The sequence below is a fragment of the Mycobacterium sp. MFM001 genome (assembly GCF_003402475.1).
In the GTDB taxonomy this organism is placed as follows: domain Bacteria; phylum Actinomycetota; class Actinomycetes; order Mycobacteriales; family Mycobacteriaceae; genus Mycobacterium.
This window is the reverse complement of sequence record NZ_BFAB01000009.1, coordinates 1-56,561: the sequence shown is the minus strand read 5'-3', so window position 1 is coordinate 56,561 and position 56,561 is coordinate 1. Positions and strand designations below refer to the sequence as shown.

The window sequence follows — 56,561 nt, the reverse complement described above, 5'->3', positions numbered from 1 at the left end:
CGAGCAGTTCGTCAGTAGACAGCTTGGCCATGGTGTGGGTCCTTCCTCGGTGTGTGCGTTATTCGGTTGATGTCTCGGCGGGCGCTTCGGCCGGGGCCTCGGCGGTTTCGGCGGGGGCCGCTGCTTCGGCGGGAGCCTCGGCTGCTTCGGCGGGAGCCGCTTCGGCGGGAGCCTCGGCGGCCCTCTTCTCCTCCAGCGCAGCCGCAAGGCGGGCCACCTGCGATGCCGGCGCGTTGAACAGACCGGCGGCCTTGGCGAGGTTGGCCTTCATCGCGCCGGCCAGTTTGGCCAACAGCACCTCGCGGGACTCCAGGTCGGCGATGCGCTCGACTTCGGCGACGGTCAGCGCGCGACCGTCCATGTAGCCGCCCTTGATGACCAGCGCCTTGTGGTCCTTGGAGAAGGTCTTGATCGCCTTGGCGGCGTCGACGGCCTCGCCGGTGACGAACGCGATCGCGGTGGGCCCGACGAACAGCTCGTCGAGACCTTCGATGCCCGCCTCCGTGGCGGCCCGCTTGATCAGCGTGTTCTTGGCGACGGCGTAGGTGGCTGACCCGGCCAATGACCGGCGCAGCTCGGCCAGGTTGGCCACCGTCAGACCCCGGTATTCGGTGATCAGTGTGGCAGTCGATGCCTTGAACTGCTCGGCGATGTCTGCAACGGCGGTGGCTTTGTCAGCCCGGGCCATGCATACCTCCTTGGGTCTCAGTGTCGCGCGACGACCCGCCGCGCCCGGCTTCGCCGCGCTTGCGATCGTCACGAACGGGCCCGGAAACGACGAACGCCCCGACGCAGGAAGCGGTCGGGGCGTGCAGTATCAGCGTGCCTCGTCCTCCTGCGTGGGCCGCCGGGAATTCCCGGACCTTCAACCGATTGCTCGGTGACCGACGGTCTTCGGTGGATCGGCCACCACAATAGCGTTTGCGCCGCGATCAGCCAAAACAGGCGGCGGTCAGCGCCACGAAAAGGGTGGCCAGAATCGCCACCCGCACCCAGTGCAAGCGATCCCAGCGGCGTGCCAGCGCCCGGGAGAAATCTCCCGTCCCGATGCGGTTGTTGATCGGCACCAGCACGATCACCGACAGCAGCACGACGGCGGTCATCAGAACGGCCGCGATCCCGGTGAGCCAGCTGCGCGCGACCGCAGTGACGAGGACCAATGCCGCGAGTGTGGCGGCATACCAGAACGGCATGACCCGGCCCAGTAGCCGGCTGGCGTCGCTGCGGGCCACGCGGAAGGCTTCGTCAGGCAGACCGGCGAAGACCGGGTTCGCAAACGCGGCGACTGCGAACTCGGCTCCGAGCAACGAGCCGGTGATCAGCACCGCCACTATTTCGATGGTTTCCGTCATGGCCGTAACTCTGTCCGTTACGCTGACATAAAACAAGGTACTGACAAATTAGTCAGCATGACTGCGAGGCCGGGAGCTGCGATGGCGGTGTCGAAAAAAGTCGAGAGCGACTGCCCGATCGACGCCGCGCTGTCGGTGATCGACGGGCGTTGGAAGGGCACCATCCTGTGGCGGCTCTGCGACGGCCCGATGCGCACCGCCGAGTTGAGGCGCAGCATTCCGGGCATCACCGAGCGGATGCTGATCCGCCATCTGCACGAACTTGTCGACGACGGAATCATCGAGCGCCACGACGCCCGCACCGTCCCGCCCTGCGTGCACTACTCGATTTCGGATTACGGTTTGACGCTCGCCCCGGTGCTCGCCACGCTGTGCGACTGGGGTCGACAGCACATGCAGCGCCGCGGTCAGCGGTCGACGAGCCGAGCCGCCCCGACCAGACCGGCGTCGCCGCCGAGGGCAGCCGGTACCACCCGCAAGTCGCCAATGAACTCCAAGCCGGCGTGACCGGCGACCGCTGCGCGCAGCGGGTCGAACAGCAGCCCGCCGGCGTTGGCCACTCCCCCGCCGACGACCACCACATCCAAGTCGCAGACCGCGGCCACCGAAGCGATCATCGCGGCCAGCGCGTCGGCGCCGCGTTCAAATGCCCGCAGCGCCACCGGTTCTCCGGCCGCTGCCGACTCGGCCAGCGCCAGGGCGTCGGCCCCGCCCCAGCCGTTGGCCCGCGCCCAGCGTGTCATCGACGGGCCGGCCGCGACGGTCTCGACGCAGCCTCGGCCGCCGCACGAGCACGGCCGCCCGTCCGGGTCGACGACCACGTGACCGACGTGGGCCGGCGTTGCCGGTGCGGCCGTGATACGGCGCGCCGTCGAGAACCAGCCCGCCGCCCACGCCGGTGGACACCACGATGCCGAGCAGGAAGCGTGCGCCCCGCCCCGCGCCGCGCCAGTGCTCGCCGAGCGCCATGCACAGCCCGTCGCCGCCGAGGCGCACCGGCACACCCGGCACCGCGGCAGCGACCCTGTCCCGCAGTGGGAATCCGCGCCAACCGGCGATATTCACCGGGCTGACGGTCCCGGCGGCAAGGTCGATCGGCCCGGCCGACGCCACACCGACACCGGCTACCGCGCCGCCGGCCACGTCCAACGCCTCGCCGATCATTGCCTCGGCCACGGTCCACACCTCGGTGGCGGGAGTCGGCCTCGTAGTGGAATAGACCACTGCGCCAACGGAATCCACGAGGCCCACCGCGATCTTGGTGCCACCGATGTCGAGCGCCAGGGTGAGCATGCGGCGTCAGTGCCGGTGGGTGTTGTCGGGCTGTCGCGGGTCGCCGGGATGCTCGTAGCCGGGCGCCAGTCGCACCAGCGCGGCCCGGCGCGCGTCCAGCCAGACCCGAAATGCGCGGCGCCGGGCCGCTGCCCGCAGATGGTCGGCGATTTGCGGGCGCACGTCGTTCAGTGACGGCGCTGTGGCCGCGGGGCGTCGCCAGCCGTCGCCGCCGGGCGCTGATGCGGCGAATCGCAGCGGGTTGCGGGCGTGGTAGGCGGCGACGTCGGCGTCGCTGACCTCAACGTCGGCGGCGATGCGGTCAAACACCTTGCGCGCCAACGGGTTCGCCAGCGCCGCGGCGGCCACGCTGCCGATCTCAAGGCGGGCCGTCGGATCAGGCAGCAGCTCGGACTCGATGGGTGGGTCTGCGTCGGTCACGCCAAGTGCTGCGGCCTCGGCGGCGATCACCCGCTCGGTCACGATCAGCTGGGTCAGCCAGCGCCGCAGTTGGCGTCCCTCGCTGGTGCCCGCCTTGGGCAGCGCGGCCGCCAGGGGACCGTCGCGCAGCCGCGCCTCCCGGGCGTCCACCTCGTCGACCGGGACGCCGATGCCGGCGACGGTTGCGACGATCATCGGACCGTCACCCTCACCGCCGGCGAATACAGCAGGTGCCCAGCGCAACCCACCCGGACCAGCGCCCACCACTCACCCGGCTCGACCCACGCGGGCGGCGCGACGTCGAAGCCGATCTCGACGGAGCCGCGCGCGGGCAGCACCGCACCGTGCGCGGCCGGCCCGAGCCATTCCCAGGTGCCCCACGGGCTGATCAGGTGTGCCTCCAGCGCCAGGTCTGCGCACGCCTCGGTGCCGACGGTGACGGTCAACCGCGCCGAATCGCCTGCGCTGACTTCGATGTCGGAGGGGTCGTCGACGAAGTAAGCCGCGCGGCCGTCGACGCCGCCGACGGTCACCATGGTCACGTCCTCCACGGTCTGGCGCCAGGCGGTCGGCACATCGTCGCCGGTGACGTGCAGCTGTGCCCGCAGCGGGTACAGCCCGGGTTCGGCACGCGGCGGCATCGTGACGGTCACATCGGTCTCGCGGTATTCGCCGGGCTGCAACGCGAACGGAAGTTCGGCGGGCCTGGCCCTCCAGCCGGGCGGGCAGCGCAGTGCGACGCGCCCTGTCAGCGGTGCGTCGGTGCTATCGCTGGCCACGGTCAGCCGCAGCACTACCTCGTCACCGGCGGCGGCGCTGACCCGCTGCGGGTGCAGGTGAGCGACGGCCGGCAGGCCGCCCAGCGGGGCGGGCCCGCGGTTGTGCAGCCAATACCGCGCGTAGAGCGGCTGGACGCTTTCGACATCCGGCACATGCGTGGCGCCGTCGGAAACCTTGGGTATGTCGAGTTTCGCCAGCACCGTGGCGATTTGGTAGCCGTGCAGCGCGCTCGGGTGTGCTCGCTGCGGCGTTTCCAACAGGTCGGCCGATCGAAGCTCCGACAGCTTGCCGAGCGGCGATTGTACGTCGAGTTCGGTTGCAGCGCCGTGCATTTCGACCAGTCGCAGAGCGATCGAATGAGGGTCGATGGGTTCGGCACTGCCGCGGGCCAGCGGGTTGCCCGCCGCTTTCAAAGCGCCCAGCTGCACCGCACCGGCGGGCTCGATGTGCAACAGGGAGCCCGTCGCTGGCAGTCCACCGCTCGCCCCCGCAGCGGCCAGCAGCGGGTAGCCGAATTCTGCGCTGCGAGCCGGGATTTCGGCCTGCCGCCAATCGCCGGCGCCCGAGATCAGCGCGTAGTCGAAGGTGTGGGTCCAGTGCTGCAACTGGAAGTTGGACCCGTCCGGCGCGGTGCGGCGCGGTTCGTCGGTCCAGATGCCGGACGGCCAGCCGGTGCAGGAGCGCATCAGCGCGGTGTGCAGAGTTCCGTCGGTGTCGACGGCGAAGCTGGGCACCCCGCGGTTGAGCAGCGCGACGGTGTGCGGCTCGAACCGTTGCATCTCCGACGGGGCTTGCTGGGCGACAACGATTTCGGCGTCGGCGAGGTCGTCGGTCACCGCCGCGATCGCGGGGCCTAGGTCGGTGTCGTCACGGCCGGCGATCACCAGCACCGGCAGCGCCCGCGGGTCGCGAAGGTCGGCGCCGGGCACCCACGTCGTCGCTAGCGTCGTCGCTGCCGGCACCCACACCCGGGCCCGGCCGGTGTCGGCGAGCTGGCGCTCCAGCTCGATGCTGTACGCCGGATCTGCCGCGGCCAGAACGGCTTTGGTGAATGCATTCTGGCCCGGGCCGCCCAGCGCGATCCGGGTGTCGGGCAGGTTGGAGTCGACGTCGAGGTAGCCGTAGCGGGGCTTGTCGGCGGCGCTGCAGGTCGCGGTGACCCCCGCGCGAACCAGGGCCACCATCAGGTCGCGCGCCAGCGACCCGGACACGGCCTCCGTCGGCGAGACCACCTCGGCCACCGACACCGCGTGCACCGGATCGCCGCGGTCGCCCAGCCGTATCCGGGCAGCCGACGACAACCCGAACCAGCCGTAGGCGGGGTTGTCCAGCGTCCACGGATGCTGTGCGGCGTCGACCGACCGGTCGCCGTCGTGCAGCAACGCGAAACCGCGCCCCACGACGGCGTCGCCGACCTCGCTGACCGGCATGGCACCCGGCACCGGGCACGGCCAGCGCAGCCGCAACAGCCGGTCGGAGCCGGTGAACTCGTCAACTGTGGTGCGGCAGTCCACCCGCGAAATCCCCTGCCACAGCGTGATTGTCTGCGTGTAGCGCAGCAGCGTGCCGATCCGGCCGCGCACCACCAGCCGCTGGCCGACGGGACTGCGATACGCCTGCACCTCCGCGGCCGCCTCCGACGAACACACCACCGGCCCCTTGGGCAGCAGATGCCAGGGGCCCTCGCCGCCGGTCGGATGGGCGGGATATTCCTCGTAGACGGCAAGCTCGTTGCCCACCCGGCCCTCGGCGATCAGCTGCCGGCCGTCGTGCACCAGTGACGAGACCCCGCCGCCACGCGCCGGGTCGACGCTCAGCCGGTAGTGTTCGTTGGCAATCTCGTTGCCGGCCAACGGCTCCCAGGAATCCAGCGCGCCGGCGGCCACTCGATAGGCCCGCCAGCCCAGCGACGGCACATCACGGGCCACAAACGTGACCGACCCATTGTCGACAACAGCGGGTACCTTGGCACCGTCGGCGGTCATGATGCCGGCGCCGAGAGGGACGGTGACAACGTCGGTCCTGCTGTGCGCCAACGGGTTCCACACCACGACATCACCGTCGACCGCACCCGACAGCACAGCCAGCGAGCTGTCCCGAACAGCGCGACCGAGCTCCCACGCGTCGCGCCAACCGGTCAACAGGTCGAGGTAGACCTGATCGGATTCCGAGCCGGTGATGGCGTCGTGGTGCGCGCCGTAAGCCAGTTGCACCCACGCCTTGGCCAGCGCCGCCTGCGGGTACTCAACACCACCCAAAACACCTGCGAACACCGCAAACCGCTCGGCCTCCAGGACCGCATGCTCGGCGGCCCGGTTGGCCTGCTTGGTGTCGATGAACGACACGTCCTTGCCGGTGTAGATCGGGTTCATGTCGCGGGTTTGCGGCGACGGCGTCAGGCCGCGGGCCGCCAATTCGGCGCGGACCGCGGCGAAGAACTCCCGCGGCAACGCGCACACGAACCGCGGCCAGGTGTAGCGCGCAGCCCAGTCGCGGTGAATCTCGGTGACCCACTTGTTCGGCGGCGTGTAATCGGTGCCGACCGGCAGCAGCACGTTGCGGGTCAAGGCGACTTTGCGCAAATCCTCGAACAGTCGATAGGTGGCCTGCTCGGCCTCGGTCAGCGACGTGGATTCGTCCATCCACCAGCCGGCCGAATAATGCGCCGGCATGTAATGGGTGAGCAGGCCGCGCCCGGACGGGGCGATCCACTCGAACTCGCTGCAGAACTGCATGCCGGAAAGACCGCCGTCGCTGTGCATCGGGCCCCACTGGTGGTGCGGGCCGCGGGCCCACGAACTCGAGGTCAGGCCGGCGTCGGCGGCCATCCCGGGGAACTGCGGGTCGTGGCCGAACACGTCGAGCTGCCAGGCGGTGGCCGGATGAGCTCCCACCACGTCCCGCTGAAAGCCCATGCCAGCCACCAGGTTTCGGATCGTGGTCTCCGGGCTGGTGAGGTTGGTGTTGGGCTCGTTGTAGGTGCCACCCATGATCTCGACGCGGCCCTCGTCGATGAACCGCCGCAGGTCGGCGCGATCCTCCGGATGGGTGTCCCAGTACGGCTTGAGGTAATCCACTTCGGCCAGCACGAATTTGTACTCGGGCTCGCGACGGGCCATCTCCAGATGCGCGTGCACCAGCTCGAAGCCGTTGGCCTGCCGGCACCTGCCCGGCGGGTCCTCGCGCCACTCGCTGGTGTAGGCGCCCTGGGTGTTCCACCACACCGGGTCGTAGTGGAAGTGGCTGATCATGAACATCGTCCAGCCCGGCTCGGCGACCATGAACGCGAACCCCAGGGAGCTGTCGTCGGCGTGCACCCGCGCGGTCCGCCGCTGGCCGATCACCGGATGCTCAACCGCGACAGGCACTTCGACGACGGTTTGGCCGGCTTCGATGCGCGCTTCGCCAGCCAAGCCGGCCCCGTCGACCCATATCGGCGTCGGCTCGGCGCAGCCGCTGACCGTGATCCGGGCCAGTTGCAGCGGTGCGTCCGGCGGGCCGACGAACAGTTCCGTCGACTCTGCAGCGATGACCTGCACTCCCGCACCCTACGAGGTTGTGCTCGCCCTCGTCACGTCGACGACGACCGGTAGGTGATCGGAAATCGGCAACGTCGGCGTCGCACACGAATCGACGACCAGCCGGGCGTCGTCGGTGAGGATGTGGTCGAGCTGGCGGTCGGGGGCATCGGCCGGAAATGTCTTGGCGGTGGCCAGCGGACGCATGGCGGTCCAGCGCCGCGGCGTGGGCGGGCTCATGTTGAGGTCCCCCATCAGGACCCGCGGACCGGGGAAACCACGCAGATCGCGAATCAGCCGGCGCAGCTGCACCCGGTTCCAGCCCGGCACGAACGACAAGTGGGTGTTGGCGACGGTCAGCTCGCCCAGATCGGTGTCGAGCCGGGCCAGCACGGCCGCCCGGGGCTCTTCGTCGACGACCTGCACCCGGCCCGGACCCGGCAGATACATCGGGAACTTCATGGCGATCCGCGGCAGCCGCAGCACTTGCCAGCTCAGCGCCGGATACCGCGACAACAGCGCGATGCCATAAGCGGCGGTGCCGGGCTGCTCGCCGCCGGTGGCGGCCATCCACGTCGCACCCGGCGTGCCGGAGATCGCGGCGACGAACCGGTGGCTGATCGCGCCCATCGCCTCGGCCGCGACGGCGGTCAGATCGGCCATCCCCGAGCGGGGCTGGTCGCAGTCGACCTCCTGCAAGGCCAGCACGTCGGCGTCCAGCCGCCGCACACAGTCGGCTAGCCGGTTCACGTCGACCGCCCCGTCGTGCACGCTGCGGCCGTGCAGGATGTTGAAGGTGGCCATCCGCATGGGTATTACCTACCCATCATGACCGCGCACGGATCAGAGCTGTTCGCCCGCAACGACGAGTTGCGTGAGGCGCTGCGCCGCGCGGCCTCGGCGCTGAAGGCGAACGGCCCGCAGTTCGCGCTGGCCGGCACCTATGCGCTGTGGGTCTACGGCGCACCGGAACCCGTGCACGACGTGGATTTCGTCGTCACCGAGCCCGACGTCGAAGTGGCGGCCAAGACGCTGGCCGACGCCGGATTCAGCATCGACCGCACGCCGGAGGATTGGCTGTTCAAGGCGTGCGTCGACGACGCGGTCGTGGATGTGCTGCACCGGATCAACGGGGTGGCGGTCGATGCGGACCTGATCGGTTCGGCCGAGGAGCGCGACGTGCTGGCCATCCGGATGCCGGTGTTGCGGCCGACGCAAGTGGTGATCCAGAAGCTGTGCGCGCTGACCGAGCACCATTGCGACTTCGCGTCGCTGCTGCCGTCCGTCCGAGCGGTCCGCGAGCAGGTGGACTGGGACCGGGTGCGCGCCGACACCGCGGGAAACGACTTCGCGGCGGCGTTTTTGGTGCTCGTCGAGCGGCTGGGCATCATCGGGTAACGGCGGCACCAAGGCGGGCGCAGCCGGGCCGGCATCACTCGGCCATGCCGATACTCTGCCGCACTCATAGGACAGAAACTGTCCGCTAGTGGTGAAAAGCTTGGCCGGATCGACCGAAAGGACCGACATGCCCGCTCTTGCCCCGCCCGTCGCCGACGAACGCAGTGCGCTGCGCGAGTACCTCGCCTATCACCAGAGCGCGTACTTCGCGGTCTCCTACGGCCTGACCGACGACCAGGCCCGGTCCGCCCCGACGGTCAGCGCGCTGTCGATCGGCGGGCTGGTCAAGCACGCCACGGGTTTGCAGCGCATCTGGATGGCGCGGGTCGCCGCGGCGCCGGACGCTCCGCCGAAGGACCGGCGGCCGTTCGAGGAGATCGCCAAGGAGTTCGGCGAGCAGTACGTGATGCGGCCCGACGAGACGCTGGCCGGATTGCTCGCCGACTTCGAGAAGCAGAACGCGGAATCGCTGCGGTTGGTCCAGACCGCCGATCTGGACGCGAAAGTCCCTGTGCCCGAAGACATTCCGTGGTTCCCTCAGGGCCTCGAGGCATGGTCGGTGCGCTGGGTGATTCTGCACGTCATCAACGAACTGGCCCGCCACGCCGGGCACGCCGACATCATCCGGGAAAGCATCGACGGCGCAACGATGTACGAGCTGATCGCCGGCCTGGAGAATTGGGAACCGCGGCCATGGGTGACGCCGTGGAAAAAGGCACCATAGAGGGCGTGCTGACCCGTAACGGCATCGCCCCCGGCGACGTCGAGCTGTACTACGAGGACCTCGGCGACCCGGCCGATCCGCCGGTGTTGCTGGTCATGGGGCTGGGCGCGCAGTTGCCGATGTGGCCCGACGGCTTCTGCGCGCAACTGGTCGACGCCGGCTACCGGGTGATCCGGTTCGACCACCGCGACACCGGGCTGTCGGCCAAGCTGCACGGGCTGCGCGCCGACGGCTCGGTCTACCGGCGGGCATGGCGCTATGTGCTGGGCCGCTCGAGCCCGGTGCCCTACACGCTGGTCGACATGACGCGTGACGTCGTCGCGCTGTTCGACCACCTGGGCATCGAGCGCGCGCACGTTGTCGGCGCGTCGATGGGCGGCATGATCGCCCAGATCCTCGCCGCCACCGAGCCGCAGCGGGTGGCCTCGCTGGGCCTCGTCATGTCCGCCACCGGTAAGCCGCTGTCCGCGCTGCCGGCCTGGCGGGTGATCAAGCTGAGGTTCGACGCCCCGGGCAAGGACGCGTCCGACGAGGAAAAGCTGGCCTACGAGGTGCGCAACGTCGCGGTGTTCAACGGGCCCCAGTTCCTGCCGCCCGAGGCCGAGCTGCGCAAGCGCGTCGAGCAGCTCGCCGAGCGCTGCACCTATCCGCCCGGCAGGCTGCGCCAGGTCGACGCGCTGCTGGGCACGGGCAGCCTGCTGGCCTACAGCAAGGCGATCACCGCGCCGACGGTCGTGATCCACGGCTCCCACGACCCGATGGTGAAGCCCCGCAACGGGCGGGCGCTGGCCGCGGCCATCCCGGGCGCGCGGTTCGTCGTGGTCGACGGCATGGGCCACGACCTGCCCGAACCGGTGTGGCGCCCGATCGTCGAGACGCTCCAGGAAAACTTCACGCGCGCTCCCTAGCCTTCTGGCCGCGAGCGTGCGCAGAATGCCGCCGCACGGGCGCAAATGGCGTACATCTACGCACGCTCGCGGCGGGGAATTGGGCGATTTGGCACACTGCACTGATGAGTTCCAACAATCATCGCGAGCTAGCCAAGCTTGACCGGGTGCCGTTGCCGGTCGAAGCGGCCCGCATCGGCGCGACGGGTTGGCAGCTCACACGCACCGCCGCCCGCATCGTCACCAAGCTCCCCGGCCGCGGCCCCTGGCAGCAGAAGGTGATCAAGCAACTCCCCCAAACCTTCTCCGACCTGGGCCCCACCTACGTCAAGTTCGGGCAGATCATCGCGTCGAGCCCGGGCGCGTTCGGCGAATCGCTGTCCCGGGAATTCCGCGGGCTGCTCGACCGGGTACCGCCGGCCGACCCGAAAGAAGTGCACAAACTCTTCGTCGAGGACCTGGGCGCCGAGCCGGCCAAGCTGTTCGCCAAGTTCGAGGAGAAGCCGTTCGCGTCGGCGTCCATCGCGCAGGTGCACTACGCCACCCTGCACAGCGGCGAGGAGGTCGTCGTCAAGATCCAGCGGCCGGGCATCCGCCGCCGGGTCGCCGCCGACCTGCAGATCCTCAAGCGCTTCGCCCAGGCCGTCGAACTGGCCAAGCTGGGCCGGCGGCTGTCCGCCCAGGACGTCGTCGCCGACTTCTCCGACAACCTGGCCGAGGAGCTGGACTTCCGCCTCGAGGCGCAGTCGATGGAGGCCTGGGTCGCCCACCTGCACGCCTCGCCGCTGGGCCGCAACATCCGGGTGCCCGAGGTGTACTGGAACTTCACCACCGAGCGGGTCCTGACGATGGAAAGAGTCCACGGCATCCGCATCGACAACGCCGCCGAGATCCGCAAGGCCGGGTTCGACGGCGTCGAGCTGGTCAAGGCGCTGATCTTCAGCCTGTTCGAGGGCGGCCTGCGGCACGGCCTGTTCCACGGCGACCTGCACGCCGGCAACCTCTACGTTGACGACCAGGGCCGCATCGTGTTCTTCGACTTCGGGATCATGGGCCGCATCGACCCGCGCACCCGCTGGCTCCTCCGCGAGCTGGTCTACGCGCTGCTGGTCAAGAAGGACCACGCCGCCGCCGGCAAGATCGTCGTGCTGATGGGCGCCGTGGGCACGGTCAAGCCCGAAGCGCAGGCGGCCAAGGATCTGGAGGCGTTCTCCACGCCGCTGACCATGAAGACCCTGGGCGACATGTCGTATGCCGACATCGGCCGGCAACTCTCCGCGCTCGCCGACGCTTACGACGTCAAACTGCCCCGCGAGCTGGTGCTGATCGGCAAGCAGTTCCTCTACGTCGAGCGGTACATGAAGCTGCTGGCGCCCAAGTGGCAGATGATGTCCGACCCGCAGCTCACCGGCTACTTCGCCAACTTCATGGTCGAGGTCAGCCGCGAGCACCAAAGCGACGTGGAGGTCTAGTGCAGGTCCGCAAGGGCACCGCGCGGTCCGGCGACATCGACCTCTACTACGAGGACATGGGCGACCCGGGCGACCCGGCGGTCCTGCTGATCATGGGGCTGGGCGCGCAGCTGCTGCTGTGGCGCGCCGCGTTCTGCGAAAAGCTGGTCGCCGAGGGCTATCGCGTCATCCGCTACGACAACCGCGACGTCGGGCTGTCCACCAAGACCGAGCGCGTCAAGTCCCCCCGGAAGCTCCCCCGGATGATCCGGTTCTGGTTGGGCCTGCCCGGCAAGGCGCCCTACACGCTGGAGGACATGGCCGACGACGCCGTCGCGGTCCTCGACCACCTCGGCATCGAGCGCGCCCACGTCGTCGGCGCCTCGATGGGCGGGATGATCGCCCAGATCGTCGCGGCCCGCCACAGCGCACGAACCCGGTCGCTGGCGGTGATCTTCTCCAGCAATAACCGGCGGTTCCTGCCGCCGCCGGCGCCGCGCGCGCTGTTCGCCGTGATCAAGGGCCCGCCGCCGAACTCGCCGCGGGACGTCGTCGTCGACAACGCGGTGCGGGTCACCCGGATCATCGGCAGCCCCGCCTACCCGGCGCCTGAGCAGCGGATCCGCGAGGAAGCCATCGAAGGCTACGAGCGCAGCTACTTCCCGTGGGGGATCGCCCGGCATTTCAGCGCGGTCCTGGCCAGCGGCAGCCTGGTCCGCTACGACCGGCAGATCACCGCGCCGACCGTGGTCATCCACGGCCTGGCCGACAAGCTGATGCGGCCCTCCGGCGGGCGCGCGGTGGCGCAGGCCATCCGCGGCGCGCGCTTTGTGCCGTTCGAGGGCATGGGCCACGAGCTTCCCGAGCAGCTGTGGGACCGGGTGATCGCCGAACTCACCCGCAATTTCGCCGAGGCTTGAACGTAAGACGCGCCGTTTTCGTATTCAGCCCGTGAGGGCTGTTCGATTACCATGTCCGGCGGGTATGGGTGTCGTCGTCCCCGCTCAGTCGGTATTGCGACGTCACACCCTGGAGAGGCGCAATTATGGCGCGAAAACTAGAACCCCATTTCAAAGACGTACAGGCCCATTACGACCTGTCCGACGACTTCTTCCGGCTCTTCCTCGACCCGACGCAGACCTACAGCTGCGCCTACTTCGAGCGCGACGACATGACGCTGGAAGAGGCCCAGATGGCCAAGGTCGACCTGGCGCTGGGCAAGCTGGGTTTACAGCCCGGTATGACGCTGCTCGACGTCGGCTGCGGCTGGGGCGCCACCATGCGCCGGGCGATCGAAAAATACGACGTCAACGTCGTCGGCCTGACCCTGTCGAAAAACCAGGTCGTCCACGTGCAGAAGACATTCGACGAGATGGACACCCAGCGCAGCCGGCGGGTGCTGCTGCACGGGTGGGAAGAGTGGGACGAGCCGGTCGACCGGATCGTGTCGATCGGCGCATTCGAGCACTTCGGCCACGAGCGCTACGACGACTTCTTCAAGATGGCTCACGACGTCCTGCCCGACGACGGTGTGATGCTGCTGCACACCATCACCGGGCTGACCGGGCCTCAGTGCATCGAGCGCGGCATCCCGCTGACGTTTGAAATGGCCCGCTTCATCAAATTCATGGTCACCGAGATCTTCCCGGGCGGGCGGCTGCCCTCGATCGAGATGGTCCAAGAGCGTTCGGCCAACGCCGGTTTCACCCTGACCCGGCGCCAGTCGCTGCAGCCGCACTACGCCCGCACGCTCGATTTATGGGCGGCCGCGCTGCAGGCCAACAAGGACAAAGCCATCGAGATCCAGTCCGAGGAGGTCTACGAGCGGTACATGCGCTACTTGACCGGCTGCGCCAACGGATTCCGTATCGGCTACATCGATGTCAATCAATTCACCCTGGCAAAGTAGGTGCCGAACACCGAGCGCGCCCTCCAAGCCGGGTATTGTGCTTTCACCAGTCGATGATCGGTGGCAGGAAGGCGACGACACACGATGCCTGACAAGCAAGTCAGTCCCGTGAACACGCGGACGCGCTTCGAGGACATCCAGGCGCATTACGACCTGTCCGACGACTTCTTCGCGCTGTTCCAGGACCCCACCCGCACGTATAGCTGCGCCTACTTCGAGCCGCCCGACCTGACCCTCGAGGAAGCCCAGATCGCCAAGGTCGACCTGAATCTGGACAAGCTGGACCTGCGACCCGGCATGACGCTGCTGGACATCGGCTGCGGCTGGGGCACCACGATGAAGCGCGCGGTGGAAAAATACGACGTCAACGTCATCGGCCTGACCCTGTCGAAGAACCAGCACGCCCGCGCCCAGCAGGTCCTCGAGGGCATCGACACCGATCGCTCGCGGCAGGTGTTGTTGCGCGGCTGGGAGGACTTCAGCGATCCCGTCGACCGGATCGTGTCCATCGAGGCGTTCGAGCACTTCGGCCACGAGAACTACGACCCGTTTTTCAAGAACTGCTTCAACATCCTGCCCGACGACGGGCGGATGACCGTGCAGAGCAGCGTGAGCTACCACCCGTACACCCTCAACGCGCGGGGCAAGAAGATCACCTTCGAAACCGCCCGGTTCATCAAGTTCATCGTCACCGAGATCTTCCCGGGTGGACGGCTGCCGTCCACCGACATGATGGTCGAGCACGGCGAGAAGGCCGGTTTCGTGGTCCCCGAACCGCTTTCGCTGCGGCTGCACTACATCAAGACGCTGCGGCTGTGGGGCGACGCGCTGGAAGCCAACAAGGACAAGGCCATCGAGATCGCGTCCGAAGAGGTCTACGAGCGCTACATGAAGTACCTGCGCGGCTGCGAGCACTACTTCCGCGAGGACATGCTCGACTGCAGCCTGGTCACCTACCTCAAGCCGGGCGCCGCTTAAGCCGAGCGGCGATCGCCAGCGCGGCGAAGCCGGGCGCAGCGGGTCGCCGCCAAGCCCAGTGTCGGATTCGCGTCGCCTCGTTCGTCGGACAGGTAGAGAGTGGAGCACAGGGTTCCGCTCACTACCGGAGGAGACGACGAAATGCAGTACCTGGCCCTGTTGATCAGCAAGGAGCGGGACTACACGCCCGACGAGCGGGCCGCCATGATGACGGCGTTCGACAACTTCCACGCCAAGTCGGCCTCGGCAATCCGGGCGGGCGACGCGTTGACCCCGCAAGCGACCGGTGCGCGCATCGCCGGCGGCCCGGACGCCCCGGTTGTCACCGACGGCCCATTCGCCGAAGGCGCCGAAATTGCCTGCGGCTACTACGTATTCGAAGCCGACAACCTCGACGAGGCCTTGGCGCTCGCCCGCGAGGTCCCGGTCGCCGCGCACGGCGCGATCGAAGTGCGGCCCACCTACCACACGTTCGATCCGGAGTGGTCGCGCGCCGGCGGCGGGCAGTGGCTGGCACTGCTCCTCGAGCCCCCGGCATCGGTCAACACCCCCGGCACGCCCGAGTGGGAGGCCGAAGCGGCACGGCACGGCGAATTCGCCACTGCCGCAGGAGATCACATTGTCGGCGGTGCCGCACTGCATGAGCCGGCGACCGCGACGACGGTGCGGGTGCGTGATGGCGAGGTGCTGCTGACCGACGGCCCGTTCGCCGAAAGCGCCGAGATCGCCACCGGCTTCTACCTGTTGACCGCCGCCGACCGCGACGAGGCTGTCAAACTGGCCGGCATGATCCCCGCCTCGACTGTGGAGCTACGCCAGCTGGCGGGAGTCTCTCACCTGTAAGAGCATGGCCAACCTGGACGGCGTCTTCCGGCAGGAATGGGGCCCGACCGTGGCGGCACTGGCCCGCTGGTCGGGCGACCTCACCGTCGCCGAAGACGCCGTCCAGGAAGCCTGCGCCGAGGCGCTGCGGGTATGGCCCCGCAACGGCGTGCCCGACAAGCCGGGCGCATGGCTGCTGACGGTGGCGCGCAACCGCGCCCGCGATCGGCTGCGCCGCGAATCAGCGCGCCCGGGAAAGGAATTGGCAGCCGTGGTCGAGCAGATCAGGGCGCGAACCGACAGCTCCGACCCGCATCCGGTCCGCGACGACGAGCTGCGGATGATGTTCACCTGCGCCCATCCCGCACTCGACCGGGTCTCGCAGCTGGCGTTGACGCTGCGGCTGGTCTCCGGGCTGACCGTCGCCGAGATCGCCCGGGTGCTGCTGCAAACCGAGGCCGCGGTGGGTCAGCGAATCACCCGCGCCAAGAACAAGGTTCGGCACGCCAACATCCCCCTGCGGGTTCCGCCGGCCGAGCTGCTGGCCGAACGGGTCCCGCATGTGCTGGGCTGCATCTACTCGGTGTTCACCGAGGGGTATTGGTCGACAGCGGGGCCGTCGGCAATCCGCGACGAGCTGTGCGACGAGGGCGTCCGGCTGGCCGGCGAGCTGTGCGCGCTGATGCCTTCGGAGCGAGAGGCCCACGCGCTGGCAGGCCTTGTGCTGCTTCATGATTCGCGACGGACAACCCGGGTCGACGCCGCCGGGGCGTTGATCCCGCTCGACGAGCAGGACCGCAGCCGCTGGGACCGCGGCCGCATCGCCCGCGGCCTGGACCGGCTGCGGCGGGCGGAGGGATCGAGCGGGCCGTATCTGCCTCAGGCCGTGATCGCCGCCGTGCATGCGACGGCACCCAGCTGGGAGCAGACCGACTGGGCGACGATCTGCACCGCCTACGACCGGCTGCTGGCCATCGCCGACTCGCCGGTGACACGCGCGAATCGCGCTCTGGCCGTGGGCTTTCGGGACGGCTACGCCGCCGGGCTGGCCGCCCTGGACGTGGTGGCCGACGACCCGCGGCTGGCCCGCTCGGCGCTGGTGCCGTCGATCCGCGCGGATCTGTTACGCCGCGACGGCCGGGCCGCCGAAGCGGCGACCTGGTATCGAAAGGCGTTGACCTGCACCGGATCCGAGCCGGCCCGAGCCTTCCTACAGCGCCGGATCGCCGAACTTTCCCCGCGTCGAGTGTGAATCTCACGACGCGACGCGCCGGTGGGCCGTCGCAGGATTCACACTCGGCGGCAGGGGTTATTCGGCGGCGAAGTTGCGGGTGATCGACGGGTCGACCGGAATGCCCGGCCCGGTGGTCGTCGAGACGACGACCTTCTTCAGGTAGCGGCCCTTCGACGACGACGGCTTGAGCCGCAGCACCTCGTCGATCGCCGCGCCGTAGTTCTCCGCCAGCTTCTTCTCGTCGAACGACGCCTTGCCGATCACGAAGTGCAGGTTGGCCTGCTTATCCACCCGGAAGTTGATCTTGCCGCCCTTGATGTCGGCGACGGCCTTGGCGACGTCGGGAGTGACGGTGCCGGTCTTCGGGTTGGGCATCAGGCCACGCGGGCCCAGCACGCGGGCGATGCGACCGACCTTGGCCATCTGGTCCGGCGTGGCGATCGCAGCATCGAAGTCCAGGAACCCGCCCTGGATCTTCTCGATCAGGTCGTCGCTGCCGACGATGTCGGCGCCGGCGGCCTCGGCCTCGGCCGCCTTCTCGCCCACCGCGAACACCGCCACCCGGGCGGTTTTACCGGTGCCGTTCGGCAGGTTGACGGTGCCGCGAACCATCTGGTCGGCCTTGCGGGGGTCGACGCCGAGCCGGATGGCCACCTCGACCGTCGCGTCCTGCTTGGCCGACGACGTCTCCTTGGCCAGCTTGGCCGCCTCCAGCGGGGTGTACAGCCGCGAACGGTCCACCTTCTCGGCGGCGGCGCGATATGCCTTGCTGTTCTTGCTCATTGGATTTCCTATCTGTGGTTGCTAAGCGGGCCGAAGCGAGCCCTCCCACTCTGTCTGTCGAACTCCTCCTCGGGCCGCTAGCGGCCCGCATCGTCGTCCGACGCGGCCGAGAAAACTATTCGACCGTAATGCCCATCGATCGGGCGGTACCGGCGATGATCTTCGCGCCGGCCTCGACATCGTTGGCGTTGAGGTCCGCCTTTTTGGTCTCGGCGATCTCGCGAACCTGGTCCCAGGTCACCTTGGCGACCTTGGTCTTGTGCGGCTCGGCCGAGCCCTTGCCCACGCCGGCGGCCTTCAGCAGCAGCTTGGCGGCCGGCGGAGTCTTCAGCGCGAACGTGAAGCTGCGGTCCTCGTAGACCGTGATCTCCACCGGGATCACGTTGCCGCGCTGGTTTTCCGTCGCGGCGTTGTACGCCTTGCAGAACTCCATGATGTTGACGCCGTGCTGGCCGAGCGCCGGACCGACCGGCGGCGCGGGGTTGGCCTGCCCGGCCTCGATCTGGAGCTTGATCAGCCCGACGACCTTCTTCTTCGGGGCCATTGTTTTCCTTTCTCCAGCGATTTCGGCGCGGTATTCGTCGCTGAGCGACGATTATCGCGCCGAAATCGCCCAGCTAAATCTTGGAGACCTGGTTAAAGGTCAATTCGACAGGTGTTTCGCGGCCGAAGATGGACACCAGCACCTTGAGCTTCTGTTGTTCGGCGTTGACCTCGCTGATCGAGGCCGGCAGCGTGGCGAACGGCCCGTCCATGACGGTGACCGACTCGCCGACTTCGTAGTCCACCTCGACGGGAGCCCGTTCCAGCCCGCCCTCGGCGGGGGCAGCCGCGGCCGCCGCACCCTTGGCGGGCTTCTTCGCAGCGCCCTGCGGCAGCAGGAACTTCACCACGTCGTCCAGCGACAGCGGCGACGGGCGCGACGTCGCGCCGACGAACCCGGTCACACCGGGTGTGTTGCGCACTGCGGACCACGACTCGTCGGTCAGGTCCATGCGTACCAGGATGTAGCCCGGCAGCACCTTGCGGTTGACCTGCTTGCGCTGGCCGTTCTTGATCTCGGTGACCTCTTCGGTGGGCACTTCCACCTGGAAGATGTAGTCGCCGACATCCAGGTTCTGCACACGCGTCTCGAGGTTGGCTTTGACCTTGTTCTCGTATCCGGCGTAGGAGTGGATGACGTACCAGTCGCCGGGCTTGGTGCGCAGCTCTGCTTTCAGCGCGGCGGCGGGGTCGACCTCTTCGGCCGGCTCTTCAGGGGCAGCGGCCTGTGGGCTGGTCTCTTCTACGTCGACCGCTTCACCCGCGGGCGTGTCGCCCTCGAAGGTAGTCACGGGTTGAGTCCTCTCTATAACTTCTGCTCGCTCAGCCATTGCCGAACGCGAGCATCACCAGCTTGGCCAGGCCGAAGTCGGCCAGCCCGATCAGCGCCACCATGAACACCAGGAACGCCAGCACCACCGAGGTGTAGGTGATCATCTGCTTGCGGTTCGGCCAGATCACCTTGCGCAGCTCGGCGACGACCTGCTTGAGGTAGTTGTAGACGTAGACGAACGGGTTGGGGCCCCGCTGCGTCCCGGCCTTCTTGGCCTTCTTCGCCTTCTTGGTCTTGGCGTCGGCTTCCTCCCCGGTGAGCTCGATGGCCCCCGAGGTCTCCTCAGCCTCCGCACGTTGACGGGACCGCTTGCCGGTGGGACGTTGCGGTCGCGTCACCACCGCCGTCCGGCCGCCGCGCTGTTCCTCGGTTTCGTTGGCCTCGGCTGCGTCGGCACCGTCGCGCTCGTCGCTCACCGCATGCTCCTTAAGTTCGACTGGGTGGTCGCCTTCCAGTGTCCACCATCTCCTGCTCCCTCAGCAGGGGCGACAGGACTTGAACCTGCAACCTGCGGTTTTGGAGACCGCTGCTCTGCCAGTTGAGCTACGCCCCTTCGCCGGTTGGCAGGCCAACCCGCACGGGGCCTCACATGACGCGCGCATCCGCCTGGTCAAAGCCGGAAAGCGTGCTGATGATGGGAAAACCCCGAGGTCCGAGTGTACATCGGCGCCGCGGCTAGGTACTAATCAAGCCGTTCTGACGATCTGCCCGGCGTCCATGTCCCACTTGAGGGCAACCGAGTCGGTGGCCTCGTTGCCCATCATCGTGGTGTAGGCCTCGAGCACGACCTCGCCGGCGGCGTTGGTGCAGATGTTCCTGGTGACGACGATGTCGGCGCCGAACCGCTCGTCGACGGACTGGATGTGCATCTCGGCGTGCAGCACGTCGCCGGCCATGATCGGCTTGTGGAAGATGAACTTCTGGTCGACCTGGACGATCTGCATGGTCTCGTAGCCGGTGTCGACGCTGCGCATGAAGTCGCTCTGGACCAGCTTGGCGAAGATGGTCGCGAACGTCAGCGGCGCGACGAGGCTGTCGTACCCGAGTTCGGCGGCCGCGTCGTCGTCCAGGGAAGCCGGGTCGTCGGCCTTGATCGCCCTGGCGAATTCCCGGATCTTCTCTCTGCCCACCTCGTAGGTGTCCGGATAACGCCAGACCATCCCGCGGATGTCTGTTTTGATCGCCATGCTTACGCCAGCTTCGCCGACGCGACCGCCCGGCCGAAGATCTTTTTGCCGCCGGTGGTGGCCGTCAACGCGATCGTCACGGTCTTGCTTTCGGGGTCGACCGACTTCACCTTGCCGCCGAACACGATCTCGGCGCCCTTGCCGTCGTTGGGCACCGGCACGACGGCGGTGAACCGCACGTTGTACTCGGTCACCGCGCCCGGGTCGCCGACCCACGAGGTGACGTAGCCGCCGCCCAGGCCCATCGTCAGCATGCCGTGCGCAATAGCGGTGTCCAGGCCGACCATCTTGGCGATCTCGTCGTCCCAGTGGATCGGGTTCAGGTCGCCCGAGACGCCGGCATAGTTCACCAAGTCCTGGCGGGTCAACGGGTAGACCTTCTCGGGAAGCTGGTCGCCCACCTTCACCGAATCGAACTCACGCAGTGGCATCGCTGAAACCCTCTTCCCCTTCGCCGGCACGTCCCGCCAGGGTCGTGTAGGCCTCTTGTACTACTTCGCCTGCATCGTTGGTAATGATGTTCTTGGTGACGATGATGTCGGTGCCGTGCGCCTGTCGCACCGAGTCCACGTAGACATCGCAGTAGAGCTTGTCGCCGACCTGGATCGGTTTGAAGAACTTCAGCACCTGGTCGACCTGCACGATTTGCGCGTCGTTGGTCGCGATGTCGGCGTGCTCGAAAAAAGCCGCCTGCGCCGTGTAGCCGAACACCGAGATGAACGTCAGCGGCGCCACCAGGCCGCCGTAGCCCAGGTCGGAAGCCGCCTTTTCCTCGAAGAACGCCGGGTCGTCGTTTTTGACAGCGACCGCGTATTCCCGGATCTTCTCCCGCTCAACGATGTAATGGTCGGGGTAGCGGTAGTGCATCCCGACGATCTTGTCGCCCAAAGACACTGCTGTGAGGACCTAACGGGTTTCGCGGTGCGCCTGATGCTTGCCGCAGTTGGGGCAGAATTTCTTCAGCTCCAGCCGGTCGGGGTCGTTGCGGCGGTTCTTCTTCGTGATGTAGTTGCGGTGCTTGCACACCTCGCACGCCAAAGTGATCTTCGGCCGTACGTCGGTACTGGAGGCCACGTCAGTTCTCTTTCACACGTCTCGTTGTTGTCTTGTAGCGATGGCCGGACTCGAACCGGCGACCTAACGATTATGAGTCGTTCGCTCTAACCGACTGAGCTACATCGCCTCGCGCCGCCAGCCTGCTCGGCGTCCGCCGAGCCCCCTAACGGAATCGAACCGTTGACCTTTTCCTTACCATGGAAACGCTCTGCCGACTGAGCTAAGGGGGCGCTCACCCGTAGCGACCAGTCGGGTCGTTCGCGGGCCTAAAAGAGGGTACAGCCTGGGCCGCAACGCGACCAAACCGCGTGGCGGATCACGCGGTGGCGTCGCGCAGAACTACCCGGGAACGGCTAGCCGGTTCGCCTGGATCGCCGGGGGTCCAACACGTCGAGGTCGAACGGGTCGTCCGCTTCCTCGACATCCGGCGAAGGTTCTGCGGCGTCAGAACTGTTGACGAGCATCCGAAGCGCAAGATTGACCGCTTCCCGGGCACTCCGAAGGTGATACCGGCGTATCACTTCGTCGACCAGGGTCTGATCAATCTCGATCTCAACCGTGGCAAACGACATAATCCAACGATACCCAGTCGGGCAGCACGCCAACCAGCAAAATTCGGGCTAAACCCGCAGGCAGGCCCCGTGAGGCAGCACACAGCACGTCGTAGTCTTGAGGGCGTGCCTGACTCGGACCGCTTGTACTTTCGCCAACTGCTTTCCGGCCGCGATTTCGCCCCCGGCGACATGTTCGCCACACAGATGCGCAACTTCGCCTACCTGATCGGTGATCGCCAGACCGGCGACGCCGTGGTGGTCGACCCGGCCTACGCGGCCGGTGATCTGCTCGACGCGCTCGAGGCCGACGGCATGCATCTGTCCGGGGTGCTGGTCACCCATCACCACCCCGATCACGTCGGCGGGTCGATGATGGGCTTCGAGCTCAAAGGACTGGCCGAGCTGCTGGAGCGCGCCAGTGTGCCTGTGCACGTCAATTCCCATGAGGCACAGTGGGTTTCGCGGGTCACCGGGATCTCCATGGGAGATCTGACCGCACACCAGCACGGCGACAAAGTCAGCGTCGGCGACATCGACATCGAGCTGCTGCACACTCCCGGCCATACGCCGGGCAGCCAGTGCTTCTTGCTCGACGGCCGCCTGGTCGCCGGTGACACGTTGTTCTTGGAAGGCTGCGGGCGCACCGACTTTCCCGGCGGCGACTCCGACGAGATGTACCGCAGCCTCCAACAGCTCGCGCAGCTTCCCGGCGATCCGACAGTGTTTCCCGGGCACTGGTATTCGGCCGAGCCGAGCGCGCAGCTGTCGGAGGTCAAACGCACCAACTACGTCTACCGCCCGGCAAACCTCGATCAGTGGCGCATGCTGATGGGCGGTTGAGCCAGCCTTTAAGATCGCACCAACCACGGCGGCAAAGGCGGAGGGTGGATTCTCGTGAGCTGGATCCAGGACCGCTGGCATGAGCTGATCACCGCGGGTTCGACGACGTGGTTGGCGCTGGGTACCTGGGCCGTGCTCGCGGTCGGGGTGTTCGCGCTGTTCTGGGCCAACCGGCAGGTCCGGCGCCACCGCGAGCTGTCCATCGAAGAGACCCGCCCGCACGTCGCCATGTGCATGCAGCCACATGCCGCGGATTGGCACGTGATGGAACTGGTGGTGCGCAACTTCGGCAAGACCGCGGCCTACAACATCCGCTTCGCGTTTGCCCACCCGCCGACCGTCGCCGCCTACGAGAACACCTCCGACGGGTACGCGGACGTCGTCGAACTGCAACTGCCCGACGAGCTGGCGACGCTGGCGCCCAACCAGGAGTGGCGCACGGTGTGGGATTCGGCGATCGAGCGCGCCGAGCTCGGCGACGACATCGAGTCCCGCTTCACCGGCACGGTGACCTACTACGACCGTCCCGACGACCGGCCGCGCTGGAAGTTCTGGCGGCCCGCGCGGCGTCAGTTCGAGACCCAGGTGGTGCTGGATTGGGGTGCGCTGCCGCCGGTTCAGCGGGTCGAGCTGATGTCGACGCACGACTTGGCCAAGCGGGAAAAAGAGAAGCTGGAGCTGCTGCGTGGTGTGCTGAGGTACTTCCACTACGCCAGCACTGAGCCGCGCCCCGACGTCGTCCGCCGCGAGATCGACCGGATCAATCGCGCGGCGGACGAAACCCAGGAACGGTGGCGCGCCCGCCAGCAGCTCGACGGCCCGACCGATGTGCACCTGCGCTGGGGCCAGCCTCAAGAGGCGGTCGGTAAGCACCGGGTCTGAGCCGCGCCGTGGTTCAATCGACTCCCATGAGCAGCCCGGTCAGTTATCGCCACGACGAATCCATCGCGGTCATCACGATGGACGACGGCAAGGTCAATGCGCTGGGCCCAGCCATGCAGCAGGCGCTGAACGACGCGCTCGACACCGCGGACCGCGACGACGTCGGCGCCGTGGTGATCACCGGCAACGACCGGGTGTTTTCCGGCGGGTTCGACCTGAAGATCCTGACCTCCGGCGAGGCGCAGCCCGCGATCGACATGCTCAAGGGCGGGTTCGAGCTGACCCATCGGCTGCTGTCCTACCCCAAGCCGGTGGTGATGGCCTGCACCGGCCACGCGATCGCGATGGGCGCGTTCCTGTTGTCCAGCGGCGACCATCGGGTGGCCGCCCCGGCCTACAACATTCAGGCCAACGAGGTCGCGATCGGCATGACGATTCCCTATGCGGCCCTTGAGGTCATGAAGCTGCGGCTGACGCCGTCGGCGTATCAGCAAGCCGCCGGGCTGGCCAAGACGTTCTTCGGCGAAACCGCTGTCGCCGCGGGCTTTATCGACGAGATCGTGATGCCCGACGTGGTCGTCGAGCGCGCCGTCGAAGCCGCCCGGGAATTCGCCGGTCTGAACCAGAAGGCGCACGCCGCGACGAAGTTGCGGACCCGAGCCGACGCGTTGACCGGCATCCGCGCCGGAATCGACGGCATGGCGGCGGAATTCGGGCTGTAACGGCGCGAAGTTTCGGAATGCCCAGGTCGGGTACGCCTCGGGCATGGCCGCCGTCGACCCGATCGCCCAGCCGTGGGGGCTGCGAACCCCGTACCAGCCCGGTGAGCCGTGGCCGGAACGTGTCGACCACTTCCTGGCCGACGGGATCACGCCCGAGCGCTGGGTGCAGTCGGCGGCGGTGTTGCACTCCAACGGCGACGGCCTGGACATCGCGGTCAAAGACGGGCGCATCGTGGGCGTCCGCGGCCGCGCCGTCGACCGGGTCAACCGCGGGCGCCTCGACCCCAAGGACATGTTCGGCTGGCAGGCCAACGCATCCCCCGACCGGCTCACCACGCCGATGGTGCGGGTTCGCGGCGAGTTGCAGCCGTGCGACTGGGACACCGCGATGGACCGGATCGTGCGACGCAGCCGCGAACTGCTCGACGGGCACGGCCCCAGCTCGATCGGCTTCTACACGTCGGGGCAGTTGTTCCTCGAGGAGTACTACACCCAGGGCGTGATCGCGCACGGCGCCATCGGCTCCAACCACGTCGACGGCAACACCCGGCTGTGCACCGCGACGGCCGCTGAGGCGCTGAAGGAATCGTTCGGGTGCGACGGGCAGCCCGGTTCCTACACCGACGTCGACCACGCCGACGTGATCGCGTTGTTCGGGCACAACGTCGCCGAAACGCAGACGGTGTTGTGGGCACGGATGCTGGATCGGCTGGCGGGCGGAAAGCCGCCGGCGATCGTGTGCGTCGACCCGCGGCGCACCCCGGTGGCGCTGCATGCCACCGTGCATCTGGCGCCGCTACCGGGCACCAACGTGGCGTTGATGAACGGTCTGCTGCACGAGATCATCGCCCACGACTGGATCGACCAAGACTATATCGACGCGCACACAATAGGTTTCGACGAGCTGCGTAAGCGGGTGTGCGAATTCCCGCCGGAGCGCGTCGCAGATATTTGCGGCGTCGACATCGACGACATTCGCGAGGCCGCCCGGCTGATCGGCACCGCGGAGAGGCTGCTCTCGACGGTGCTGCAGGGTTTCTACCAGTCGCACCAGGCCACCGCGGCGGCCGTGCAGGTCAACAACATTCACCTGATCCGCGGCATGCTCGGCAAGCCGGGCTGCGGCGTACTGCAGATGAACGGCCAGCCCACCGCGGAGAACACCCGCGAATGCGGCGCCGACGGGGATCTGGCCGGCTTCCGCAACTGGGCCAATGACGATCACATCGAACAGCTTGCACGGTTGTGGAACCTTGAGCCGCAACAGATTCCACACTATGCTCCGCCCACTCACGCGATGCAGATCTTCCGCTTCGCCGAGGAGGGCACGCTGCGGATGTTGTGGGTGACCGCCACCAACCCAGCGGTCTCGCTGCCAGAGCTGGCGCGCATCCGCGACATCCTGACGCAGAAACGGCTGTTCCTGGTGGTGCAAGACATCTTCATGACAGAGACGGCGGAGCTGGCCGACGTGGTGCTGCCCGCCGCGGCCTGGGGCGAGAAGACCGGCACCTTCACCAACGCCGACCGCACCGTGCATCTGTCCGAAAAAGCTGTCGAGCCACCGGGTTCCGCACGGTCGGATCTCGAGATCTTCCTCGACTACGCCCGGCGGATGGACTTCCGCGACAAGGACGGTCAGCCGTTCCCGCCGTGGACCGACTCCGAGTCGGCGTTCGAGGCGTGGAAGAAATGCAGCGCCGGCCGGCCCTGCGACTACACCGGGCTGAGCTATGAGAAGCTGCGCGGCGGCAGCGGCATCCAATGGCCTTGCAACGCCGAGAATCCCGACGGCACCGAACGGCTCTACGTCGACGCGACGTTCTGGGCGCATCCCGACTACTGCGAGGCCTACGGCAAGGACATGATCACCGGGGCGCCGCTGGAACCCACCGAATATCGCGCGATGAACCCCTCCGGGAAGGCGATCATCAAAGCGGCGCAGTACGTTCCGCCGCACGAGCCGCCGTCGTCGCACTACCCGTTCACGTTGATCACCGGCCGCACCCTGTATCACTTCCACACCCGCACCAAAACCGCTCGGGCGCCGCAACTCCAGGACGCCGCGCCCGAGGTGTGGGTGGAGGTCTCGGAGCGTGATGCCCGTCGTCTCGGCATTGAAGAGGGCGACGTCGTCGAGGTGAGCACGCCGCGCGGCAGCATCAGCTGCGCAGCCCGGATCAGCGGTATCCGCGATGGGGTGTTGTTCGTGCCGTTCCATTACGGGTATTGGGACACTCAAGACCGGCGCGGACACCATCGGGCCGGCAACGAACTCACATTCACCGACTGGGATCCGGCGTCCAAGCAGCCGACCTTCAAGACAGCGGCCGCGCAACTGCGTCGCACCGGTGACAAGGCGACACCGGTCAACGGGCAGGTCGCGGCGAAAGTCCTGGTGGGTCAGTCGTGAAAATCAAACTGGCGCTTTGCGAGTTGCATCGCTCGGAACGCAAACTGGCCCACCGGCTCAACGTGATGGCCGCACGGCATCGCAGCGACCAGGACATCTTTCACCTCGCCCACGACCTGGCCGAGTGGTCGCAGAATCATCTCGAGGAGCTCGCCACTCACGGCCGCCACTACGGGCTGCGGCTCTCAGCCGAACCGCGCACCGGCGCGCTGACCGGGTTTCTGCAGTCCCGGTTGAGCGGCTTGCTGCGCAAGCGCCCGGAACCGGGCCTGATGCTGCTGGCCGACCTGCGGCGGATCCACCGGATGGCCGCGGCCACGTCGGTGGAATGGGAGCTGCTGGGCCAGGCCGCCCAAGCCACCAAAGACGAAGAGCTGCTTACCCTTACGAAGCGCTGCCATCCCGAGACGTTGCGGCAGATGCGGTGGGCCAACGGCATGCTCAAGGAGCTCTCGCCGCAGGTGTTGACCAGCTAGGACCGTCGATAGCTTTCCCGGTACTGGGTCCAGTTCCAGGTGGACAGGAACTCCTGCGCCGCCTCGTAACCCTTCTGGTACAGCGCTTCCATCTGTTCGCGGGAGATGCCGAAGTCCAGGAAGCCGACGTCGGTGGAGTCCACCCGGATCGCCCGGGCGCTGATCCACGGCTGGTTGAGGTAGGCCTGGTCGCGGCCGACGATCATCGTGGTGAGCAGATCTTCGAGCAGGGTCGGGCCGCCGAACCAGTGCAGCGGCGCCAGGGCGGGGATCACTTTGTCGTTGCCCTGCGGCAGATTCGGCAACACGGTGACGCCGATCGTGGGCCAGCGCGGCGGCTTGCCGTCGGGGCGGTCGAACGAGTCGATCGGGAAATTCGACAGCATTCCGCCGTCGACCAACGTGGACGTCAGGCCGCTGGCGCTGGTGAGTTTGACGGTACGGAAGAAGAACGGGATCGACATCGACGCGCGCACCGCGTCGGCCACGTGCTGCTCGTCGGGATCCAGCCCGTAGAGCCGGCGGTAATCCCACGGCAGCCGCACCAGCTGGCCGGTGGTCACGTCGGCCACGGTGACCACCAGCCGGTAGCGCCGCTCCGGCAGCACGTAGTCGTCCTCGATGGCCAAGTCGCCGAAGGTGCTGACGCCGAGGTTCTTCAACTCCGAGCGGATCCAGTCGTGCGCGAAATCACCCTTGTAGATACCTTGTTCGCTGAGCAGACCCCAGGCCGGGCCGAGCAGCGGGATCCGTTCGATCGGTCCCGGGTCGAGGAATTTGCGGTAGGGCACCGTCATCGTGAGGTGCCGGACTTCTTCGGGGGTCAGCTGATCGTAGCCGGCTGCCAGGATGGCGCCGACGATCGAGCCGGCCGAAGTGCCTGAGACGCGCGGGATTTCATAGCCCGCCTCCATCAGCGCGACGACGGCGCCCACCAGGCCGATGCCCTTGACGCCGCCGCCGGACAGCACCAGATCCGTCTTGTTGCCCATTCAGCCCTCTCCGGAAACCCAGTCGTAGGGAAGGAATTTGCCGTCGAACGTCACCACCACCCGGTCACCGGTCGGGTGTGGTTTCTTCTGCAGGTCGACGCTGAAGTTGATCGCGCTCATGATCCCGTCGCCGAACTGCTCGTGAATCAGCTCCTTGAGCGCCGGCCCGTAGACCTGAAGCGCTTCGTAGAAGCGGTAGACGGTCGGGTCGGTGGGCACCGCGGTGGGCAGGCCGCCGCGCATCGGCGCCGCGGCCAGGACCGCGACGGCCGACTCGTCGAGCCCGAGCATCTCGACGAGCACCTTGCCCAGCTCGGCGGGAATCGGGTGTTGGCCGAGCAGCGCTGAGGTGGTCCACACCACCGGTCGGTCGATGGCGTCGGCCAGCTCCTGCCAGGTCAGTCCCTTGGTCAATCGCGCGACGACGATTTGTTCGGTGATCTCGTTTCTGGTCATGGCTACCAGCATGCTCCTAGCCCGGCTTGGTAGCGCTCAGTTCGCTTCGGCTCGCCGAACGTGGGGGATATGGACGAAAAGTGGTCGGATTGTGTACATACCCCCCACGCTCGGCGCGCAATTAATGACACGAGACACTAGCCCGGCTTGGTGGCGGTCACCAGACGGGTGGACGCCCAGGGGCCGCCGTACCACATCCGCCAGCCCAGATTGCGCCGCCCGACACGCATCCACCCCAGCTCGCGCAGATCGTCGGCATGCTGCCGGGTACCCCACAGGTCCGCGATCGCGAGCCGACCGCCCGGGCGCAGCACCCGCACCGCCTCGCGCAGCGCCTGCCGACGGCCTTCGAGAGTCGGAATGTTGTGTATCGCAAGGCTACTCACGATCACGTCGAAGCTCTCGTCGTCGAACGGCAGCGCGGTCATGTCCGCGGTGCGCACCTCGATGCGGTCCCCCACCTTCTCCAGGTCCGCGTTTTTCAGCGTGGCCGACGGCGAGTTGTCGGTCTGGTCGGGCTGCCACAAATCGATTCCGATCACGCGGCCACGCGGCAGCCGCTTGGCGGCGGCCACCAGCACGGCGCCGCGGCCGCAGCCCATGTCGAGCACGGTTTCGTCGCCCTGCAGACGCAGTTCGTCGAGAATCCGGTCCCACACGACGAACTTGCCGGATCGCGTCGCATAGAGGTAAAGCGCTGTGTGAGCGACGATTCCGAGTCCCGTGGCGCCGGTCAGCGCCGCCCTGCGCCGCCGGCCCCGCGCCCAGCTGAGCACCGACCACAGCAGCAGCGCGGCGGCCTGGATGGCCAGACCACCGAACTGCACGCCGGCCGGGACGGTCTTGAACGATCCGTCGATCCCGTAGTCGCCCTTGTGATCGTGCATCCGGTTCACCAGCGCCCGTGGTGGACGACCTCGTCGAACGGCCGCCTCTTGGGCTGACGGATCGGGGTGAGCGGACGGTCGGCGGGATAGCCGATGCCGAGCAGGTAGGCCACCAGGTGATCGTCGGGCACACCCAGGATGGCGCGGGCCTTGTCCTGATCGCCCACGGACGAATGGCCGGTGCCGATGCCGAGGTCGGTGGCCGCGAGCATCATCGCCATCGTGGCCTGCCCGACGTCGTACTGATCGGTGACCTTCCGGCGTTCGCTGGGCGGCTCCGGCACCACCAGGGCAATCGCGGCCGCGGCCGCGGCGATGTGGCCGGCGCCCTGCCACACCGTGGAAAGTTCCTGCAGCTGAGCCCGATCGGTCACGATCACGAAATCCCACGGCTGGCGGTTCTTCGCCGACGGCGCCCGCCAGCCCGCCTCGGCGATCCGGTTCAGGTCGGCCTCGGACACCGGCTCTGGCCGATACTGGCGCACGTTGCGCCGCGCGCGAATCGCATCCCAGGTTTCCATCTCAATCGCTCCCTCGTCTGCCCCGGCCGTCTATGGTGGCACCGCAATGGCGCTTCATCTCCACCGTGCCGAACGTACCGATTTGCTCGCCGACGGGCTCGGTGCCCTGCTGGCCGACCCGCTGCCCGACCCGTTCGCCGAGGAACTGGTGCTGGTGCCGGCGCGCGGGGTGGAGCGGTGGCTGAGCCAGCGGCTCGCGCAGAGGCTCGGGGTCTGCGCCGGGGTCGCGTTCCGCAGCCCGGCGTCGCTGATCGCCGAGATCACCGGGACCGTCGACGACGACCCGTGGTCGCCGGAGGCCATGACGTGGCCGCTGCTGGAGGTCATCGACTGCTCCCTGGACGAGCCGTGGTGCCGCACGCTGGCAACGCATCTGGGCCGCTCGGACGACGACGACTTGCGCCGCGGCCGAAGGTATTCGGTGGCGCGACGGCTGGCGGGGCTGTTCGCGTCGTATGCCCGGCAGCGCCCGCAGCTGCTGGTCGACTGGCTCGACGGACGCGCCGGCGTTGACCCCGACCTGGCCTGGCAGCCCGAATTGTGGCGGGCGCTCGTCGCCGCGATGCCCGCCGACCCGCCGCACCTTCGGCACCAGAAGACGCTGGCCCGGCTGCGCGAGGGCCCTACCGATCTGCCCGAAAGGCTGTCGCTGTTCGGGCACACCCGGCTGGCCTGCACCGAGGTGGAGCTGCTCGACGCGCTGGCCACCCACCACGACCTGCACCTGTGGCTGCCGCATCCGAGCGACGAGCTGTGGCGGGCTTTGCAGGGTGTGCACGGCGCTGTCCCGCGCGCCGAAGACACCAGCCGGCACAAGGCGCAGCATCCACTGCTGGAAACCCTCGGCCGGGATCTGCGCGAGCTGCAGCGCAGCCTGCCCACCAATCCCGCGACCGACGAATACCTTTCCGGCGCAACCAAACCCGACACGCTGCTGGGCTGGCTACAGGCCGACATCGCGGCCAACGCGGTGCAGTCATCGGGGCGTGTGCCGGCCGAAACCGACCGCTCGGTGCAGGTGCACAGCTGCCACGGCCCCGCGCGGCAGGTCGACGTGCTGCGCGAGGTGCTGCTCGGCCTGCTGGAGGACGACCCGACGCTAGAGCCGCGCGACATCGTGGTGATGTGCCCGGACATCGAGACCTATGCGCCGCTGATCGTCGCGGGCTTCGGGCTCGGCGAGACGGCGGGTGACAGCCATCCGGCGCACCGGCTGCGGGTCCGGCTCGCCGACCGCGCGCTCACCCAGACCAACCCGCTGCTCGCGACCGCCGCCGAACTGCTCGCCATCGCCGGCACCCGCGCGACCGCCAGCCAGGTGCTCAACCTTGCCCAGGCCGAGCCGGTTCGCGCCCGGTTCGGGTTCACCGACGACGATCTCGAGGCCATCACCGACTGGGTGCGGGACGCCAACATCCGCTGGGGGTTCGACAAGGCGCATCGCGCGCCGTACGGCCTCGACCACATCGTGCACAACACCTGGCGGTTCGGGCTGGACCGCATCCTGGTCGGCGTCGCGATGTCGGACGACTCGCAGGCGTGGCTGGGCGCCGCGCTGCCGCTCGACGACGTCGGCAGCAACGGGGTGGAGCTGGCCGGGCGGCTGACCGAGTTCGTCGAGCGCCTGCATCATGTGGTCGAACGACTCAGCGGCACAAAGCCATTGAGCGATTGGCTCGAGACCTTGTCGGAAGGCGTTGCCCTGCTCACCTGCCCCGGGGAGGCGTGGCAGGAAGCCCAGTTGCAGCGCGAATTCGGCGACGTGCTCAAGCAGGCCGGGTCTCGCGCGTCGACACTGATGCGGCTGGCCGACGTTCGCGCGCTGCTGTCGACGCAATTGGCCGGGCGCCCCACGCGGGCCAACTTCCGCACCGGCACGCTGACCGTGTGCACCATGGTGCCGATGCGCTCGGTGCCGCACCGGGTGGTGTGCCTGCTCGGCCTCGACGACGGCGTTTTCCCGCGGCTGAGTGTCCCCGACGGTGACGACGTGCTGACCTGGCAGCCGATGACCGGTGAGCGTGACATCCGTTCGGAGGACCGCCAACTGCTGCTCGACGCCATCTGTGCGGCCACCGAGACGTTGGTAATCACCTACAGCGGAGCCGACGAACATGCCGGGCATCCACGCCCTCCGGCGGTGCCGTTGGCGGAGTTGCTCGACGCGCTGGACCAGACCACCGAGCAGCCGGTACGGGAACACGTCCTGACCAAACACCCGCTGCAGCCGTTCGACCGCCACAACGTCATCCCTGGCGCGTTGGTGCCCCGCCGGCCGTTCAGCTTCGATCCCACCGCCTTGGCAGCCGCCGAAGCAGCTGCCGGGAAACGCACTGCACCCCAACGGTTTTTTACCGATCAGCTGCCCGCTCCGCCCATAAACGATGTGGTCCTGGCCGACCTGCTCGACTTTTTCAAGGACCCGGTCAAGGGGTTCTTCCGTCAGCTCGACTACACGTTGCCGTGGGACGTCGACAGCGTCGAGGATGCGATGCCGGTCGACATCAGCCCGCTGCAAGAGTGGGCCGTCGGCGACCGCATGCTGCACGACATGTTGCGCGGCATGGACCTCGAGGTGGCCAAGGAGGCCGAGTGGCGTCGCGGCACGCTGCCGCCCGGGCGGCTGGGGTGGCGCAAGGCCCATGAGATCAGCGGCCAAGCTGTCCAGCTGGCGATCTCCGCGCTGCGCCATCAACGGGTGCACGCGCGAGCTCATGACGTCGCCGTCGACCTCGACAATGGCCGACGCGTCACGGGCACGGTGAACCGCGTGTTCGGCAATCGGATCGTCGAGGTGAGCTACTCACGGCTGGGCCCGAAACACAAGTTGCAGGCGTGGATTTCGCTGGTCGCGCTTGCCGCCGGCGACCCGGATCGCGACTGGACTGCCATTTGCATCGGGCGCGGTTCGAACGACAGTGTCGACGCGTGCTGCTTGCACGCACCGCCCGATCCGCTGGCGGTGCTCGGCGATCTGGTCATGCTGTTCGACACCGGCCATCGCGAGCCGCTCCCGCTGCCCCTGAAGACGTCCTACGCGTGGGCGGAAAAGCGTTACCGCGGACGGGATCCGGTCAGGTTCGCGCGCAGCAAGTGGGAGAGCAGCAGTTCTCACGACGGCGAGGACAGCGAGAAGGCGCACGTCCGGGTCTGGGGGTCCAATCCGCGCTTCGACGTGTTGGTCGACCATGGACTTGGTCCGCTTGCAGAAAGACTCTGGCTGCCGCTATTGGCCGCCGAAGGGAAGCCGGGCTGATGGACCGCTTCGACATACGGGGTCCGCTGCCCAAAAGCGGGTCCACCACCGTGCTGGAGGCCAGCGCCGGCACCGGCAAGACGTTCGCGCTGGCCGGTTTGGTTACCCGCTATCTCGCCGAGACAGACGTGACGCTCGACGAGATGCTGCTGATCACGTTCAACCGCAATGCCAGCCGCGAGTTGCGCGAGCGGGTCCGCGGTCAGATCGTCGAGGCGGTGTCCGCGCTCGAGGGCCGCGCGCCCGCCGGCAATAACCTTGTCGAGCACTTGCTGAGCGGCAGCGACCGCGCGACCCGGCAGCGGCGGCTACGTGACGCCCTGGCCAACTTCGATGCGGCCACCATCGCCACCACACACGAGTTCTGTGGCCGGGTGCTGAGATCGCTTGGCGTGGCCGGTGATACCGCTGCCGACGTCAAGCTGCAGGAAAGCCTCGACGATCTGGTCACCGAGATCGTCGACGACCTCTATCTCGCGCAGTTCGGGCGGGCCGAGGACCAGCCGGCGCTCAGCTACAAGCAGGCGCTCGCGCTGGCCCGCGAAGTCGTGGAGGATCCGTGCGCGGTCTGGCGACCGCTCGACCCAGCCCCGGACAGCGAAGCCGGAATTCGACTGCGGTTCGCCGGCGCGGTGATCGATGAACTCGAGCGCCGCAAGCGTCGGCTGCGCATCCTCGGCTACGACGACTTGCTCACCCGGCTTGCGAAAGCCCTTGAAGCCGAGGACTCTCCGGCCCGGGACCGGATGCGGCGGCGCTGGCGGATCGTGCTGGTCGACGAGTTTCAAGACACCGACCCCATCCAGTGGCGGGTACTGGAGTGCGCGTTCAGCGGACACTCGACGCTGATCCTGATCGGCGACCCCAAGCAGGCCATCTACGGGTTCCGCGGTGGCGACATCTACACGTATCTGAAGGCCGCCCGCGACGCCGACACCCGCTACACGCTCGGTGTCAACTGGCGCAGCGACCGCGTGCTCGTCGACAGCCTGCAGACCGTGCTGCGCGGCGCGGCGCTCGGCCACCCCGAGATCGTCGTTCACGACATCGATGCGCATCATGATGGGTGTCGGCTGGCCGGTGCGCCGCGCAACGCACCGTTTCGACTGCGCGTCGTCAAGCGGCCGACTCTCGGATATGACGATGACGACAACGTTCCGATCGACGTGCTGCGCCGCCACATTCCCGCCGACCTGGCCGCCGACGTCGCAGCGCTCTTGGCCAGCGGCGCCACCTATGACGGCCGGCCGGTTCGGGCCGGGGATATCGCGGTGATCGTCGAGCAGCACAAGGACGCCCGCGCCTGCCGGGATGCTCTGGCGTCGGCCGGGATTCCGGCGATCTACACGGGCGACACTGACGTGTTTGACTCGCAGGCCGCTAAGGACTGGCTGTGTCTGCTGGAGGCGTTCGACGCGCCGCACCGCAGCGGTCTGGTCCGCGCCGCGGCGTGCACGATGTTCTTCGGGGAAACCGCGGAAACCCTTGCTGCCGAAGGTGATGCGCTGACCGACCGGGTGGCGGGCTTAGTCCGGGAGTGGGCCAACCACGCCCGGCTGCGCGGGGTGGCGGCGGTGTTCGAGGCCGCGCAGCTGCGCGGTATGGGTCGCCGGGTACTGGCCCAGCACGGCGGTGAGCGCCACATGACCGACCTGGCCCACATTGCGCAGTTGCTGCACGAGGTCGCGCACCGGGAACGCTACAGCCTTACGGCGCTGCGGGATTGGCTGCGACGCCAGTGCGACACCCGCAGCCGTGTATCCGAGCACAACCGCCGCCTGGACAGTGATGCGGCCGCGGTGCAGATCATGACGGTATTCGTGGCCAAGGGACTGCAGTTCCCGATCGTGTACTTGCCGTTCGCGTTCAACCGCTTTGTCCGCGCCGACGACATCTTGCTCTACCACGACGACACCGACAAGCGCTGCCTGTACATCGGCGGTAGCGCACCGACCAGTGTTCTCGACCTGTACCGGGCCGAGGAAGCACGCAACAACATTCGGGTCACCTACGTCGCGCTGACCCGCGCGCAGTCGCAGGTGGTGGCGTGGTGGGCACCGACCAAAGACGAAGTGAACGGCGGGCTGTCGCGACTGCTGCGCGGCCGCAGCGTCGATCAGGCCGAGGTACCAGACCGGTGCGCACCGCGGATCACCGACGAGGATGCCTGGGCGGTGTTCAAGCAATGGGAGGCCGCGGGCGGCCCCTCGGTGGAGGAATCGGTGATCGTCACACCATCGGCCGCTCCCGGCGCACCACCTATCCCCCACTTCGAGGTGCGGCACTTCCACCGCGCGATCGACACCGCCTGGCGGCGGACGTCGTATTCGGCGCTGGTGCGCGGCGCAGAGCCGATCGGCGTGGAGAGTGAGCCGGAGGTCGGGACGCGTGACGATGAGGTGGAAAGCGTGGTGCTCACGCCTCCGAGTCCGGGTTTGGACGTCGTCTCGCCACTGGCGGGTAAGCCGGCCGGTGCGACTTTCGGGTCGCTGGTCCATGCGGTATTGGAGACGGCAGATCCGTCCGCGCCGGATCTGGTGGCCGAGCTCGAGAAGCAGGTGCGGCGGCACATGGTGTGGTGGCCGGTCGACGTCGCCGCTGCCGATCTGGCGGCTGCGCTGGTGCCGATGCACGACACCTCACTGGGATCGCTGGCCGCCGGGTTGACCCTTCGCCAGATCGGTATGCGGGACCGGTTGCGGGAGTTGGACTTCGAGATCCCGCTGGCCGGTGGCGACCTGCGCGGCTCCGTCCCGGACGTGTCGCTGCATGACGTCGGCGACCTGCTGCGGGGACACTTGCCTGCCGGTGACCTGTTGGCGGCATATGCCGACCGGCTGACATCCCCCGGATTGGGCGGCCAGTCCCTTCGCGGGTATCTGGCCGGCTCGATCGACGTAGTGCTGCGGCTCCCCGGGCCACGCTATCTGGTGGTGGATTACAAGACCAACTACCTGGGCGATGCGGCGTCCGAATACACCGAGCCGCGGCTGGTCGAAGCCATGCTGCATTCCGACTATCCGCTGCAAGCCCTGCTGTATGTCGTTGTCCTCCATCGGTTCTTGCAACAACGCCAGCCCGATTACGACCCTGCTGTGCATCTGGGCGGGGTGCTGTATCTGTTCATCCGCGGCATGTGCGGTCCCGACACACCGGGCTGCGGTGCGTTCAGTTGGCAGCCGCCGGCGGAGCTTGTGGTGGCGTTGTCGGACCTGCTCGACCAGGGAAGGCAGGCAGCATGACGCTTGCCATCGGCAGCACCGGCATCCTGCAGACCTTCGGCGAGGCCGGAGTGCTCGACATCGCGGATGCGCATGTGGCGAAACGGATCTGCGAGCTGGGTGAAGAACGCGACGAGCGGGTGGCCCTGGCGGTCGCTCTCGCGGTACGTGCGCTGCGCGGCGGTTCGGTGTGCGTGGACCTATCCAGCATTGCGACCGCCATCGGCGGGGACGAACTGCCGTGGCCAGAGCCCGCGGACTGGCTGTCGACCGTACGCGGCAGCGCGTTGCTCGGCGAGCCGCCGGTGCTGCATCTCTACGACGACCGGCTGCTCTACCTCGACCGGTACTGGCGCGAGGAGAAGCAAGTGTGCGACGACCTGCTCGGCTTACTCTCCGCGCAGCCGACGAACAAGTTCCCGGATCTCGCACGGCTCTTCCCATCGGGGTTCGAGGAGCAGCGCGAGGCGGCGGAAATTGCGCTCTCGCAGTCGGTTACGGTGCTGACCGGTGGACCAGGCACCGGGAAGACCACGACGGTCGCGCGGCTCTTGGCGCTGCTGGCCGAACAAGCCGGGCCGGCAAGGCCGCGCGTTGCGCTGACCGCGCCCACAGGCAAGGCGGCGGCGCGGCTGCAAGAGGCGGTGGCAATCGAGGTCGAGAAACTGGATGCCGTCGACCGGTCACGGCTCGGCGGGTTGCAGGCGGTGACTCTGCATCGGCTACTCGGCTCCAAACTGAAGACCTCCTCGCGGTTTCGCCACAATCGCGGAAACCGGTTGCCGCACGACGTGATTGTGGTCGACGAGACATCGATGGTGTCGCTGACCATGATGGCACGACTGCTGGAGGCAGTACGGCCGGACGCACGGTTGATTTTCGTCGGTGACGCGGACCAGTTGGCGTCAGTGGAGGCCGGGGCGGTGCTGGCGGACTTGGTCGACGGACTTTCCGCGCGCGCCGATGCGCGAGTGGCGGCGTTGCGGACGTCGCACCGGTTTGGGCAGTCGATAGGCTCCCTTGCCGACGCAATCCGGCTCGGCGACACGGATCGCGTGTTGGAGTTGCTGCGATCAGGCGACGAGCACATCGAGTTCATCAACGAGACAGATCGGCTGCGTTCGATCTTGGTGCCGCAGGTAGTTCGGCTGCACGAAGCCGCAGTATTGGGCGCCGTCGACGTAGCGCTGGCGATCCTGGACGAGCACCGGCTGCTGTGCGCGCACCGGGAGGGTCCCTTTGGCGTGCGGCAATGGAACCGTCAGATCGAGAAATGGCTGTCCGAGGAAACCGGTCTGCCGCCCTGGTCGGAGTGGTACGCCGGACGGCCACTACTGGTGACAGCGAACGACTACGGATTACGCGTCTACAACGGCGACACCGGTGTGGTAGTCGCAGGTCCTGATGGCCTTCGTGCCGTTATCTCGGGTGCCACTGGACCACTTGACTTTTCGATCAGCCGTCTTTCCGACGTCGACACCATGCACGCGATGACGATTCACAAGTCTCAGGGCAGCCAGGCCGACGAGGTCACCGTGCTGATGCCGTCGGAGGATTCGCGGCTGTTGACCCGTGAGTTGTTCTACACCGCGGTGACCCGCGCGAAGCGAAAGGTGCGCGTGGTCGGATCAGAGGCGTCGGTCCGGGCCGCGATTGAGCGGCGGGTGGCGCGAGCAAGCGGATTGGCGAAGCGGCTGCAAGCGGTCTAGTACTTGTTGCTAGTCAACTGAACGCCCGAGAAAGGCCATCAGCCGGGCAGTGGGCGTCGCATTCTCGGGCACCGGTTGTGCCGGGCCGAACCCGCCGGGCCGTCGCAGCATGTCGTCGGACACCGATTCCACCAACTGGCGGCAGAACGTCAGCAGGTCCTCAGGAAGCTCGAACGCCTGCTGCCGTGAGCGGTACAGATCCCAGCTATGCAGGGCCAGGTCGGCAACGGGATAGGCCAGCGCCCGGTGCAACGGGACCTCTCCCTGCGGCGACGGCCGCATCGCGTCCAGGTCCGCGCCGGGCAGTGCGTCCTGCAACCGGGCAGCCAGCTCACGAACCCGCGCGGCCGGGTCGTCGCATTTCCACTCATCCGGCTCAGAAGGACCCTGCCAGATGTCGCCACCCTCCACAAGCGTCACAACCTTGGTCGCGCTGCCAGTGACGTGACCCACTAGGTCGCGGATACTCCAGCCTTCGAGATTCGATGGCATATCCCAACTTTCGGAGGGTATCTGCTCTACCGCGTCGATGAGCAAGCCGATCGCCTCGGTGGTCCGAATGCCGACCTGCGCGGCCGTGTCGTCGTTCACTGGCTCCTCCTGTCGCCGGGTCGGCATCAGCGAAACTTAACTCACTGCGAAGCGCATCGGCGTGTCGTCGCAACCATTTAAGTGTCGCGGCCTCTAGCGGCCGGGCAGTTTGCCAACCGCTGCCCCGGGACGCTGACAGACTGGGCTCATGACAGATGCCGATGCGGGACGTGTCGCGGTCTACCTCGACTTCGACAACATCGTGATCTCGCGCTACGACCAGGTCCATGGCCGCAATTCGTTTCAGAAGGACAAGGCCAAGGGCCTGGACAAGGATCGGCTGGGGCGGGCCACCGTCGACGTCGGGGCCATCATCGACTTCGCGTCGTCGTTCGGCACGCTGGTGCTCACCCGCGCCTACGCGGACTGGTCGGCCGAGGTCAACACCGGCTACCGCGAGCAGCTGGTGGGCCGCGCGGTCGATCTGGTGCAGCTGTTCCCCGCGGCCGCCTATGGCAAGAACGCCGCCGACATCCGGCTGGCGGTCGATGCGGTCGAGGACATGTTCCGGCTGCCCGACCTGACCCACGTGGTGATCGTGGCCGGCGACTCCGACTACATCCCGTTGGCGCAGCGCTGTAAACGGCTGGGCCGCTACGTGGTTGGCGTCGGGGTGGCCGGGTCGTCGAGCCGCGCGCTGGCCGCGGCGTGCGACGAGTTCGTCACCTACGACGCGTTGCCCGGCGTCCCGGTGCCCGAGCCCGCGCAAACGCCCAAGCGGCGCACCAAAAACGCCGAGGAACCGCTACCGCCCGACCCGCAGGCCGCGGCCACCGGTCTGCTGACCCGCGCGCTGCGCATCGGCATGGAAAAAGACGACGCCGAATGGCTGCACAACTCCGCGGTCAAAGCGCAGATGAAGCGGATGGACCCGTCGTTCAGCGAAAAGGCTTTGGGATTCAAGTCTTTCAGCGATTTTCTGCGGTCCCGCTCGGATCTCGTCGAGCTCGACGAGAGTTCGACGACGCGGATGGTGCGGCTGCGCTAGACCCGCTGCCCGGACACGAACAGATTCCACGGGGCGGCCTGCTCGGTGTCCTGGGCGGGTTGACGACCGTAGCCGGCCATCAGCTCGTCGGCCGACGTCACCGCCACGTCCCAGCCGTGCCGGCGCAGCCAGTCGCCGACGTCTTCGCGCTCCTCGAAGTACCACAGCTGGTCGCTGCGGGGGACCTGGCGCTGCGGATCCACCTTGGCCATCAACTGCTGGACCCGCTCCATGCGCTCGCGTCGCTGCGCGACTGCCTCGGGGTCGGCGAAGTTGGGTCCGAGCGCCTCGACGCCGATCCGGCTGCCGACGGCCGCGAGCTCTTGGATGCGGGTGAACAGCAGGTCTTGCGCCGCCGCCGGCAGGTACATCAGCAGCCCCTCGATCGACCAGGCACTCGGGGCGGATGCGTCAAAACCAGCCTGCAGCAACGCCGTTGGCCAATCGTGGCGCAAGTCCACCGCGACTTCGACCCGATGGCACGTCGGCTCGTGCTCCCGAAGCGTCGACGACTTGAAGTCCAGCACCCTGTGCTGGTCGAGTTCGTAGACCGTCGTGCCGTCGGGCCACGGCAGCCGCCAGGACCGCGCGTCCAGGCCCGCGGCCAGGATCACCGCCTGACGGATGCCCGCGCGGGTGGCGTCGAGGAAGAAGTTGTCGAAAAAGGCGGTCCGCGAGGCGAAGTAGTCGACCAGCGTGCGCATCCGCGCCGGCAGCTCGGGTTCGGCTTCGACGACCTCGGCGGGCAGCTCGGGAGCCTCGTACCAGTTCCACACCCCGTCGCCGACGGTGTCGAGGAAAATCCGCGCGAACGGATCGCTGATCAGCGGATCGTCGCTCTCGGTTTCCGCCGCGCGGGCGGCGGCCACGCCCAGCGCCGTCGCGCCCACGCTCTCGGTGATCTCCCAGGTGTCGTTGTCGGTTCTCGCCACGGTTCGACCTTACGGAAGAATCGCGGTCAGCATGAACGCCACCTCCTCGCGACGACGCCACATTGTGCGGCTCGCGGTGTTCGCCGCCTTCTTGCTCGTGATGTTCTACCTGATCGCCATCAGGCACATTGTCGACGTCGAGGCGGTGCGACGCGCGGTCGCGGCGACGGGACCAGCGGCGCCGCTCACCTATGTGGTGGCGTCGGCGGTGCTCGGCGCGATCTTCGTGCCGGGCCCGATGCTGGCCGCCGGCAGCGGGCTGCTGTTCGGTCCGGTACTGGGCATCGCGGTGACGCTGGGTGCGACGGTGGGCACGGCGGTCGTCGCGAGCCTGGTCGGCCGCCGGGCGGGCCGAGACAGCGCGCGGGCGCTATTGGGTGCGGAACGCGCGGACCGCGTCGACGCGCTGATCGAACGAGGCGGGCTGTGGGCGGTTGTGGGCCAGCGCTTCGTTCCCGGCATATCGGATGCGCTGGCCGCGTATGCGTTCGGCGCGTTCGGAGTTCCGTTGTGGCAGATGGCCGTTGGCGCGTTTATCGGTTCGGTGCCGCGGGCGTTTGTCTACACCTCGTTGGGCGCCTCGATCGCGGACCGGTCGGCGGCGTTGGCTTACGCGGCGATTGCGGTGTGGTGCGTGACGGCGGTCGTCGGCGCGTTCGCAGCGCACCGCGGATACCGAAAATGGCGCGCGCATGCTCGCTCCGGCGAGGACGGCGAGCTTCCGGACGGTGCGGCGCGCTGAGTATCCGGCGGGCATTGGGTCACTTCCGTCCCACCAGTCACGCGACCGAACCACCTAGTGAGTTGCCCGCCTACGCGCGACAAATCTCCCTTGGGCGCCTAATTGTCGCTGTGAGGCGGGCACATTGTGGACCGGTTAAATCGAGGGATTGGTGTGGCAGATGCGATTCGCACAACCAAATCCTGTCCGGTCGAGGGCCATCCGCGGCGGACCGCCCGGGCCGGTGGTTGCTCCGACAATTTGGGTGGCGACTGTAGGGACGGCCGTCATCAAGCATTGAGACGGGTACTTCCAGGAAGGTGGAAATGGCGTCTGCAGCAGCACGCATCGACGATGCGCCAGCAATGTAGACGGCATCTACTGCAGCCACTGCGGCACCTCCTCTCCTACGATCCGAATCTGCACGGGTCCACGTCTGCGCTGCTCGTCAATGACCACGATAGTGGCGATCTGATCGTCTGGAAACGCGTCGCCAGTCTCGCCACAGGGTCCGACAACTTCGGACGCCCGCACTGATGACTTCACGCCCCACCAGCTGCGGCATAGGGTGGTCGGCGTGGCTGACGCACCCGGCACCGCGCTTGCGGAAATTTTGGCCGAACACGGTCCACTGCACCAGGACGACATCGCACGACGGCTACGCGAGCGCGGCATCGCCGATCCGGATGAGGCGCTGCAGGAGCTGCACCTCGAAATCGAGTTCCCGGCAAGACAATTGGTCGACGACCGGTGGGTGTGGCTGCCGACGGTGCTGCCCGGGCGGGTGTTCACCCACCGGCTGAGCGCAGACGAGTTGGCCCACGACATTCTCAACGTCTGCCCCGATCTGGAGCCGACCACCACACTGTGCGAGTACGAGCAGTATCAGCGGTTCGCCGACGGGTCGCCGGCGCGAGTCGTGATGGTCGACTACGACGACGAGTTGCTCGAAGAGCGCGGCATCCCAGACGAGGCGGTCCCCGAAGGGGGCGTGCTGCTGTTGACCGCGGGCGCGCTGGCGCGATTGGGCATGGCCGAAGGCGATCTGGTCGGCGTGCGGTTCGCCGAGCAGGGATTCGCGGTCGAGCGGGTCAGCGACGTCGCGGATGCCGACGTGGGCCAGCGACTGGCCGCGATGCTCGACGCCGACGAGCCCACCGACATCGGCGCAGCGGTATGGACGGCGTGCATCGACGACCCGGCATTGTTCACCGAGCCGCTGCCGCCGCTGTCCGAGATCATCGACGACCTTGGGCTGGTACGCAGCCTGGATTCGTTCGCACCCGCCGGGTTCGATTTCGACCGTTGGCGTTTCGAGCAGCGCTGCGAAATGCTGGCCAAGCTTCACGACCTCGACATCGAGGATGCGGCCGCGCTGTACACGCTGATCGAACTGTACCAGGGAATAGCGCAGCTGCTCGATGCGGAGCAGTCACCTGAGTTGCCCGCATCGGTCGGCGAGATCGGCGCCGTGCTTGCCGACCCCCAGCTCGCTGAGCTGCTCGTGACCGAGACCGTCGACATGTACGACGACGGGGCCGCCGCGCTGGGCATGCTCGCCGAACTGCTGGAGCCCACGGTGCCCCGCGCGGCGCGGGTGGCGTGCCGGTGGCTGCGCGCGGTGGCGCTCGAGCGCATCGGCGACATCGAGGCGGCCGAACGGGAGCTGTTGGCCGCGGAGTCGATGGATCCGGACTGGCCGCTGCCTTTGTTCGATCTGGCACACATCGCCTCCGATCGCGGCGACTCCGAGCGGGGTTTGGCGTTGTTGCGCCGCGCCGGCGCCGACCCGGACGACCCGCTGGTGGAACTGCTGGAGCAGCACCGCGCCGAGCCGCGCTCCGACTTGGGTCGAAATGAGCTGTGCTGGTGCGGTTCTGGGCGCAAGTACAAGAAATGCCACCTGGGACGCGAGCAGCTGCCGTTGCCCCAGCGGGTGCGCTGGCTGTACGCGAAGGCGATCCAGCATGCGCTGGCCGGCTGGGGCGAGCTGCAGGCCGAGGTGGCCTACGAACGTTGCCGCCACATCGACGGTGATCTCGAGGCAGTGCGGGCGACAATGAACGACCCGCTGGTGCAGGACGCCGTGCTGTTCGAGGGCGGCGCATTCGCGGATTTCCTCGAGGTGCGCGGATCGCTGCTGCCCGACGACGAGCGGCTGCTCGCCGAGCAGTGGCTACTGGCGGAGCGGTCGGTGTTCGAGGTCGAACGGGTGCAACCCGGCCACAGCGTCACGCTGCGCGACGTGCGCACCGGCGACATCCAGGAGGTGCAGGAGCGCACGGCCAGCCGTTCGCTGAAACCCGGACAGCTGATCTGCGCCCGCCCGATACCCGTCGGGGACGACACCATGCAGTTCTTCGGTGGGCTGGAACCCGTTGCGCTGCATGAGCGTGACCGGCTGATCGACCTGCTCGACACGGAACCCGACCCGGTGACGCTGGTGGCGGAGTTGAGCCGCCGGTTCGTACCGCCGACGCTGATCAACGCCGAGGGCGACCCGTTGGCGATCTGCGAGGCTACCGTGCGCGTCAGCGACCCGGACCGCATCGAGGCCGCGTTGGACGACACCTATGACCGCGTCGACGCCGACGAGCCGCAGTGGTTTGAGCACGTGGAAATCGAAGGGACACAGCGGCTTCGGGCCTCGATGAGCCTCCAGGGCAGCACGCTGGACGTAGCGACCAGCAGCGAGAAGCGGATGGACCGGGTGCTGGCCACCTTGGCGCGGCTGGATCCCGAGATGAAGGTGCTCGACGATTTCCGCCGCCCGGTGCGCGACGCGCGCGACGCTGCGGAGCTGGCCGAGGAGTTTGGTGTCGGCGACGACGAGTTCGATGACGACGATCCGAAAGTGACTGCGGCCCTTGAGGAATTCATCCGTGGCTACGAGAGCAAGTGGCTGGATCAGCCCATTCCCGCGCTCGACGGCCACACCCCGAGGCAGGCCGCCGACGACCCGACCCGGCGCGGTGACCTGATCAAGCTGCTGGACAGCTTCCCGTCCGACGCAGCGGGCCGCGGGGGTATGGACGTCGACCGCTTGCGCGCCGCGCTGGGGCTGTAGCGAGCGGCTTTTCAGCCCGAAATCCGGCCGCCATCAACCCGTATGTCCACGACGGACCGGTGGTCGGCTCGGCAGCGGAATCCGACTGCGCGTCACACCAGTCTCAATAGTCACGGTCCGGGACCACTATGCAATGTGCCCGCCTCATAGCGACAAATCCATTGTGTGCCTTGAGTTGTCGCTGAGAGGCGGGCAAATTGCGCACCGCCGGCCGACAGATTCGTTTGGCAGAAGTGATTGCATCGAGGACGGGGACGTCGTCGTCAGCGCCTGCTCAGCGCTTTGCGCGACGTGGCCTTGGCTGAACGGTTCCGGGAAACTCCCTTGACCTTCTTCGCCACCCGCACCGCTGGACGGTCGACCGGTCGGACCTCGAATGTCAGCCCAACTGGTGCGAGCATGTTGACAAGCGCGTCAAGACTGAACTTGTCGATTTTCCCGTTCAGCAGATCCGAGACTCGGGGCTGGGTCACATGAAGACGCGCGGCAGCTTCGGTCTGCGTCCATCCTTCTTCCCGGATTCGCTGCTCGATGGCGATCACCAACAGGCCGCGCGCGGTGAGGTTGGCCGCCTCCTCGGGGGTTTCGGCGAGGTCGTAGAACACGCTGTTATCCATGTTTGCCTCTCGATAGCGTTTCCCGGCGGCGGAGTTGTGCCAAGCCATCAGATGGCTTCGGATCGACGCCCATCGTATATCAGAACGAATATAAACGGGTTGAGCGGACGATTTTCTTTGCAACAGACTGGAATACGACGGAGCGGATGCTACAACCAAGCAGGTAGCAATGGGACTCGCAGCAGGTCCGCCGCCTCCTGGACGGCACGACGATGGAGCGTCTACCAGTACGTTCCTAGCGCTACCACTGACGCAACTACTGCCGCCTGCTCTGCGCTTTGTGGCTTGTGGCCTCGTCTGCGGGCGACGGCTCACAACGGCTGAAGCGCGGAGGAGTTTCCGTCGTTTCCATCCCGACACTGCTGTTGGCCGTCGTAAGCTCCGGGCATGCGCTCTGGGCGTTATGCGGCCGCTGTGACCGTGAGCTTTGTATCGGCTGGCGTAATGGCGGCTGGTTGCACCACGATCGCCGGAACACCCGTGGCAGAAACCGATAGCGCTCCAATCACTTCGCTGGCAACGACAACATTGACCCCAGCGGCGCCCACCGGGAAGCCAGTGGGTACCGCAGTGATGAAGGTCAGTGGCGGTAGCGCACCCGTAACAATCCGGTACCGGATCAACGCAGGCCCAGAGCAGACCGAGACCAACGTGGCGCTGCCGTGGGAAAAGCAGTACACCGTCTACAACGAGGTGGAGTCCGAGGTAACCGCCGACGGCGGCGACACAGACCTCACCTGCTCCATCATCATGGACGGCGACAAGCTGGCCTCATTCAAGAGCGAACCCCGGCCTACATGCAGCTTCGCCTACTACGGTTAGACGTGCGGTCCAGTGATGGCAGCATCGCTACTCGGTGTCCGTCAATGACGGATTCGCTTGGGGTAGTTCGTATTACGCTCTCGAATGCATCGAGACTGCCCGCACCGCCATGCGCGGGATTTGGCAATTCGTCCGCTTACGTCAAGTGACGCAGGCGAACACGGCCACGGGAATGATGACGATCGCTGCGGTGAGCGGTGTTGCGAGGTACCCGATGAGGATGCCGCGTCCAACCTGTGCGGCGTTATTGCCAAGCAGCAGTAGCAATCCTGCGACCGGCAATACAATCGCGGACGCAACCCCGAAGGAATACAGCGACAACAAGACGTACGGTGTCCACACCCAAGTGACGGTCGCGAAGACGGCGACGGTCACCAGGGCAGCGACGAAGCCGGTCGGACCGTAGCGCGGCGCCACCGGTGACTCCTGTGCGCCAGCCATTAGTCGCCGGGCTCCAGCCACGGCAGTAACCATAAGGCGTAGGCGGCCGCGCCGACGAAGACGGCAATTCCGGCCCCTGCGATGCTCATACCAATGGCGCGGCGGCGCGGTGGTTCCTTCGACCGCGCCAAGTACCCGCCGGCCAGCAACGAAATTGCCGTACCAACGGTCGCCCCGGTGAGCACCAGAGACCCGAAGGAGTCACGCCCACCAAGCGGACCTTTCGACAACACCCACATCGCGCCTGCTGACAGCGCCAACACCACCTGAACGGTGACCGGTACAAACCAAGTGGCTACTCGCCATACCCCGGTGTCCGGCAAGCTCATCTGGGCATCTTCCGGCATCGACACGGACGTTTGTCTTCGTTCATCAGTCATGCCCAGACCCCTCCGCCGCTAGGTGGTGGCGGCACCGACGGCGGCGCGGTGACCGGACCGAACGGCGTGGGCGGCAGCGGTGCGGACACGTCGTAGCGAGGATTCCACCCACCTCGGTCAAACGGCTCGAACGCGCGTCCCCCAATGCCGACATCATGGTGGAACGGCAGATTCAACGCCGGTCCCGCGCTGCTTCCCGACTGCGCCGGGTCTATCAGCACCGTGTGTGTGCTGCCGTTCGGCATGTCCTGATAAATCTCCATCGACGGGTAATCCGTCCGTGTGCCGTCAACGTGCACGCCTCCCGGTCCTGGGGTAAAGACCAGATCACCGTTGACAGTTGCGCGATGGTCCCCAATCGGTCCCTGCGGATTCGTCGCAGCGCCCGGAGCGAACGGGTTTCCGGCGTCGTATTTGATCCGTACCGCTCCATCCGGGGTCTGCGTGACGCTGCCCTGAGGAACGCCAACCTTGACCTGACCCGGCGAGCCATCAGGATTCATTTCCACGGATGGATTCTGGCGCATCACCACGATGCCGTGCTCGTAGTCGATGTACGTCGACACCTTCGTGTTCTCAGGGTCGAAGTGTGCGTCCGGACCTCTGTTGTTGCCGAGGTCGCGCTTGTTCGGCGGAAAGCTTGTGACATCGTGTTGCGGAATCCATTGCGACACCCGCACCACTCCTTGCCCTGGCACCGGGTTGATCTTGACGACGCGGACCTCCGATGGCGTGCCTTTGAAGTCGGGATTGTAGGTGTGCGGGTCCAGGGCAGCCGCCATCTCCCAATCGTTCGCGCTGACCGGAGAGCGCCCGTAGAGCTGCTTGAAGGCTTCCTCCTGATTGTGCTTGCGGTCACCGTCCGGAGTGGCGCCGCCACTTTCCTTGTGGTCGTCGACGAGCTGCACGTGCCCGTCGGTACCGCCACCCAGCTCGGGAAGCTTGGTTTGGTCCAACCCCTCGGTTTGCGCGAGCAGCTTTCGCCCGTACTCGCGGTCCATCCCGAGGAGCTGTGCCGCATGGGTTTGGATGTCCTCGGCGTGTGACTTGGCTTGCTGTGCGCGCATGTATTGCTCGCGAGCGGCGTAAATGTCGTCGCGCGAATATTGCTTCGTGTCGGTGACTGAGAGGTCACTGCCGACGACGAACCCATCGTCGCGGGCGGACTGAATGGACGACAGGGTTTTTAGGCGCAACCCATCGAGCTGGTCCTTGCCGAACGTCGCCGTGTCGGCGGCGGCGTTGAGCTGGTTCGAGGCGCCGCGGACGACGAACTGAGCTTTGTCGGCGGCACCTTGCGCGGCGTCCGCGCCTACCCCGGTCCATTCGGTGCCGCCTGGACGCTGGACATCGCGGGCAAGCTGCGTGAAAAACCCGTCCCACGTTTTCGCCGTGGCCCGCCAGCGTGCACCGGCGTCGCATAGCGGAGCGGTGGTGTAGTTTTCCACCCACTCCAGCGTCGGCACCTCTCCGAGCAACGACATTTACACAACCTGATTGGCGAGGTGGTCGGCACTGGACTGGTCCTGCCTGTCGTACTTCGCGGCAGCAGCCGTCAGAGTGGCCGCCAACGCTGTGGTCCAGCCAGCGAACGACGATCCCGCCGCGCTGCATCGAGAGTCGACCGCCGCACAGGCCGATCCGATTTCACTGGGGGACCCCTGCTGCGCGGCGCCGCCTGGGGCGGTGACGGTCAAGGTTTCAGCGTTGGTGTCGCAGGTCTGTGCCAACGCACGCAAGCCCGCGGCGGTGACGCGCAGCGGCTCGGACGCGGACATGAGGGAATTGTATCGGGGGTTAGTTACATCGCTGATGCACAAATTGACGGGCGCAATTGTGTGCAGGCACACGGAGCCGAACTGCACCGAAAAGACAGCTGTAACGAGTAATCGAGAGTTCACGGAATGGCGTGGCGGATGGGGCGGCGGTCACTGCCGAAATATGCGTGCCTTGGTCGCAAAGACGCGCGTCAACTCCCGTAAACGTGCAAGCCCTGGGCCGCCGCCGTAGCAACCTCCCCACGCAGGTCCGAGATCGGTGTACTGCCTCGTATCAGGATTGAGTTCGCGAGCAGGATGACGTAGGTATCCGAGCCGGGGTCCATCCACAGCGAGGTTCCGGTAAAGCCTGTGTTGCCGAAACTTCCGACGGGAAAGATCCTGCCTCGCGGCTGGGAATAGGCCGTGTCGATATCCCAGCCGAAGCCAAAAAGGTTTTGCCCCTTGATCGCCGGATAACGCGGAGGGTCTGTCTTTGCGCGGGCCTCGTTCGCCGCTTCGATTTGCCCAGCGGTATGTCCGGGCTGCTGCGGAGTCGTCATCAACGCCAATGTCGCTTGCTTCAGCGGAAACTCGCTCGGACGGCCCGCGAGCCGATCGAGCAGGGCCTGCGCGTAGATGCCGACATCGTGCGCCGTCGAGAACACACCGGCATTCCCGGCTACTCCTCCCATGCGGCGCGCCGTCGGGTCATGCACGGTGCCCCGAAGCAGATATCCGTAATCGGGATTCTGGCTTGGGTCGCCGCTGTTTTCCTCGTCAAGTGCAGTCGGTGCGACGCGCGGCAAAAGGCTCGTGCTCCATGTCCCTGCCGGGCAAGCGTGCTCTTGCGGCCCGGGCGCCCACGCAATCGCCGCTCCTCGCACCGCGTGCGGGCCGCAGGCTTTGGCCGGTGGTAGATAGCCGCTGTCTGTCATGCCAAGCGGCGCAAAGACATTGCGCTGAACGTAGACATCTTCTGGCTCGCCGGTGACCTTCTCGAGCAGCGCGCCCAGCAGAATGTAGTTGATGTCGGAGTAACGGAAAACCTCGCCGGGGCCGGACTGTAGCGACGTGGTGAGCGCACGGTGAATGCCTTCGGCTTTGTCGGCGCGGCCCAGTCCCCACGGGTCTTGAAGGTTGACATCTATCCCTTCGCCCGAGGTGTTCGTGAGCAACATGCGCACGGTCACCTTTGCACGCTGCGGGTCGTTTGTCGTATTGAAGTCGGGCAGATACTTCTGTACGGGATCGTCGAACGCAACCTTGCCTTGTTCGTAAAGCTGCATGAGGGCGGTCGCCGTTGCGAGGCACTTTGTCAGCGACGCCAGGTCGAAGATGGTGTCCTCGGTCATCGGCTCGCCGTCAAGCGTGCGAGAGCCGAACGCCTTCTGGAAGACGACACTTCCACCATGCCCGATCGCAACCACAGCACCTGGTAGCCGTTCTGCCGTAATCGCATCGGTTATCAGCTTGGAGACTGGCGCGAAGTCAGGGCCGCCAGCCGGCGTCGGCGTTGCCGGCGCGCTGCCGCCTACTGTTTTGTGCGCTGCACAGCCGGCCGCAGCGAGCGTTAGCAAAACAGCAGCAAGAGCCGTCCGCAGTTTCATGTCAACCGGTTTCGCCACCGCGCAAAGCGACTCGTCGGAACCTGCATCGCGGCCATCACCGCGCTCATCGGCGACGCCACCGACTTCGCGCGGGTCGCAGGCTCAGCGGCAACCGGCGGTGCCGAACCTTCCCACCACGTCGGCTCCAACAGCGCCGATGTCACCGGAAGAGCCTTCTCGACGCTTCGCCGCCCCCATCGGCTCGCGCGGTCGATGGCCGCGACGGAGGGCGCCAGGTTCGCCGGCGACAGGGTCGGCCCGAAGCGGACAAGATGATCGGCGTAGGGCAGGTTGCGCATCATCTGCAATTGGACCGCCTGGGTGATCGGCACCAGCCACAGGTGCCGCGGATCCCATTGCGGGTGAAAGCAATCGAACGCCAAATAGCACGCGTTGCGGGTGCCCAGCCGGCCGTCGCGAACACGCTTCCACGCCAGTTCGACGGGCACGTTATTGGCCGTGCCGCCGTCGACCAGGGCCGCGACGTCCTTTTCTTCGCAGAGCTCGTCGAGCAGAGGGATCATCCGCGGGTCGCTCGTTTCATGGTGCAGCACACCGGGAATGGCCGACGAGAACGACGCCGCGTCGACGACGTCGAAGTCGCGGGCCGGGTCGTCGCCGCCGATGACGATCGGCTTGACCACCCGCAGGTCGATGAACGCGGCCACTTGCCACATCCGAGCGCCCACCTGTGCACCGATGCCGATCGGGCGAAACGGCATCGCCCGCAATTGCAGCGCCGCCAGTTCGGGACGGCGAAACCGTGACGGCAGCGCGGAATACGGCTGCTTGCGCACGCCGGCGATCACGACGTCGAACGGAATTGCCAGCTCGGACATGCGCATTCGCTGGCCGTCCTCGCGGCTGAGCATGGCGGCCGCGAACTGATCGAAGCGCAGCGCGAACATGCCGGCCAACCCGTGGCGTCGGCGCAGCCGTTCGGGCCCGAGGATGGCGCGGTATGACACCGTTTTCGCCCAGGCGATGTAGTCCTCGATCGGCACCGGCAGGGCCCGGCTGACAAGGCTGCCCAGGATCGACCCGAACGACGAGCCGATCATGTAGTCCGGCACGTGGCCGGCCTCCAGCAGCCGCTGCATGCCGCCGATGTAGACGAAACCTGCTCCCCCGCCGCCGCCGAGGACGGTGACGAGCTTCTTGTAGCCAACTTCGGCGTCCAGTTCCGCGGCGGAGAAGTCGTTGCTGTGGCGCTCGATGAGGACTCGGCGTTGGTCGTCCTGGTCAGCGGCCAGACATGCCAGCGCATCGCGTGCCGTCGTCAGCGCCGTGATCGGATCCGGCTCCTCGCGCAGCGGTCCGAACAGCGCGTCGGCGACCCGGGATCGCCACGGCGCGATTTCCGCGCCGACGGAGATGTCCCCGCGCCCGCGGCTGCCGCCCGGCCCCGCCGCGCCCGGTTCGAAGTCGGCGAGCCGGGCGAAGTTGAGGATGTAGCGCAGCTTGCGCAGCTCGTCGTTGCTCAACACGTCGGGGTTGGCGAGGTGGTGGCGGACGAGCCGGTTTTCCATCTTCTGCAGCAGCAGGGCCGGCTCGGCCGGTGGCAGCTCGGCGAGGTCGGAGTCGACGACCTCTTCCTCGAGCTCCTCGACGGCCTCGAGCGCGGCCTCGCGGCGGCCGAGGCGACCGAGCACCCTGTCGGCGAACGGGATCTGCATGAGGATCAGTTTGGTCGGCGGGTCGAGGTTGCTCCCGACTCAGGCGGCTCAACCTCCGATGGATGGCGAACGTCGACGAGATCACCGATGATCTGAAAGTCGCCGGTGTTGTGGGTGAGCAGCGGGACGCCGTAAATGTTTGCGGTCGCAGCGATTACGAGATCGATTGCGCGACGCCGCGGCTGGCCGCCCCGGTTACTGACGGCCGCTGACAACCGACTCCACTCTCGAGCGATATCTACCGTGATCGGAAACGGGTCAAACGCGGATTCAATTGCACCCAGCCGTTGGGTTCGAACCGCCCGTTCATCGTCGTCGCCGGCAACGAGGACACCGAAGTGGAGTTCGGCTACCGAGGCGACGCTGATCGCGGCTTCGACGTGCGGAGGCGGTTGCTCTCCGATAAGCACGGAGGTGTCAAGGACTGCGCGCATCTGCTACTCGAACGGGTCGGTAATCGAACCGGGAAACCGTTCGAGGTCTGCGCCAAGCGTTTTCGGGGCGGGTCCGCGCCAGACCGCGCGCAATGCTGGCCCGCTGACCCATCGCCTCGGCATGGCCGGGCCAAGCTGCGCAACCGGGCGGCCGGCGACGGTGATTGTGATCTCTTCGCCGGCTTCCGCTCGGCGCAGCACCTCGCCGACGTTGTTGCGAAGTTCTTTCTGGGGAATGGTGGCCATGGAACGATGGTAGCAGAACTGCTACCTAATGGTGTGCCGCCCGCGCGGCGCATCATGGAAGGGTGCGGATCGGAGTCGGGGTTTCCACCGCGCCCGACGCCCGGCGGGCCGCGGCGGAGGCGGCAGCGCACGCGCGCGACGAGCTCGCGGGTGAGGCGCCGTCGCTGGCCGTGCTGTTCGGATCGCGAGCCCACACCGACCAGGCTGTCGACGTACTCAAGGCGGTGCAGGAGACGGTCGAGGCGCACGCGCTGATCGGGTGCATCGCGCAGGCGATCGTCGCCGGGCGCCGCGAGATCGAGGATGAGCCGGCGGTGGCGGTGTGGCTGGCGTCCGGCCTGACCGCCGAGACATTCCAGATGGAGTTCATCCGCACCGACACGGGCGCGCTCATCACTGGTTACCAGTTCGACCGCACGGCACACGATCTGCACCTGCTGCTGCCGGATCCGTACACGTTCCCGGCCGACCTGCTCGTCGATCACCTCAACGCAGATCTGCCGGGTACGACGGTCGTGGGCGGGCTGGTGAGCGGTGCGCGGCGGCGGGGCGATACCCGGATGTTCCGCGACCACGAGGTGCTGAGCTCCGGCCTGCTCGGCGTGCGCCTGCCCGGCGTGCGGTGCGTACCGATCGTGTCGCAGGGCTGCCGGCCGATCGGCTATCCCTACATCGTCACCGGCGCGGATGGCTCAGTGATCACGGAGCTGGGCGGCCAACCTCCGCTGGTGCGGCTGCGGGAGATCGTCGCGGGGATGCCGGCCGACGAGCAGGAATTGGTCAGTCGCGGCCTGCAGGTCGGGATCGTGGTCGACGAGCACCTGGCGGCTCCGCGCCAGGGGGACTTCATGATTCGCGGGCTGCTCGGCGCCGACCCATCGACCGGCGCGATCCAGATCGGCGAGATTGTCGAAGTCGGCGCGACGGTGCAGTTCCAGGTGCGCGACGCGGCCGGGGCTTCGAAGGACTTGCGATTGACCATGGAGAGTGCTGCGGCGGAGCTGCCGGGGCGTCCGGTGGGCGCGCTGGTGTTCACGTGTAATGCGCGGGGACGACGGATGTTCGGGGTCGCCGACCACGACGCGTCGATGATCAGCGACCTACTGGGCGGGATTCCGCTGGCCGGCTTCTTCGCCGCTGGGGAGATCGGCCCGATCGCGGGCCGCAATGCGCTGCATGGATTTACCGCGTCGATGGCGGTGTTTGTCGAATGACCTGCTAAGGCAGCGGACGCGGGCGTTTGGATGAGCCGTGGCTAATCAGCACGCGGCCTACCTACCGCGCGTCGCGACGACCGCATCAACCAAAAACTAGATATCGGTCCTACCGCCAGATGTTCCACGCGAGTGCGCTATCTTCCACATATGTAGACTGCCTCTGCTTCGTGTAGGCACCCGGCTAATGCGGATGCCCTCTGGATGGATTGAGACGCCACTCGAACGAACAGGAGTGATCGTGGACCGAGCGCTGTACGCGTCGCATCAGCTATGTGCCCCAAGTGATTGCGACGACGACGCCACGTTCGGCGCGAAGTCGCTGCCGGCATCGCTCATAAAGGCGGGAATTCGAGAGTCATCTTTCCCAATGTTGCTGCATCGCAGCAAATTCAAGCTAAAGTTGGCAGCTATTGAGCCGTACGTCGTGGACGTGGCTGGACGCATAGCTGGCCGCAACAGCGCGACGCCTTCCGTGGGGGAGGTTGCCGTGGTTCACCCTGGAACCTGAGGGGAAAACGTGGGGACGGGGAAAAAACAAACTCGCTTGCACATCGTCCTAAGCGATTGTCTGGAAGACCTCGCTGAACTATGCGACGTCGCCGATAGCGGGTGCTGGGTTCCAGAGATTACCGGACGCTTTCGTTGTCGAGCATCCGGAGACGTTCGCCCTGATGATGAACTTCCAGTGTTTAAGTTGCGTCGATGGGCGTGGTTAGTTGCAAACGGTTATGCACACGATCCTGCGCTAGCGAAGTCCGTCGAATTGCAGCGCGATTGCGGTACGAAGCGCTGTTGCAACCCGAAGCACGTCTCACCACTGTCAAAGAGACCACCCACACGTGGAATGCACACAGAAGTAGAAATGGATCCATGGATACGCGTCGTCCATGACGATCTAGACGAGATAGCAGCGATGTGTGAGATAACAGCAAATGGCTGTTGGCTTACGCCGACAAATAAAGCTGTCCGTTGCAGGGCGCCTCATGATCGGCGGCCAGTTCTCGATCTGCCGAAGATTCCTCTCCACCGTTGGGCTTGGATAGTGGCACACGGCCATACTGCGAATTCTGTCCCGAGCTACCTCATTCAGATTCGACGTCGTTGCTCTAACAAAAACTGCTGCAACCCAATGCATCTCTTTCCAAGCTTGTCGGGCGGGGAAGAATTGACAGCGGAAGAAGCAGCCGCTGTCATAAAGTCCGGCTCGGTAGCGCCAGTCGTCGAGACGAGTTCCCTAGCGGTAAGCGGTACTGCCGATCGCCAAAAACACAGTGGTCGACTGGTTTTGGACGACAACCTCGCGTCAATTGCAGCGCTATGCCAGATAGATGACGAGGGTTGCTGGCTAGCCCCGATCAGCGGCCCCGTGGCCTGTCGGGCCCGGGGTGATGACCGCCATCACCGCGATCTTCCGAAGTTGGCGCCGCATCGTTGGGCTTGGATGGTCGCTCACGGACGCGGCGTGAACCTATTACCAGGCAACATGTTTCATGTTAGGCGGCACTGCAGCAAAGAACGATGCTGTAACCCTGATCATCTGTACTTAACGGCGCACGACGGTCGGGAGTTGTCGCTGGACGAGGCCGAGACTTGGCTTCGGTCGGGGCGGACACGTTGGCAGGATGCACTTGGCAACACCGGCTGCTGCGAGTCTAAGGCCGTGGCTGAAACACCTCCGGGCCGCAAAACGATTCTGCCTCTCCACCGGCAGGACTACCTGTCGGAGCGTCGCGCTATAAAGAGCCGCATAGCCGAGAGGAGGGAATGCAATATGACGGAGGACAGCTCTTTTCATGACCTACAGCCTCGCTCTTGGCTCGATGCGTTTCCGTGGCTGAAGGGGGTGACCAAGCCGGAATCGTCCCCGTGGTGGAACGAACCGACCAATAGCCCAGATGCCACGATTAGGCGCCAGCGCATTGCCGCGATTTCGGAGCTCGCAATGGAGCGGCTGACGCGGTGGACGATTGGTCAGATCTTCCCTGGCCTTCCGCCCGACCTCGAGCTACGGAGACTCCAACTGCCGACCCGAGCCGCCAATGTTCTGGGTCGGGAGGGTTGCGTCCTTGCCGCCGACCTATCCAATGTCGCTCTCGACTCGATGATGGATTGGCGGCAGATCGGTGTCGGGACGGTCGATGCGATCCTCCAGGCGCTAGCGGACGCGTCGACGTCGGTCGCCACACCGATGGTCACCAATGACAAGCGCTTTTCCCGTACTCATTCGCAGGCGTATGACGCATCAAACGTCCCGGGCTGGCTTGCATCCGTCATGGATGACTTCACCCGGATCGCATACTGGTATGTCACGCTCGGTGTACCAAGTCAAAGGCTGCTGGAAGCACAACTTCCATCTGGTATGCCGGATGAGGTCGCAAAGGCACGCCAACGCCTCAAGGACCTCAGCGCTATCGACATACTCAGTGAAGACCAGCTTGGGCTCGACGTCGCCACGCTGTTTGACGAAGCACTGAAGGTGCTCGATCCGCGGGCGGTTCAAATCCTCAGCGAGCGCCTCTTTGCTGACGAAGCAGTCACACTCGACGAGATTGGCCGCCGCCACAACTTGACGCGTGAGCGGGTCCGGCAGATTGAGGCCAAGGCGCGCGGCACGATGCTGAGCACCATCTCCGAGAACGTCTCACTTGCCAACATGGCTGAGGCCACCCGCACACTGATCGGTTTGATCCTGCCACTCGACGAGCTCCTAAGACTAGTTCCGTCGCTCGGCAAGCGCGTTGACTCAGTCGGCCAACCGGCGTGGCGCCTGCTCGATCGACTAGATGACGCTTACGAGATAGAAGACGGGTGGTGCGTAGTCCCAACAATGACCGCAGCGCGGGAGGTGACGCAAACAGAGCTTCTCGAGCGGGCTGACCAGTACGGTGTCGTCCGTTTGGACGACCTAAACCTGATCCAGCTCAACGCGATCGAGCGTCGTCATGAGTTTCTCCTATGTCAAGCCG

At 66.8% G+C, this 56,561-nt stretch carries 54 protein-coding genes, 3 tRNA genes and 1 pseudogene (1 of these 58 running past the window's edge); 24 read left to right on the top strand and 34 right to left on the bottom strand.

Annotated features, from left to right (window positions below; all coding sequences use genetic code 11):
- The 3 genes from rplL to MFM001_RS16420 form a co-directional block, all read right to left on the bottom strand.
- On the bottom strand, positions 1–31 hold the start of the coding sequence (gene rplL / locus MFM001_RS16430) for a 50S ribosomal protein L7/L12 (RefSeq protein WP_045385028.1). 362 nt of this gene lie to the left of the window's left edge; the window shows 31 of its 393 coding nt (coding positions 1–31); its start codon is at positions 29–31; its stop codon lies off the left edge, out of view.
- Between the two features lie 27 nt (positions 32–58).
- On the bottom strand, positions 59–688 hold the full coding sequence (rplJ, locus tag MFM001_RS16425) for a 50S ribosomal protein L10 (RefSeq protein WP_116376351.1): 630 nt from the start codon (positions 686–688) through the stop codon (positions 59–61).
- Positions 689–932: 244 nt separating this feature from the next.
- Entirely contained in the window at positions 933–1,352 is a 420-nt protein-coding gene (locus tag MFM001_RS16420) for an anthrone oxygenase family protein (protein ID WP_116376350.1), read from the bottom strand.
- 57 nt (positions 1,353–1,409) lie between these two features.
- On the opposite strand from MFM001_RS16420, the gene MFM001_RS16415 reads away from it, so the two are divergent.
- Positions 1,410–1,859 carry a helix-turn-helix domain-containing protein gene (locus MFM001_RS16415; RefSeq protein WP_238159239.1) on the top strand — a complete coding sequence of 150 codons (450 nt, stop codon included), beginning with the start codon at positions 1,410–1,412 and terminating at the stop codon, positions 1,857–1,859.
- Here the strand turns inward: MFM001_RS16415 and MFM001_RS16410 are convergent.
- From MFM001_RS16410 to MFM001_RS16395, 4 genes and pseudogenes are all read right to left on the bottom strand, one after another.
- Positions 1,760–2,645 (bottom strand): annotated as a pseudogene (locus MFM001_RS16410) (ROK family protein). The gene MFM001_RS16415 and the pseudogene MFM001_RS16410 overlap by 100 nt on opposite strands.
- A 6-nt stretch (positions 2,646–2,651) precedes the next feature.
- The gene (locus MFM001_RS16405) at positions 2,652–3,260 is read right to left on the bottom strand and encodes a malonyl CoA-ACP transacylase (RefSeq protein WP_116376348.1); all 609 of its coding nucleotides are present in this window, start codon (positions 3,258–3,260) and stop codon (positions 2,652–2,654) included.
- Positions 3,257–7,384, bottom strand: coding sequence for an NEW3 domain-containing protein (locus MFM001_RS16400; RefSeq protein WP_116376347.1), 4,128 nt, complete (start codon positions 7,382–7,384; stop codon positions 3,257–3,259). Before MFM001_RS16400 ends, MFM001_RS16405 begins: the two co-directional genes overlap by 4 nt.
- Positions 7,385–7,393: 9 nt before the next feature.
- Positions 7,394–8,173, bottom strand: a complete 780-nt coding sequence (locus tag MFM001_RS16395; protein WP_116376346.1) for an endonuclease/exonuclease/phosphatase family protein — start codon at positions 8,171–8,173, stop codon at positions 7,394–7,396.
- Positions 8,174–8,191: 18 nt separating this feature from the next.
- Here MFM001_RS16395 and MFM001_RS16390 point away from each other — a divergent pair, with 18 nt between their 5' ends.
- The 9 genes from MFM001_RS16390 (at position 8,192) to MFM001_RS16350 (ending at position 16,784) form a co-directional block, all read left to right on the top strand.
- Positions 8,192–8,761 carry a nucleotidyltransferase gene (locus tag MFM001_RS16390; protein ID WP_192886967.1) on the top strand — a complete coding sequence of 190 codons (570 nt, stop codon included), beginning with the start codon at positions 8,192–8,194 and terminating at the stop codon, positions 8,759–8,761.
- A gap of 127 nt (positions 8,762–8,888) precedes the next feature.
- Complete coding sequence (locus MFM001_RS16385) at positions 8,889–9,485, top strand: DinB family protein (protein WP_116376345.1); 597 nt, start codon at positions 8,889–8,891, stop codon at positions 9,483–9,485.
- Positions 9,455–10,393, top strand: a complete 939-nt coding sequence (locus tag MFM001_RS16380) for an alpha/beta fold hydrolase (RefSeq protein ID WP_116376344.1) — start codon at positions 9,455–9,457, stop codon at positions 10,391–10,393. Before MFM001_RS16385 ends, MFM001_RS16380 begins: the two co-directional genes overlap by 31 nt.
- A gap of 104 nt (positions 10,394–10,497) precedes the next feature.
- On the top strand, positions 10,498–11,844 hold the full coding sequence (locus MFM001_RS16375) for an AarF/ABC1/UbiB kinase family protein (RefSeq protein WP_116376343.1): 1,347 nt from the start codon (positions 10,498–10,500) through the stop codon (positions 11,842–11,844).
- On the top strand, positions 11,844–12,743 hold the full coding sequence (locus tag MFM001_RS16370) for an alpha/beta fold hydrolase (RefSeq protein ID WP_116376342.1): 900 nt from the start codon (positions 11,844–11,846) through the stop codon (positions 12,741–12,743). The genes MFM001_RS16375 and MFM001_RS16370 overlap by 1 nt, the downstream gene beginning before the upstream one ends.
- Before the next feature lie 125 nt (positions 12,744–12,868).
- Positions 12,869–13,732, top strand: a complete 864-nt coding sequence (locus MFM001_RS16365; protein WP_116376341.1) for a cyclopropane mycolic acid synthase family methyltransferase — start codon at positions 12,869–12,871, stop codon at positions 13,730–13,732.
- 84 nt (positions 13,733–13,816) lie between these two features.
- Positions 13,817–14,710, top strand: coding sequence for a hydroxymycolate synthase MmaA4 (gene mmaA4, locus MFM001_RS16360; RefSeq protein ID WP_116376340.1), 894 nt, complete (start codon positions 13,817–13,819; stop codon positions 14,708–14,710).
- Between the two features lie 141 nt (positions 14,711–14,851).
- Positions 14,852–15,553 carry a YciI family protein gene (locus MFM001_RS16355; protein ID WP_116376451.1) on the top strand — a complete coding sequence of 234 codons (702 nt, stop codon included), beginning with the start codon at positions 14,852–14,854 and terminating at the stop codon, positions 15,551–15,553.
- A 4-nt stretch (positions 15,554–15,557) separates the two neighbouring features.
- The gene (locus MFM001_RS16350; RefSeq protein ID WP_116376339.1) at positions 15,558–16,784 is read left to right on the top strand and encodes an RNA polymerase sigma factor; all 1,227 of its coding nucleotides are present in this window, start codon (positions 15,558–15,560) and stop codon (positions 16,782–16,784) included.
- Positions 16,785–16,841: 57 nt separating this feature from the next.
- Here MFM001_RS16350 and rplA read toward each other — a convergent pair whose 3' ends face one another.
- The 12 genes from rplA to MFM001_RS16290 all read right to left on the bottom strand — a co-directional run bounded on the left by rplA (position 16,842) and on the right by MFM001_RS16290 (position 21,739).
- The gene (rplA, locus tag MFM001_RS16345; RefSeq protein ID WP_116376338.1) at positions 16,842–17,549 is read right to left on the bottom strand and encodes a 50S ribosomal protein L1; all 708 of its coding nucleotides are present in this window, start codon (positions 17,547–17,549) and stop codon (positions 16,842–16,844) included.
- 115 nt (positions 17,550–17,664) lie between these two features.
- On the bottom strand, positions 17,665–18,093 hold the full coding sequence (gene rplK / locus MFM001_RS16340) for a 50S ribosomal protein L11 (protein ID WP_116376337.1): 429 nt from the start codon (positions 18,091–18,093) through the stop codon (positions 17,665–17,667).
- 73 nt (positions 18,094–18,166) lie between these two features.
- Positions 18,167–18,883: a transcription termination/antitermination protein NusG gene (gene nusG / locus MFM001_RS16335; RefSeq protein WP_116376336.1), complete on the bottom strand. Its 717-nt coding sequence runs from the start codon at positions 18,881–18,883 to the stop codon at positions 18,167–18,169.
- Positions 18,884–18,914: 31 nt separating this feature from the next.
- A complete protein-coding gene (secE, locus tag MFM001_RS16330) occupies positions 18,915–19,340 on the bottom strand; it encodes a preprotein translocase subunit SecE (protein WP_116376335.1) in 426 nt (141 codons plus the stop codon).
- A gap of 64 nt (positions 19,341–19,404) precedes the next feature.
- A tRNA-Trp gene (locus tag MFM001_RS16325) sits at positions 19,405–19,477 on the bottom strand.
- Positions 19,478–19,610: 133 nt separating this feature from the next.
- The gene (gene hadC, locus MFM001_RS16320; protein ID WP_116376334.1) at positions 19,611–20,111 is read right to left on the bottom strand and encodes a (3R)-hydroxyacyl-ACP dehydratase subunit HadC; all 501 of its coding nucleotides are present in this window, start codon (positions 20,109–20,111) and stop codon (positions 19,611–19,613) included.
- A gap of 2 nt (positions 20,112–20,113) precedes the next feature.
- On the bottom strand, positions 20,114–20,542 hold the full coding sequence (gene hadB, locus MFM001_RS16315) for a (3R)-hydroxyacyl-ACP dehydratase subunit HadB (protein WP_116376333.1): 429 nt from the start codon (positions 20,540–20,542) through the stop codon (positions 20,114–20,116).
- Positions 20,529–20,978, bottom strand: a complete 450-nt coding sequence (hadA, locus tag MFM001_RS16310; RefSeq protein WP_371685555.1) for a (3R)-hydroxyacyl-ACP dehydratase subunit HadA — start codon at positions 20,976–20,978, stop codon at positions 20,529–20,531. Before hadA ends, hadB begins: the two co-directional genes overlap by 14 nt.
- Before the next feature lie 39 nt (positions 20,979–21,017).
- The gene (gene rpmG / locus MFM001_RS16305; RefSeq protein WP_003898538.1) at positions 21,018–21,185 is read right to left on the bottom strand and encodes a 50S ribosomal protein L33; all 168 of its coding nucleotides are present in this window, start codon (positions 21,183–21,185) and stop codon (positions 21,018–21,020) included.
- Between the two features lie 35 nt (positions 21,186–21,220).
- Positions 21,221–21,294 (bottom strand) — tRNA-Met (locus tag MFM001_RS16300).
- A gap of 30 nt (positions 21,295–21,324) precedes the next feature.
- Positions 21,325–21,397: transfer RNA gene (locus MFM001_RS16295), tRNA-Thr, on the bottom strand.
- A 123-nt stretch (positions 21,398–21,520) separates the two neighbouring features.
- On the bottom strand, positions 21,521–21,739 hold the full coding sequence (locus MFM001_RS16290) for a type II toxin-antitoxin system VapB family antitoxin (protein ID WP_116376331.1): 219 nt from the start codon (positions 21,737–21,739) through the stop codon (positions 21,521–21,523).
- Positions 21,740–21,844: 105 nt separating this feature from the next.
- Here MFM001_RS16290 and MFM001_RS16285 point away from each other — a divergent pair, with 105 nt between their 5' ends.
- The 5 genes from MFM001_RS16285 to MFM001_RS16265 are packed head-to-tail and all read left to right on the top strand — an operon-like array spanning position 21,845 to position 27,054.
- Positions 21,845–22,561 carry an MBL fold metallo-hydrolase gene (locus MFM001_RS16285; RefSeq protein ID WP_116376330.1) on the top strand — a complete coding sequence of 239 codons (717 nt, stop codon included), beginning with the start codon at positions 21,845–21,847 and terminating at the stop codon, positions 22,559–22,561.
- Positions 22,562–22,615: 54 nt separating this feature from the next.
- On the top strand, positions 22,616–23,443 hold the full coding sequence (locus MFM001_RS16280) for a hypothetical protein (protein ID WP_116376329.1): 828 nt from the start codon (positions 22,616–22,618) through the stop codon (positions 23,441–23,443).
- 26 nt (positions 23,444–23,469) lie between these two features.
- Positions 23,470–24,165 (top strand): crotonase/enoyl-CoA hydratase family protein, encoded by a 696-nt coding sequence (locus MFM001_RS16275; RefSeq protein ID WP_116376328.1) that lies wholly within the window; start codon positions 23,470–23,472, stop codon positions 24,163–24,165.
- Between the two features lie 43 nt (positions 24,166–24,208).
- Positions 24,209–26,578, top strand: coding sequence for a molybdopterin oxidoreductase family protein (locus tag MFM001_RS16270; protein WP_116376327.1), 2,370 nt, complete (start codon positions 24,209–24,211; stop codon positions 26,576–26,578).
- Entirely contained in the window at positions 26,575–27,054 is a 480-nt protein-coding gene (locus MFM001_RS16265; protein WP_116376326.1) for a hypothetical protein, read from the top strand. Before MFM001_RS16270 ends, MFM001_RS16265 begins: the two co-directional genes overlap by 4 nt.
- Here the strand turns inward: MFM001_RS16265 and MFM001_RS16260 are convergent.
- The 4 genes from MFM001_RS16260 to MFM001_RS16245 form a co-directional block, all read right to left on the bottom strand.
- The gene (locus tag MFM001_RS16260; RefSeq protein WP_116376325.1) at positions 27,051–28,046 is read right to left on the bottom strand and encodes a patatin-like phospholipase family protein; all 996 of its coding nucleotides are present in this window, start codon (positions 28,044–28,046) and stop codon (positions 27,051–27,053) included. The two genes, MFM001_RS16265 and MFM001_RS16260, sit on opposite strands and share 4 nt — an antisense overlap.
- Complete coding sequence (gene cynS, locus MFM001_RS16255; RefSeq protein ID WP_116376324.1) at positions 28,047–28,514, bottom strand: cyanase; 468 nt, start codon at positions 28,512–28,514, stop codon at positions 28,047–28,049. It lies immediately after the preceding gene.
- Positions 28,515–28,639: 125 nt separating this feature from the next.
- Positions 28,640–29,389, bottom strand: a complete 750-nt coding sequence (locus MFM001_RS16250; RefSeq protein ID WP_116376450.1) for a class I SAM-dependent methyltransferase — start codon at positions 29,387–29,389, stop codon at positions 28,640–28,642.
- A 5-nt stretch (positions 29,390–29,394) separates the two neighbouring features.
- Complete coding sequence (locus tag MFM001_RS16245) at positions 29,395–29,910, bottom strand: nitroreductase family protein (RefSeq protein WP_116376323.1); 516 nt, start codon at positions 29,908–29,910, stop codon at positions 29,395–29,397.
- A gap of 46 nt (positions 29,911–29,956) precedes the next feature.
- On the opposite strand from MFM001_RS16245, the gene recC reads away from it, so the two are divergent.
- From recC to recD, 3 genes are read left to right on the top strand one after another with little or no spacing between them, the layout of a single operon-like run.
- Positions 29,957–33,166 (top strand): exodeoxyribonuclease V subunit gamma, encoded by a 3,210-nt coding sequence (gene recC, locus MFM001_RS16240; RefSeq protein WP_116376322.1) that lies wholly within the window; start codon positions 29,957–29,959, stop codon positions 33,164–33,166.
- A complete protein-coding gene (recB, locus tag MFM001_RS16235) occupies positions 33,166–36,408 on the top strand; it encodes an exodeoxyribonuclease V subunit beta (protein ID WP_116376321.1) in 3,243 nt (1,080 codons plus the stop codon). Before recC ends, recB begins: the two co-directional genes overlap by 1 nt.
- Positions 36,405–38,096, top strand: a complete 1,692-nt coding sequence (gene recD / locus MFM001_RS16230; RefSeq protein WP_116376320.1) for an exodeoxyribonuclease V subunit alpha — start codon at positions 36,405–36,407, stop codon at positions 38,094–38,096. Before recB ends, recD begins: the two co-directional genes overlap by 4 nt.
- A gap of 9 nt (positions 38,097–38,105) precedes the next feature.
- Here recD and MFM001_RS16225 read toward each other — a convergent pair whose 3' ends face one another.
- A complete protein-coding gene (locus tag MFM001_RS16225) occupies positions 38,106–38,687 on the bottom strand; it encodes a TIGR03086 family metal-binding protein (protein ID WP_238159238.1) in 582 nt (193 codons plus the stop codon).
- A 148-nt stretch (positions 38,688–38,835) separates the two neighbouring features.
- Between MFM001_RS16225 and MFM001_RS16220 the strand changes: the two genes are divergently transcribed.
- Positions 38,836–39,675, top strand: coding sequence for an NYN domain-containing protein (locus MFM001_RS16220; protein WP_116376318.1), 840 nt, complete (start codon positions 38,836–38,838; stop codon positions 39,673–39,675).
- Here the strand turns inward: MFM001_RS16220 and MFM001_RS16215 are convergent.
- Complete coding sequence (locus tag MFM001_RS16215; protein WP_116376317.1) at positions 39,672–40,607, bottom strand: class I SAM-dependent methyltransferase; 936 nt, start codon at positions 40,605–40,607, stop codon at positions 39,672–39,674. The two genes, MFM001_RS16220 and MFM001_RS16215, sit on opposite strands and share 4 nt — an antisense overlap.
- Positions 40,608–40,638: 31 nt before the next feature.
- On the opposite strand from MFM001_RS16215, the gene MFM001_RS16210 reads away from it, so the two are divergent.
- Positions 40,639–41,349, top strand: coding sequence for a TVP38/TMEM64 family protein (locus MFM001_RS16210; protein WP_116376316.1), 711 nt, complete (start codon positions 40,639–40,641; stop codon positions 41,347–41,349).
- Positions 41,350–41,896: 547 nt separating this feature from the next.
- On the top strand, positions 41,897–44,395 hold the full coding sequence (locus MFM001_RS16205) for an SEC-C metal-binding domain-containing protein (RefSeq protein WP_371685553.1): 2,499 nt from the start codon (positions 41,897–41,899) through the stop codon (positions 44,393–44,395).
- Positions 44,396–44,658: 263 nt separating this feature from the next.
- On the opposite strand, the gene MFM001_RS25235 is transcribed toward MFM001_RS16205, so the two are convergent.
- The gene (locus MFM001_RS25235; RefSeq protein WP_371685552.1) at positions 44,659–45,060 is read right to left on the bottom strand and encodes a helix-turn-helix domain-containing protein; all 402 of its coding nucleotides are present in this window, start codon (positions 45,058–45,060) and stop codon (positions 44,659–44,661) included.
- Between the two features lie 510 nt (positions 45,061–45,570).
- Between MFM001_RS25235 and MFM001_RS16195 the strand changes: the two genes are divergently transcribed.
- Entirely contained in the window at positions 45,571–45,834 is a 264-nt protein-coding gene (locus MFM001_RS16195) for a hypothetical protein (protein WP_371685551.1), read from the top strand.
- Between the two features lie 141 nt (positions 45,835–45,975).
- On the opposite strand, the gene MFM001_RS16190 is transcribed toward MFM001_RS16195, so the two are convergent.
- The 8 genes from MFM001_RS16190 to MFM001_RS16155 form a co-directional block, all read right to left on the bottom strand.
- Entirely contained in the window at positions 45,976–46,251 is a 276-nt protein-coding gene (locus tag MFM001_RS16190; protein ID WP_238159236.1) for a hypothetical protein, read from the bottom strand.
- 23 nt (positions 46,252–46,274) lie between these two features.
- The gene (locus MFM001_RS16185; protein WP_116376313.1) at positions 46,275–46,604 is read right to left on the bottom strand and encodes a hypothetical protein; all 330 of its coding nucleotides are present in this window, start codon (positions 46,602–46,604) and stop codon (positions 46,275–46,277) included.
- A gap of 47 nt (positions 46,605–46,651) precedes the next feature.
- Positions 46,652–48,139, bottom strand: coding sequence for a hypothetical protein (locus MFM001_RS24900; RefSeq protein ID WP_238159235.1), 1,488 nt, complete (start codon positions 48,137–48,139; stop codon positions 46,652–46,654).
- On the bottom strand, positions 48,140–48,433 hold the full coding sequence (locus MFM001_RS16175) for a type VII secretion target (protein ID WP_116376312.1): 294 nt from the start codon (positions 48,431–48,433) through the stop codon (positions 48,140–48,142).
- 191 nt (positions 48,434–48,624) lie between these two features.
- Positions 48,625–50,022: a serine hydrolase gene (locus MFM001_RS16170; protein ID WP_116376311.1), complete on the bottom strand. Its 1,398-nt coding sequence runs from the start codon at positions 50,020–50,022 to the stop codon at positions 48,625–48,627.
- Positions 50,019–51,698, bottom strand: a complete 1,680-nt coding sequence (locus tag MFM001_RS16165; protein ID WP_116376310.1) for a patatin-like phospholipase family protein — start codon at positions 51,696–51,698, stop codon at positions 50,019–50,021. The genes MFM001_RS16170 and MFM001_RS16165 overlap by 4 nt, the downstream gene beginning before the upstream one ends.
- Before the next feature lie 5 nt (positions 51,699–51,703).
- The gene (locus MFM001_RS16160; RefSeq protein WP_116376309.1) at positions 51,704–52,132 is read right to left on the bottom strand and encodes a PIN domain-containing protein; all 429 of its coding nucleotides are present in this window, start codon (positions 52,130–52,132) and stop codon (positions 51,704–51,706) included.
- 3 nt (positions 52,133–52,135) lie between these two features.
- Positions 52,136–52,378 carry a type II toxin-antitoxin system Phd/YefM family antitoxin gene (locus MFM001_RS16155; protein WP_116376308.1) on the bottom strand — a complete coding sequence of 81 codons (243 nt, stop codon included), beginning with the start codon at positions 52,376–52,378 and terminating at the stop codon, positions 52,136–52,138.
- A 62-nt stretch (positions 52,379–52,440) separates the two neighbouring features.
- Between MFM001_RS16155 and MFM001_RS16150 the strand changes: the two genes are divergently transcribed.
- Both MFM001_RS16150 and MFM001_RS24500 read left to right on the top strand, forming a co-directional pair.
- Positions 52,441–53,592, top strand: coding sequence for an FIST N-terminal domain-containing protein (locus tag MFM001_RS16150; protein WP_116376307.1), 1,152 nt, complete (start codon positions 52,441–52,443; stop codon positions 53,590–53,592).
- Between the two features lie 1,774 nt (positions 53,593–55,366).
- A partial coding sequence (locus tag MFM001_RS24500) for a sigma factor-like helix-turn-helix DNA-binding protein (RefSeq protein WP_160118021.1) occupies positions 55,367–56,561 on the top strand: 1,195 nt, incomplete at its 3' end.

Excerpts from the sequence above, each read along its gene's own strand:
- MFM001_RS16170 (WP_116376311.1), bottom strand. The coding sequence starts at position 50,022 with ATGAAACTGCGGACGGCTCTTGCTGCTGTTTTGCTAACGCTCGCTGCG.
- MFM001_RS16375 (WP_116376343.1), top strand. The coding sequence starts at position 10,498 with ATGAGTTCCAACAATCATCGCGAGCTAGCCAAGCTTGACCGGGTGCCG.
- MFM001_RS16365 (WP_116376341.1), top strand. The coding sequence starts at position 12,869 with ATGGCGCGAAAACTAGAACCCCATTTCAAAGACGTACAGGCCCATTAC.
- MFM001_RS16290 (WP_116376331.1), bottom strand. The coding sequence starts at position 21,739 with ATGTCGTTTGCCACGGTTGAGATCGAGATTGATCAGACCCTGGTCGAC.
- hadA (WP_371685555.1), bottom strand. The coding sequence starts at position 20,978 with ATGCACTACCGCTACCCCGACCATTACATCGTTGAGCGGGAGAAGATC.
- MFM001_RS16415 (WP_238159239.1), top strand. The coding sequence starts at position 1,410 with ATGACTGCGAGGCCGGGAGCTGCGATGGCGGTGTCGAAAAAAGTCGAG.
- MFM001_RS16275 (WP_116376328.1), top strand. The coding sequence starts at position 23,470 with ATGAGCAGCCCGGTCAGTTATCGCCACGACGAATCCATCGCGGTCATC.
- rplK (WP_116376337.1), bottom strand. The coding sequence starts at position 18,093 with ATGGCCCCGAAGAAGAAGGTCGTCGGGCTGATCAAGCTCCAGATCGAG.
- MFM001_RS16380 (WP_116376344.1), top strand. The coding sequence starts at position 9,455 with ATGGGTGACGCCGTGGAAAAAGGCACCATAGAGGGCGTGCTGACCCGT.
- MFM001_RS16160 (WP_116376309.1), bottom strand. The coding sequence starts at position 52,132 with ATGCGCGCAGTCCTTGACACCTCCGTGCTTATCGGAGAGCAACCGCCT.
- MFM001_RS16245 (WP_116376323.1), bottom strand. The coding sequence starts at position 29,910 with ATGGAAACCTGGGATGCGATTCGCGCGCGGCGCAACGTGCGCCAGTAT.
- MFM001_RS25235 (WP_371685552.1), bottom strand. The coding sequence starts at position 45,060 with ATGGCTTGGCACAACTCCGCCGCCGGGAAACGCTATCGAGAGGCAAAC.
- MFM001_RS16175 (WP_116376312.1), bottom strand. The coding sequence starts at position 48,433 with ATGTCCGCGTCCGAGCCGCTGCGCGTCACCGCCGCGGGCTTGCGTGCG.
- rplA (WP_116376338.1), bottom strand. The coding sequence starts at position 17,549 with ATGAGCAAGAACAGCAAGGCATATCGCGCCGCCGCCGAGAAGGTGGAC.
- cynS (WP_116376324.1), bottom strand. The coding sequence starts at position 28,514 with ATGCTGGTAGCCATGACCAGAAACGAGATCACCGAACAAATCGTCGTC.
- MFM001_RS16420 (WP_116376350.1), bottom strand. The coding sequence starts at position 1,352 with ATGACGGAAACCATCGAAATAGTGGCGGTGCTGATCACCGGCTCGTTG.
- MFM001_RS16165 (WP_116376310.1), bottom strand. The coding sequence starts at position 51,698 with ATGCAGATCCCGTTCGCCGACAGGGTGCTCGGTCGCCTCGGCCGCCGC.
- hadB (WP_116376333.1), bottom strand. The coding sequence starts at position 20,542 with ATGCCACTGCGTGAGTTCGATTCGGTGAAGGTGGGCGACCAGCTTCCC.
- MFM001_RS16270 (WP_116376327.1), top strand. The coding sequence starts at position 24,209 with ATGGCCGCCGTCGACCCGATCGCCCAGCCGTGGGGGCTGCGAACCCCG.
- MFM001_RS16350 (WP_116376339.1), top strand. The coding sequence starts at position 15,558 with ATGGCCAACCTGGACGGCGTCTTCCGGCAGGAATGGGGCCCGACCGTG.
- MFM001_RS16390 (WP_192886967.1), top strand. The coding sequence starts at position 8,192 with ATGACCGCGCACGGATCAGAGCTGTTCGCCCGCAACGACGAGTTGCGT.
- MFM001_RS16250 (WP_116376450.1), bottom strand. The coding sequence starts at position 29,389 with ATGCACGATCACAAGGGCGACTACGGGATCGACGGATCGTTCAAGACC.
- MFM001_RS16260 (WP_116376325.1), bottom strand. The coding sequence starts at position 28,046 with ATGGGCAACAAGACGGATCTGGTGCTGTCCGGCGGCGGCGTCAAGGGC.
- MFM001_RS16405 (WP_116376348.1), bottom strand. The coding sequence starts at position 3,260 with ATGATCGTCGCAACCGTCGCCGGCATCGGCGTCCCGGTCGACGAGGTG.
- MFM001_RS24900 (WP_238159235.1), bottom strand. The coding sequence starts at position 48,139 with ATGTCGTTGCTCGGAGAGGTGCCGACGCTGGAGTGGGTGGAAAACTAC.
- mmaA4 (WP_116376340.1), top strand. The coding sequence starts at position 13,817 with ATGCCTGACAAGCAAGTCAGTCCCGTGAACACGCGGACGCGCTTCGAG.
- MFM001_RS16185 (WP_116376313.1), bottom strand. The coding sequence starts at position 46,604 with ATGAGCTTGCCGGACACCGGGGTATGGCGAGTAGCCACTTGGTTTGTA.
- MFM001_RS16210 (WP_116376316.1), top strand. The coding sequence starts at position 40,639 with ATGAACGCCACCTCCTCGCGACGACGCCACATTGTGCGGCTCGCGGTG.
- recD (WP_116376320.1), top strand. The coding sequence starts at position 36,405 with ATGACGCTTGCCATCGGCAGCACCGGCATCCTGCAGACCTTCGGCGAG.
- rplJ (WP_116376351.1), bottom strand. The coding sequence starts at position 688 with ATGGCCCGGGCTGACAAAGCCACCGCCGTTGCAGACATCGCCGAGCAG.
- MFM001_RS16220 (WP_116376318.1), top strand. The coding sequence starts at position 38,836 with ATGACAGATGCCGATGCGGGACGTGTCGCGGTCTACCTCGACTTCGAC.
- MFM001_RS16385 (WP_116376345.1), top strand. The coding sequence starts at position 8,889 with ATGCCCGCTCTTGCCCCGCCCGTCGCCGACGAACGCAGTGCGCTGCGC.
- recC (WP_116376322.1), top strand. The coding sequence starts at position 29,957 with ATGGCGCTTCATCTCCACCGTGCCGAACGTACCGATTTGCTCGCCGAC.
- recB (WP_116376321.1), top strand. The coding sequence starts at position 33,166 with ATGGACCGCTTCGACATACGGGGTCCGCTGCCCAAAAGCGGGTCCACC.
- MFM001_RS16155 (WP_116376308.1), bottom strand. The coding sequence starts at position 52,378 with ATGGCCACCATTCCCCAGAAAGAACTTCGCAACAACGTCGGCGAGGTG.
- hadC (WP_116376334.1), bottom strand. The coding sequence starts at position 20,111 with ATGGCGATCAAAACAGACATCCGCGGGATGGTCTGGCGTTATCCGGAC.
- MFM001_RS16395 (WP_116376346.1), bottom strand. The coding sequence starts at position 8,173 with ATGCGGATGGCCACCTTCAACATCCTGCACGGCCGCAGCGTGCACGAC.
- MFM001_RS16355 (WP_116376451.1), top strand. The coding sequence starts at position 14,852 with ATGCAGTACCTGGCCCTGTTGATCAGCAAGGAGCGGGACTACACGCCC.